This is a genomic window from Thomasclavelia sp. (assembly GCF_047249845.1).
GTDB lineage: Bacteria > Bacillota_I > Bacilli_A > Erysipelotrichales > Coprobacillaceae > Thomasclavelia.
The window spans coordinates 1-48,388 of the sequence record NZ_JBKTWO010000019.1; the positions used below are offsets into that span (position 1 = coordinate 1).

The window sequence follows — 48,388 nt, forward strand, 5'->3', positions numbered from 1 at the left end:
ATCATCATAAACAGTTTGAGCATTTTCTAATGCTGCTTTGAATTCATCAGCTACTGCTGGAACAATCTTATCTAGCTGTTCTTGAGTTACAGCTTTGGCCATATCAATTGCAATTGATAGAGCCTGCTTATTTAATTGTATTCTAACTAGATTATCTTTAGCTTCTAATAGATTATTATAAGCTTGAGTAATCTGTTCAATTTTTGCTTTTTCAGCGTTATAAATATTTTTAGCTATAATTAATGCGTGATCTAATTCTTCAACAGTTGAATTTATGTAATCTTCTGAATTGATTTTTGAGCACTCATTAATTAAATTTTTTAGAATATATCTTATAGTATTATTTAATTTATTTTGTGCATTTAAATAATCGTTAATTGTTGATGTTTGATTTATATAAATATTATTTGCTTCATTATAATTTGTTTTAATTAATAATTGTAAAGTAGGATCAAGATGATTAAATTTATTACTATTAATTATGTTTTTTATTTCAATAAGGGCATTAAATAATTCTTCTTTTTCAATACTATCATTTGTATAATTTTTGTAAGTTTTTAATACTTGATTTGGTTCAAGAGCATAGTTATATACTTTAAATTCATCAATATTTGATTTCTGTAAATATTTACCAGTATTACCAGAACCTATTACATATGGGTTATTTGTGTCCATATTCATTTCTTTTATTTTATCAAAATCTTTATTACTTGAAGATAACTTACCATCCACATATAGACTGAGTTCTTGATCTCTGTTAGCTACAACAGTAATATAATGCCATGAACCATTCATAGCAGTTTTATCACGGTTGTGTGATGAACTGTCATATCTAGCCTCTCCATCACCTACATTTACATATAACCCATCATAATTACATATAAATAACCCTTTATCATTTCCAGAATCACCTGATTTATTTGCAAAAAAGACTGTATCTTGTTTATCTTCGTTTGATTTAAACCAATAGGAAATAGTAAAATCATTTAATCCTAGTTTAAAATGTTCAGGAATTTCAATATAGCCATGACCAGTAATTAAAGAATTACCCATGAACCCTGTTTCAAAGCTAGGATCGTTAACTAATTTTCCATTATAGCTATTATTTTTGTCTATAGCATCATTATTATCAAAATTATAATAGAGAACTGGTTTTTTAATTGGGGCTATCTTTTCTTCTAAGTTTGTTATATATTGACGTAGATCTAATACATTTGAATAAAGATTATCTTTAGTGATTATTTCATTTTCAATTGTTTTAACTATATTTTCTAAATTTTCTATACTATCTATTTCATAATTGTCTTTGTTATTTAAATAAGAATGTGCTTCTAATAATGTGTTATCTAACAATTGTGTTGGTATAACATCATGATCATCATTTAATATTAGATCTGCATATAAAATATCATGATCAGATGGATTTCCTTCTAAAACTCCAATATTATCAAAAGTAATATTTGTAGTTGTAAAAATGTGATCAGTAATGCCTATCTTCATTGTTGAATCCATATCTGCTGTATTATACCAGGTATTATTCCAACCATTAGCGCCATTGAAGTTTAATAATAGCTGATCTAATTCTTCTTTAGATTGATCGGTATTAAAATCACCTGTTATAATTTTATATGGTGTTTTATCATTGTTTACTGTTTCAATTAATTCATTTATTTGAGCTTTTTTATACTCAGCATATAGTTCACTGTCTTCAAGCCAGACAATATGGGTGTTATATACTGCAACTTCTTTATCACCAATTTGAATAGTTGATTTAACATAGGAACGATTTGTAGAGTCATTTATTTGATAATTTTTACCATCAATATTATGTAATGGATATTTAGATATTATAGCACTTCCTCCCCATACTACATCATCACCATAACCAGCTTTAAAAGCATTATAAGGAAAACTTCCTATTTTAGTAAGATGGTCAATTTGTCCATTGCCATTTGGCTGCCAATTTGCTTCCTGTAAACCTGCTAAATCGACATTGATACTTTCTAGCTGTTCGTTTATTGTTTCTAAGTTAGGGTATCCCCAACCATAAATATTATATGTTGCAATTGTAAGAACATCTTTTTCACTAAAATTAAATTTCATTTCTTTGCTTATACTTTTATTTGCTTTGCTTAATTTTATTGAATATATATTGTTATCTATATACTTGATTTCTAGTTCGATTCCAGTAGTATCTTTAAGTTGTTTTTTTATAAATGAAGTAACTTCTTTTGATCTCATTTCTTGGTTTGCTTTTAAAGGGATTTTGATATTGCCAGAAATTAGACCGTCTAAAATTTGAGTAAGTTCAAGTTGAATATCCCCAGCAAGTCCTAAATAAATATTTTGAATTTCTTTTGATGATAGTGCTTGATTAAAAACTTTAAATTCATCATATAGAGCAGAGTGCAGGTATTCTCCAGTAGAACCAGCTCCTAAGACATAGTTTTGGTTAGTATCAAGTGAGATATTATTTAAAATACTGAATTCAGTATTTTCACTAGATAATTTTCCATCAACATAAATTGCTAATGTTTGATTTCTTTTGGCACTAATTACAACATGTCGCCAATTACCGTCTAAAACTGTTTCATCTCGTGAATATGATGAGGTATCAAATCTTTTGCCCTTATAACCTGCATTACCGAAAACACCATTGTAATTCATAATTGAAAATCCATCATCTATTCCTGAACTTCCGTCTTTGTTTGCAAAAAGTACAGTATCATTTTTAGATTCTAATGATTTTATTAAAAATGATATAGAGAAATCACTTTTACCTAATTTGAAATTTTCAGGTAATTTAATATAGCTGTTATCTGAGATTTTTAATGCTTTACCAAATCCTGCTTTACTAGCAGTAAATTTAGGATTGTTGACTAATTGTCCGTTATATGTACCTGTCTTATCGATAGCATTTTCATTATCAAAGTTATAGTATAAAATTGGTTCTGGATCTTGAGTTTTTGTTAATCCATATATTGTATTAGTACCCAAGATACTACTAATTAATAAAATGATAAGACTAATTATTTTTATTTTATAATTTATTTTCATTTTTTCACCTCCATTATTTATAAATTTAATTAGTTAAAACAGATATAATATAGTTATCACTTATCTTTAATGTATTTAATCATAGTTTAAGACCTCCTTTTTTATGTTGGTATACTAATTGTAACATACAGATTTTATACTTTGTATTTTCATTTATCTTTATATGTGTAAAAAATGTAACGTTTTTAATATAGTGTTACCTTTTAAATTTTACAGTAACTGATATTTTATAATGGAGAAATACAAATTTTTTATATCAAATCAAACAATAAAATATAATAATTAAATTTTTTATAAATAATTGAACATCTATTATAAAAATGTTCATAATTAATATATGGAGGTAATTAAAGTGAACAAAGAAAAAGTTAGAGTAGTACAGTATGGATGTGGAAAAATGGCTAAATATATTATTCGTTATCTATACGAAAAAGGTGCAGACATTGTTGGAGCAATTGATGTAAATCCAGATGTTGTGGGTAAAGATATTGGAGAATTTGCAGAATTAGGATTTAATTTGGGAGTAACGATTAGTGATGATGCTGATAAAGTATTGGATGAATGCGATCCGGATATTGCAATTGTAACTTTATTTAGCTTTATGAATGATTGTTATCCATATTTTGAAAAATGTGTACGACGTGGCATTAATGTTGTCACAACCTGTGAAGAAGCGATTTATCCTTGGACTACAGCTTCTAAAATTACTAATAAATTAGATGAATTAGCTAAGGAAAATGGATGTACGATCGTTGGATCGGGGATGCAGGATATTTATTGGGTCAACATGATTGGAGCAGTTGCTAGTGGTGTTCATCATATTGATAAAATTGAAGGCGCTGTTTCTTACAATGTCGAAGATTATGGTTTAGCACTTGCTAAAGCACATGGAGCTGGATTTACTCCAGAGCAGTTTGAAAAAGAATTAGCTCATCCTGAAACATTAGAGCCTGCTTATGTATGGAATTCTAATGAGGCATTATGTAATAAAATGGGGTGGACGATTAAGTCGCAAACACAAAAATGTGTACCATATTATTATGATAAAGATCTCTATTCGCAAACTCTTGGAGAAACAATTCCTAAAGGTAACTGTATTGGAATGTCAGCTATTGTTACTACAGAAACATTTCAAGGACCTATAATTGAAACTCAGTGTATTGGTAAAGTATATGGACCAGATGATGGAGATATGTGTGACTGGAAGATTATCGGTGAACCTAATGTGACTTTTTATGTAGAAAAACCAGCTACAGTTGAACATACTTGTGCTACGATCGTTAATCGTATTCCTTCTATTTTGCTTGCACCATCAGGTTATATGACGGTTGAAAAACTTGCTGAGTTAGAATATTTATCTTATCCGATGCATTTGTATTGCGATGAATAGTTATTGAATCCTTCGGGATTCTTTTTTTATATTGATAATCGATATAGTTAAATGTATAATATAAATAGATGATATATCGAATATCAATATAGAGGTGATAGATTTGGCCAGAAAAGAATTTGAAACTTTAACACCCCAAATGTTTTATATATTAGTTGTTTTATATCAGCCAAGGCATGGTTATGAAATTATGAATGAGATTGCGACAATTACTAATGATGAAATTAAAGTAGGGGCAGGGACACTGTATACTTTATTATCACGTTTTTTAAGTGATGGTTATATTGAACTTGTTGATGAAATTGATCGAAAAAAAATATATCAGATTACAACATTCGGTAAAGAAAAACTGCAAGAGGAAAAAAGAAGAATGGAGCTGCAAATAAAAATATTAAATAATCAAAGTTAGGGGATGTTATTATGAAGGTAAGATACAGAATTATTAATGATTTATTAATGCATGAAGATAACTGTATTGCTTATTTGGAAAAAATGGCAGTAAAAGGCTGGAAATTAGAAAAGGTTGGCTTGACATGGTTTAAATTTAAAAAACAAATTCCTAAACAATTAAAATATCAATTTGATTATCTTCCTTTAGAAGATGAATATTTAAAGATATTAGCAGCAGATGGTTATAAGTTTGTTGATAATTTTCGGGATATTTCTATTTTTTATAACGAAAATATTGAGGCTCCAGATCTACATACAGATAAAGTTACAAAATTGATGGCTTTAAAAAATAATTATAAGTTAACTAATATTGTTGCAATCTTTATAATATCACTAATATTCTTTATCATGGATAAAGATCCTGGGGGATTTTATAAAATACTTGTAAGGGATACTGTTGGGAGTTATGTTTTAAATAGTAGTTTAGTATTTAATCGTTATTTTTTTGATCTGTTACTGTTTATGTTTTGTTTGGATGGTGTAATTCAATTATTATGCCGATATAATCTTAATTTAAAGATAGCAGATAAAAAATCACATGATAGATTAATAAGATATTTATATTGGTTTGAAAATATAGTTAGTTTAGTAATCTTATTTATAGTAATTATTTATTCTATAAACATTGCTTTTTATAATCCGATGATGCTGATTAGTTTAGGTGTATGTGCATTAATTTATATTCCTTTTGCCTATTTTATTAATAAAATAGTTTATCGTGAAAATGATTTTGATAGACGGATGGTTAAACGTATTTTTGCAGTTGCTTTGTTTTTGGCAGCAATGTTTATCGTTGATAGGCTTGATTTTAATAGCAAAGATGATCTTATTTACAGTAAATTCCAAGTAGCTCCGCAGATTACTAATGAACAGTCAAAGACGTTATTGATCAGCAGATTTTCGATTTATGGAAGTGATGATGAAGATACAATATTTTATGAAAGTATATATACATGTTTTAATGAATATTTTGCAAGAGAAACATTTAAAGAGTTGATTTGTCAGGGGGAACGAGAATCACGAATGCCAACGATTATAGATGGTGGATCTGTTGAAGATTCATGGTTAGAAGATAAAAAATATTTGTCTTATAATCAGGCAATCAAGAAATTTATTAGATTAGAAAATAAATATGTTGATGAATGCTATAATTTCAATGATGAATATTATGCTATCAAGGATAATAAAATATTAATTTCCAAACTTATTGATGGCGTTGATATTAATAATGTATTACAAGATTATTTTAATTAATGATTAATTGGAAAGATGTGAATACTTTGATAGTAAAAATTGATAATAGTTATAGCGGTGATTTGAAAATAGAGTAGTAAATACAATAATCGGTACACATGTTTTTATTATCTTTTATGTATGAGAAAAATAATCTAAGAATTTTTTAAGATTAATTAAAAACTAAATATTTAAGAAATAAATTATATAAAAAGCCATTTCATATTATCATGAAATGGCTAGTATTTTTTATAATAAAAAAATAGCAAAAGCTATCTTAACTAACTAATGGCAGAGGTAGTAGGAGTCGAACCCACATCAACGGTTTTGGAGACCGGTATTCTACCATTGAACTATACCTCTATTTCCAACTGCCTTAATATAATAACATAAGTTTTATAACTTGTAAATAAAAAAGTTAAATGTTTTAAAAAATAAATATTTGTCAAATTATATATCTTAGATAAATCTTAAGAAAATCATAAGAATTATCTTATTGAATGCACAAAACACATGGTTTATAATAAGCAAAGTATTGATTTATAATGAGAGGATGTAGTTATGAATAATAAATTATCTATAGTAATAAATAAATTAGGTCATAGTTTAGGAATATTTCTATTAATGTGTGTAATTGCTACAGTTACAATCTATTTTTTTATTGGAGGAGTATATTTTAGTTCATATAATCTTGATAGTCAGTATAATATGATCATTGTTCCAATAATGATGATAATAATATTTATTTTAATGTATGTGATATTTAAAAAAATCAAACAGCTTGATTTAGAAAATAAAAGATTATATCAAAATATTCTTATCACAATTACTGTTGTAATTATTGCACTTCAATTATATAGTATCTATGCAATCAGTGTTAAACCTAGTTGGGATTTTGGAGTACTTCATCGTGAAGCAATTGCATTAGCAACTAAAGAGAGTCAAATAACTAATATAGCTTATTTTAGTACTTATACAAATAATAATTTAATGTTATTGATATTGACAGGAGTATATAAATTTTTAGGTTGGTTTAATATAACTAATTTTACAACTGCAAGCTGCATTATTAATATTTTTGTAATTGATCTTTCATTGGTTGTTAATTATTATAGTGTAAAAAGATTATTTAATCGTAATATGGTTATTATGTTTATGATTCTAACTATGTTTTGTCTTCCGATATATACTTATGTGCCCATTTTTTATACAGATACTTACCCAATGATTTGGGGTTCGTTAATTGTTTTATTATATATAAAAATGTTTCAAACTAATAATATTAAAGAAAAGTATATCGAAGCTGTTTTAATTGGAATTTGTACATTGATTGGTTTTGAGTTAAAAGCAACAATCTTGATATTAGCTATAGCTATAATTATACATTATTTGTTTACTAATAAAGGATTAAAAAAGTTAATTATAATTGCAATTGTTATAACTTCCTTTATTGTATCGATGATGGCGTACAATAAAATAATAGATAAAACGGGTCTTTTTAATAAGCTTGATTATGAATCTGAAGCATTACCTTATGTTCATTGGGTGATGATGGGATTAAATAAGACAGGGGGATTTAATCGTAAAGATTTTAATTTCTCTAAATCAATTATTGGTAAAGAAGCTAAAACAGAGGCTGCCAAAGATGTAATTATAGAAAGATTAAATAATTATGGTTTTAGTGGTTTGATAAAACATTTGGGGAATAAAATTAATTATACTTATGGAGATGGTACATATTATTCAGTATCAATATTATCACGTAAACCAAGGAATTCTAATTCTTTAGGCTATAATCTTTTGTCAAAAGAAGGTAAATATATAAATGGAACTATTTATGTTGCTAATAGTTATAATATATTTATTTTATCAATGTTGTTATTGTCGATGGTCAATGGTTTTAGGAAAAGTAAGTTAGATTTTCTTAGTTTTTTAAGAATCCTGTTATTTGGATTAATGGTGTTTTTGTTGATTTGGGAGTCTAAGCCTAAATATCTTGTGAATTTTTTACCGATATTTAATATTTTGGTTTTAGATGGAATGATATTTTATGAAAAAATTATTGATAGAATAAGAAAGAAGGGTTATTTATGGATACATTAGCAGTTATTGTGCCATGTTATAATGAACAAGAGGTTCTTTTAACGACAATAAAGCAAATCGATCAGTTACTATTATCGTTGATTGGAAAAGGAAAAATAAGTGATAATAGCTATGTAATATATGTAAATGATGGTAGTAGTGATGATACATGGAATATTATTGAAAATAATTATAAAGTATATCAACATTTACAAGGGTTAAATTTAGCAGGTAATGTTGGCCATCAAAATGCTTTATTAGCGGGAATGCATCATGTTAGTGATAAATGTGATATGGCAATATCAATTGATGCAGATCTTCAAGATGATATCAATGTTATTGAACGAATGATTGATAAATATTATCAGGGATGTAATATTGTTTATGGGGTTAGGGATGATCGTAGTAGTGATACTGTTTTTAAACGTATTACTGCCCAGACATTTTATAAGTTGATGCATTTTTTAGGTGTTAAATCAATTTATAATCATGCTGATTTTCGTTTGATGGATAAACGCGCTTTACAGTTTTTAAAAGAATATCCTGAAAGAAATTTATTTTTAAGAGGGATGGTTACATTATTAGGACTAAATAGTGATCGTGTTTATTATTCTCGTAAAGAAAGAGAAGCCGGTGAATCAAAATATCCTTTAAAAAAGATGCTTTCGTTTGCATTTGATGGAATTACTTCTTTTAGTATAAAACCAATAACAATGATTTTAATATTAGGGATCATAATTATGTTTTTTTCCATAGTAGCAATTATTTATACTTTAGTGTCATATATAAATGGTCATAGCGTAGCAGGATGGGCTTCAATAATGATTTCAATCTGGTTTTTAAGTGGGGTTCAATTATTTGGAATTGGTTTGATAGGTGAATATATTGGAAAGGTATATTTAGAGACTAAAAGGCGACCTCGATATCATGTTGCAAGCTGGTTAGGTGAAAAAGATGTTTAAAGAATATTATCAAAAATATCGGCAGATTATTTTATATCTATTTTTTGGAGCTGGGACTACGTTAGTAAATATAGTAGTTTATTATATATGTGGACATATATTTGATTTATCTGTTTTTTTTAGTACTGTTATTGCTTGGATATTATCAGTACTTTTTGCTTATGTGACAAATAAGATCTGGGTCTTTTCTTCACATCATAATGGTATAAGAGATATTTTGATTGAATTTACACGTTTTGTTAGCTGTCGTATAACAACAGGAGTGATTGATGTGATCATTATGATGGTATTTTGTACTTGGCTGGGATTAAATGATTTAATGATTAAAATAGGTTCTAATGTAATAGTTGTTATAATGAATTATATTTTCAGTAAATTAATTATTTTTAAGGAATGATATTAACCTATACTAATTCTAATTTTATTCATATGGTAGATTAGAAGGGGGAATTAAATGAATAGATTAGAATTAGCTATTTCATCAATTAAATGCCAAAGATTTGATAAAATATATCCGATCATGAAAGGTTTTCATAGAGGAACAATTTTTGAAGAATTGGATTTGCCATGGGGTGAAATACGATGATGAATAACAATGATTTGTTAATGCAAATTATGATGTTAGATTTTGCTGTTCAAGATGCTTCACTATTTTTAGATACTCATCCTTGTGATGAAGAAGCAATGAAATATTTTAATGAAGCAACTACACGTTTGAAAAACGCTAAAAAAGAATATCAAAGACAAGGAAAAGTTTTAGTTAATCGAGAAATCGATGCTTATCAAAACGGTTATTTAGATGCTCCTTGGCCATGGGAAGGTGACAGAAAATGTGGTTGTATGAAAAACGCTTGCAATATCCAGTAAATATTACTAAGCCAAATGCTAAAGCTGCTGCAGTTATAATTGATCAATTGGGTGGTCCTGATGGCGAGTTAGCTGCTGCACTTAGATATTTATCACAACGTTATACAATGCCTTATCCTGAAATACAGGCTTTATTAACTGATATAGGAACTGAAGAACTTGCACATGTTGAGATTATTAGTGCTATTTTATATCAATTAACTACAGATTTAACAATTGATGAAATAAAAGCACAAGGATATGATAAATACTTTGTTGATCATACATTAGGTATCTATCCTCAAGGTGCTAGCAATGTACCTTTTACAGCTGCCTATTTCCAATCTAAAGGAGATCCAATTACTGACTTAACTGAGGATATGGCAGCAGAACAAAAAGCTCGAACAACGTATGACAACATTTTAGCACTTGTTGATGACGAAGAAATTAAAAAACCAATTCGTTTTTTAAGAGAACGCGAAATTGTTCATTACCAAAGATTTGCAGAAGCATTAGAGATTGTTAAAAAGAATTTAAATTGTGAAAATTATTATGCTTTTAATCCTGCATTTAAAAATGGTAAATGTAAAAAATGAGATAGCTAGGCCTACAAATTTGTAGGCCTATTAAAATAAATAACAATTATGTAATAAGAAAGATTAATTATATTGATTTAATCGCAACTTTGTGACATAATAATATGACTTTAGTAAAAAGGAGTTAAATTAATGATATCAACACAGAATGTATCTTTACAATATGGTGATCGTGCTTTATTTGAAAATGTAAGTGTTAAATTCACTGATGGTAATTGTTATGGAATTATTGGTGCTAATGGGGCTGGAAAAAGTACTTTTTTAAAAATCTTAGCTGGTGAGATTGAACCAAATAAAGGAGAAGTTATTTTAGAACCACATAAGCGTTTATCGGTATTAAAGCAAGATCATTTTGCCTATGATGAAAATGGAGTAGTAGAAACTGTTATCATGGGTAACAAACGTCTTTATGAAATTATGCAGGAAAAGGAAAAATTATATGCGAAACCTGATTTTAATGATGAAGATGGAATAAAATTAGCTGAACTTGAAGGTGAATTTGCAGAAATGGATGGCTGGAATGCTGAAGTTGATGCAGAAATCATGTTAAATGGATTAGGAATTGGCGAAGATCTACATAATTTAAAGATGAAAGAATTAGATGGTAATCAAAAAGTAAAAGTATTACTTGCTCAAGCTTTATTTGGTAATCCTGATGTTTTATTATTAGACGAACCAACTAACCATCTTGATCTAGATAGTATTCGCTGGTTAGAAAATTTCTTAATGAATTTTAAAAATACTGTTATTGTAGTAAGTCATGATAGATATTTCTTAAATAAGGTTTGCACTCATATTGCTGATATTGATTATTCAAGAATTCAGTTATATGTTGGAAACTATGATTTCTGGTATGAATATAGTCAATTACAATTACAACAGGCCAAAGATCAAAATAAAAAAGCTGAAGCAAAAAAGAAAGAATTAGAAGAATTTATTGCCCGCTTTTCAGCTAATGCTTCAAAAGCAAAACAAGCAACATCAAGAAAGAAATTATTAGATAATTTAGAAATGGTTGATATAAAACCATCACTTCGTCGTTATCCGTTTATTGCTTTTAAACCAGGGCGAGAAGTTGGTAATATTGTTTTAAAAGTAGAAGGGTTATCAAAAACAGTTGATGGTGTTAAATTATTAAATAATGTTAGTTTTTCAATTAACCCTAAAGAAAAGGTAGCTTTTGTTGGTGACGTTAAAGCAACAGAAACGTTCTTTAAGATTATTATGGGAGAATTAGAACCTGATGAAGGAACTTTCCAATGGGGGGTTACAACATCACAATCATATTTCCCTAAAGATAATTCAGAATTTTTTAATAATTGTGATTTAACATTAGTAGACTGGTTACGTCAATTTTCAGTAAAAGATGAATATGAACAGGATCTACGAGGATGGCTGGGGAGAATGTTATTCTCTGGTGAAGAAGCATTAAAAAAAGCTTCAGTATTATCTGGAGGAGAAAAAGTTCGTTGTATGTTAGCTAAAATGATGATGGCTGAAGCCAATGTTTTGGTTTTAGATGAACCAACTAACCATCTTGATCTTGAATCTATCCAAGCTTTAAACCAAGGTTTAATTAATTTTAAAGAAAATATTTTATTTACTAGTCATGATCATCAATTTGTTCAAACAATTGCAAATAGAATTATTGAATTTAATGAAAATGGTATTGTAGATCGTTTATCAACATATGATGAATATTTAGAATATAAAGAAAATAACAAGTAGGTACTAGGTATCTACTTTTCTTTTGTGTATAATGTAGATAATGAATTATTTAGGAGGATAGTTATGAATAATACGATTAAGGAATTATTTGAGCGTAAATCAGTTCGAGTATATCAGGATAAACCAATTGAAGCAGATAAAAAACAGTTGATTTTAGATGCTGCCATTCAAGCTCCAACAGCAGGAAATATGACTTTGTATTCGATTATTGATGTACAAGATCAAGTAATTAAAGAGAAATTAGCAAAAACTTGTGATAATCAGCCTTTTATTGCGAAAGCACCATTGGTTCTTATTTTTGTGGCAGATTACCAAAAATGGTATGATGCTTTTAAATATTATCATAGTGAAGATGAAATACGTTCACCATCGTACGGAGATTTTTTATTAGCTTTTAGTGATACATTGATTGCTGCTCAAAATGCCGTTGTAGCAGCTGAAAGTATGGGAATTGGAAGTTGTTATATCGGTGATATTATTGAACAGTATGAGATTCATCGTGAATTGTTAAATTTACCACAGTATACTGCACCAGTAGGAATGTTGGTGATGGGGTATCCAACTGAGCAGCAGCTTAATCGGAAAAAACCAGCACGTTTTGATTCTAAATATGTTGTTAGTGTTGATCAATATAATAAGTTTGATAATGAAAAATTAGTAGAGATGTTTGATGAACGTGCTAAACTTGCTAATCGTAGTAGTGGACGAGTTTTTGTAGATGATATTTATAATCGTAAGTGGACAAATCCTTTTATTGAGGAAATGACCCGTTCATCTAAATTGTGGATCGAGCAGTGGGGAAAAGAGAATGAAGAATCTTAGGATTCTTTTTCTTTGGATAAGTATTGACAATTTAAATGATCTGATTATAATATATAGCATGCTATCTATTTGAGGAGGAGATAATATGCCTAATAAGAAAATTGGATTTTTAATTAAACAGGTTCATAATCTTCAAGAACAGCGTTTGAATAAAAAGTTTGAGCGTTTTGGTTTAACTGGAGCCCAAACATTCACGCTAGTTAATTTATTTAAAGCTCGAGAAAAAAATGAAAAATTGAATCAAAAAGATCTAGAAAGAATTTTAGATATTTCAAATCCTACAGTAACTGGAATTTTAAATCGATTAGAGGCAAAGAATTTAATTAAACGTGTTCCATGTAAACACGATGCAAGAATTAAATATATCGAAGTTACAAAAAAAGCAATCGAGTTAGATAAGGAAATTCGTAAAACTTTTGAAGAATCAGAATATGAATTAGTAAGCTCATTGTCTTTAGAAGAAATAGATAGACTAAGCCAATATTTGGTTAAAATATTAAGAAGTAATTCTTAATATTTATTTTAAATCGATTCATAGCGAGCTATATATTTAGGAGGTAGGTAAATGTTAAAAACACTTTTAACACAAGTAAAAGAATATAAAGGTGCTGCTATTTTAACCCCAATATTAGTTATTTTAGAGGTTATTTTAGAAGTTGCAATTCCTTTTTTAATGTCAATGATCATTGATAAAGGAATTAATGTTAATGATCTAGATGCAGTAATGAAAATAGGTGCAATAATGTTGATTGCTTCTTTTGTGTCATTAATAGCTGGGGCATTAGCAGGTAAATATGCGGCTAAAGCATCGACTGGATTTGCGAAAAACTTAAGAAAAGCAATGTATTACAATATTCAGGAATTTTCTTTTGCTAATATTGATAAATATTCAACAGCTGGTTTAGTAACTCGTTTAATGACTGATGTTACTAATGTACAAAATGCTTTTCAAATGGTAATTAGGATGTGTATTAGAGCTCCATTAATGTTGATTAGTGCAATGGTAATGGCTTTTACAATTAATGCTCAACTTGCATTGGTATTTGTAGTTGCAATTATATTTTTAGGAATTTTTCTAACTTTTATTATGACAAGAGCTCATCCCTTATTTAAACGTATTTTTAGAACCTACGATGATTTAAATGCATCAGTTCAAGAAAATATTAATGGAATTCGGGTTGTTAAAGCATATGTACGTGAAGAATTTGAGGATCAAAAATTTAAAAAAACTTCAGGTTTAATCTATAAATTATTTCTTAAAGCGGAGAATTATTTAGTTTTTAATCAGCCTTTAATGCAATTTACAGTTTATGGTTGTATTATTATGATTTCCTGGTTTGGAGCTCATATGATTGTTGGAGGAACTCTAACCACTGGTGAATTAACTAGTATGTTTACTTATGTAATGATGATTTTAATGAGTTTGATGATGTTATCAATGGTCTTTGTTATGATTGTTATGTCAATTGCATCAGCTCAAAGAATTAGTGAAGTTATTAATGAAAAATCAACATTGCATAATCCTAGTAAGCCTGATTATAAAATTGAAGATGGTTCAATTGACTTTAATCATGTCTACTTTTCATATTTTGATGATCAAGATGAAGTTAATTTGAGAGATATTAATGTTCATATCAAATCGGGACAAACAATTGGAGTAATTGGTGGTACGGGAAGTGCTAAATCAACCTTTGTTCAATTAATTCCTAGATTATATGATGCTACCAAAGGAGAAGTACTTGTTGGTGGTAAAGATGTACGCAATTATGATATAGATACGTTAAGAAATGAAGTAGCTATGGTATTACAAAAAAATGTATTATTTTCAGGAACGATTAAAGAAAATTTACGTTGGGGTAAAAAAGATGCTACGGATCAGGAAATTGAACATGTATGTAAATTAGCGCAAGCTGATGAATTTATTCAACGTTTTCCAGATAAATATGATACCTATATAGAGCAGGGTGGAAGTAATGTATCTGGTGGACAGAAACAAAGGTTGTGTATTGCTCGAGCGTTATTGAAAAAGCCAAAGATATTAATATTAGATGATTCTACTAGTGCAGTTGATACAAAAACAGATGCTTTGATTCGTAAAGCTTTTAAAGAAGAAATTCCTGGAACGACAAAAATTATTATTGCGCAAAGAATAAGTTCGGTTGAAGATGCTGATTTAATTATTGTGCTAGATGATGGTAAAATCAGTGCTATGGGAACTAATCAGGAATTATTAGAAACGTGTGAGATTTATCAAGATATCTATCAAACCCAAAAGAAGGGAGGAAGTCTAAGTGAATAAAAATCAAATGAAAACATTAAAAAGATTACTTGGTTTTGTTATTTCTAGACATCGAAATGCTTGTATTTTGGTATTGGTTTTAATTATTATTAGTACGATTGCCAATGTTGCAGGTTCTATCTTTATAAAGAGTTTAATAGATGATTATATTACCCCATATCTAAGTATGTCAAATCCAAATTTTAATCCTCTACTAAATGCGATTTTAAAGATGATTGCTATTTATGGAATTGGAGTAATTGCTACTTACTCATTCAATAAAATACTAATTAAAGTATCTCAAGGTTCTTTAAAAGAAATAAGAGATACAATGTTTGAACATATGGAACAATTGCCAATTCAATATTTTGATACTCATAACCATGGGGATATAATGTCTATCTATACAAATGATGCAGATACATTAAGACAGATGATTTCTCAAAGTGTTCCTCAGGTTATTGTATCGGCAATGACGATTATCAGTGTTTTTATTTCAATGCTGGTTATTAGTCTTCCTCTTACAGTTATTAGTGTAGTTATGGTTTTTGTAATGTTTGGGGTATCTAAACATGTTACTAATAAAAGTGGTAAATATTTCTTTGATCAACAAACTAATCTTGGTAAAGTTAATGGCTTTATTGAAGAAATGATGGAAGGACAAAAGGTTGTTAAAGTATTTACCCATGAACAAGAAGCAAAAATGGATTTTGACAAAGTAAATGAACAGTTATTTCAAAGTGCTTATGCCGCCAATAAATATGCTAATATTTTAATGCCGTTAATAGGAAATTTAAGTTATGTTAGTTATGTACTAGTTGCTATTATTGGTGGGGTACTTGCGATTAATGGTTATGCTGATTTAACAGTAGGAACATTGGCATCATTTTTACAATTAAATCGATCATTTAATCAACCAATTGGTCAAATTTCTCAACAAGTGAATATGGTTTTAATGGCATTAGCGGGGGCTAGTCGAATCTTTGCTTTGATGGATGAAGAAGTGGAAATTGATGAGGGTCATGTTACGCTTGTTAATGCTAAAGAAAATGCTGATGGTTCTTTAATGCCAGTAAAACATCGTACTGGTATCTGGGCTTGGGAACATAAACGACCAGATGGTTCAGTTGAATATGTTCGTTTAGCTGGTGATGTCCGTTTTCATGATGTGACATTTGGCTATAACGATAATAAGACAATTTTATATGATATGAATCTATTTGCTAAACCTGGTGAAAAGTTAGCTTTTGTAGGAGCTACAGGGGCTGGTAAAACAACAATTACTAATTTAATCAATCGTTTCTATGATATCCAAAAAGGTTCGATCACATATGATGGCATTGATATTAAACTAATTAAAAAAGCTGATTTAAGAAAGTCTTTAGGAATTGTTTTACAAGATACACATTTGTTTACAGGAACGATTATGGATAATATACGTTATGGTAAACTTGATGCTACTGATGAAGAATGTATTGCAGCAGCTAAGCTGGCAAATGCCCATGAATTTATTATGCATTTAGAACATGGTTATCAAACAATGCTTAGTGGTGATGGCTCAAGTTTATCACAGGGACAATGTCAGTTATTAGCCATTGCTCGAGCTGCAGTTGCTAATCCTCCAGTATTGATTTTAGATGAGGCAACATCAAGTATTGATACTAGAACAGAAAGTATTGTTCAAAGTGGTATGGATAAATTGATGGAAGGTAGAACGGTATTTGTTATTGCTCATCGTTTATCAACGATTAAAAATTCTGATGCAATCATGGTTCTTGATCAAGGTAGAATTATTGAACGTGGTGATCATGATAAATTAATTAAAGAAAGAGGAACTTACTATCAGTTGTATACTGGTGGTTTAGAATTAGATTAAATTAAAATCGAAACCTTATTTTAATAGGTTTCGATTTTTTGCTTTTGATAAAATAATAAATAAAGCAATTAAGATAGCAAAGATAATTATATGTATAACTGAAAATTCATTAATAATAAGGTTACCTGAATAGAAGCTATTTAAGGACATTTTATTGATAAATGAGATATTTATGATTCCAATCGCTAAAGGAAAAGCTGTAATGGCACAAAGGATAAAAAGAGCTGGATATGTGTTTTTTACTATTTGTGAAATCATAAAGATAAGAGTTATTGTTACATAAATCATAAATAAGCGAATCAAATAGAGTAAGATAATTTGATAAATTAAAGGTATATGTAAACCAATATTCGTTAATTCTATAATAGCCTGGTTAGATGCAGTTATGTTAGATAAACCATATTGCTGTATAATATAACAGAGTTGAGGAATGTATGTGATAAGTGTACATATAGTTGCAATCAAAATGCATAATTTCCATTTTTGCTTAAACAACTCTTTACTTCCATTTTTTTGTCCATTAATAAGCTTGATCATCCCAGAAGAATATTCACTGGCGATAAAAGGTGTAAATAAGATGATAATCGTTAAAACTAAAATCATCATCAAGATAAAATCGGTTTTATAGCTATCAAAACCTTTTCCAAATAATTCTAAATATCCAGTTTCATAAATAATTGGATAATCTGGATGGTCAAGGACATAGTTTACTCGTTCAAGAACTCTTTGAAAAGCTCTTTCGCTTAATAATTGGGTAGAAACATAGTTATCAATCGCATCTTTTTCATTTTGACTGATTTTACCAGACTGTAAATCAATGGATGCTTGATTACTTTTTTGGTGAAGTTCTTCAAATCTTTTTGTTTCCTTTTCAATAATTTGCTGTTTTTTTGCATCATATGGTCCATTTAAGACAGACATATAATTTTTATAATAATACTCATCTCCAGAAATATCATGGCTAACATTCATTGTAAACCAGGTTGTAGCGATACTAAATATAATTAGGATAATTAGTCCTTTTTGAATAATTAGTAATTTATAACATTCATGACTAAATATACTGACATTTATTCTAAAACTATTTTTTCTTTTTGGGTGCCAGGATGTTAGAGTATCTGTTGTTTTATCTTTAGAAAGTACGTAGATGTTTAAGAAGATAAAAAATGGCAGGATAATAGAAGTTATAATCCAAAAGACGGTTATAGTATTGATTGGGTAACCAATGATATTGAGATTTAAATAAGATTGATAGATAGGGTTTACTAGTAAATAAGGAATAATGTTAATGTATTTTAAAAGACTAAAAATCGAATTGTCTGGTATCATTAAATATAATGCAAAAGATATGCCAAATAGAAGGATTGTTAAAAAGTATAGTTCAATAGTCTTCTTGGATTTTAAGGCAATGAATAAAAAGATCATTGCTATAAGCGAATAAATAGTTATTTTTGAAAGAAGAAATAACAGTAAATATTGACCAGTTGAAATAGCTAAGGTTGAAGTTGTAAAGTTAGTAATAGATTGAATACTAACAGATAGAGGGAAAGAGCCATTTTTTATACAACTAACAAAGATATTACTCCCCCAAAATAATAAAACTGTCATAAGCGACATTAAAAGAATTACAGAAGTTTTAGCAGTAATCAAACCAGTTCTTCCTTCTTTAGTAGATTTTAATAAAAAGAAGAGCTGGTGTTCTTTTTCGTATATAAGAAGAGAACTGATGATAAAGAATATAAAAACTAGAGCAATTAGATCAGTAGGAGCAAAATCAATCGCACTGATAAATGCAATATTATTTGTAAATGAAAGTTTTACATTATCTAATGCTTGATAATCTTTAATTGTTTTATTTGCATTTCTTTTTTGAAAATCACTTTGATTTTTAAAGATTGCAACTTGTGAGTCTTGACTGCTTTGCTTTATTGAAGCAAGGTAATCAGGGTAAGAAGTTATTTTTTTCCATTGTTTGTTTAAGTCGTTGAAAAGTTCTAATTCTCCAGAAAAACTATGAGTATATTTGTATTCATCAATATTATTGAATATAAGTGCTTGATAATATTCTTCAATAAACGGGCCTTTTTTATCATCATTTAATGTACTAATTTCATGATAAGCTTTTTGATAATCAGCAGCATTATAATATTCACCAGGATTTGTAGCAGCTAATAAACCGATGTTTATTAAAAGAGCAATAATGAGGGTAAATATACATGATTTGTTTCGTAAAATTTTATGAAACTCTTGAAAGAAGATCTGCATATTATCCTCCTTTCTTTCCATCACTGAAATGATATAAATAAACATCTTCAAGATTTGGAATTGATTCTTGATAATGATATTCAATAGGTGGCTGATTAGCTAAAATACGAACTAATAAGCCATCGGCTTGTTGAGTAATATTACTTACTAAATATATATCTTGTATTTTTTTTAATTCTTTTTCTTTGATAAATATTTCAAAAACTTTTCCTTGGATAGACTTGCAAAAGTCTAAAGGGGACTGGTGATCTAAAATATTACCATTTTTTATAAGAATAACTTCTTTTGCAATATGTTCAATATCAGATACAACATGAGTGGCAAAAAGAATAATTTTATCACCTGCTATTTCAGATATAATATTTCTGATTCGAATCCGTTCTTTAGGGTCAAGTCCAGCAGTTGGTTCATCTAAAATAATAATATCAGGCTGGTTCATGATTGCTTGTGCGACGAGGATCCTTTGTTTCATACCGCCAGAATACTGTCCTAATAAACGATGGGCATCTTCTTGTAGATTGACAATCTTTAATACACGATCAATTTCTGTTTTAGTTGTTTTTTTATCCATTCCTTTTAAAGCAGCCATGTAATTTAAAAAACGATAAGCATTGAATTGTTCATATAAACCCTGTTGTTGAGGCATATAACCTAAAATAGCACGATAATCTTTATTTAATTCACTGATGTTTTTACCGTTGTATAAAATACAACCACTGCTAGGTTTTAAATTACCAGTTAAAAGATTAATAAGTGTTGATTTTCCTGCTCCATTTGAACCTAAAAGAGCATAAATACCTGGAGTTAAAGTTAAGTTAATGTTATTTAGGGCTAATAAATTTCCATATGATTTAGATAGTTGTTGTATTTCTATTTTCATAACTTATTTCCTCGCAATCTTTATGTATACATATGTTTTTACTATAGCATAAAAAAAGAGAAAATTTTTATTTTCTCAATTAAACGGTCAGATTTGTGATTGAATGGCAGTCTTTTAATCATAAAGAATTTTTAAAAGTAATTTTTTTTGGCGCCGGCTAACATCAAAACGAGTATTAATACCTTTTAGATAAAGTCCATTTTTAGAAAACGTAGAAACTTTATTTTTATTAATAATTATATTACGATTAATATACATAAAATCATCTCCTAAAAGGTTTAAGATCTTTTTTAGAGTTGTATTTTTTACAATTATATATCTATCATCATATGTTATGGCAACATTCATAGATCCCAAATACATACAATAAATAATCTTATCAATTTTTATCGAAACTATTTGTCCGTCTATTTTTAATTCAATAGTACTATATATTTTAATTCTTGAAATGTTTTCAATTAACTCTTCTTCTAAATTATCTGTATCAATAAATCCATAGATATTAGGACCAAAAGCTTTTTTGCACGTATCATCATAATTAGAGATAAAAATAATTTTTTTATCTTCATTAGCTTTTGCATATTCAATCCCATTACAATCAGGCAAATTCATATTTAATAGTAAAAAATCAAACTCTTTATCTATTTGATAGACTGAATTATATGTATAAGTTCTTATTTCATCAAAATTTAAAAGTAATATATTTTTTATTTTATCACAACAATACTGATCATTGTCTATTATCGCAATTGTAATCATAGCAATTTCTCTCCCCTAAACTACTTTTTATTATTATATTTTTTATTTTTCTTTTTATATTTTAGCATAGGAGTTATATGATAGTAAACTAAAGTAATAAAAATATATTATGGATATTTATACTAATAAAATAATTTTAGATATAAATATTGACCGTTTAATCAAATATTTAACCGTTTAGTATGAAGGCTAGTAAATTTCTTTTTTTTTATGCTATAGTGAAAATAGATAAGATAGTAACAAAAATAATCAATTTTAATAATTAATAATATAGCATAGCTATAAAATTTTCAAAACATATTTATTTTATTAATCAATCTGATAGGTTGGGAGGGGAAAAGAGTTATATCAAGATTAATAATAGGATATTAAATAGCAAAAAAATTATATTAGAAAAAGAGGAGGAAAATTTTATGAAACACAAAAAGATTTTATGCTGTTTTGTCTCAACATTATTATTTGGATTATTTATAGTACCAGTAATGGCTGGTGAGAGTTCTAATCAAACATCAGATGGAAAATATATTGTATCTGTTACTTGTAATGCTGGTGGTTCATCTCATACAATCAACGCTCGTAATGGTGCAACATATCCAACAGGAAACGCTTATGTTACTTATGCTGTAAGTGGTGCAATAAAAAAGGATGTCCGTGTAAATGGAACATCATATAGTTCATACTGGACTGCTACTCGTCCTAAAAGAGCTAATGAAATTTTTATAAATGCTAAAACATCAGGTTATGGTATAGAGGTTTATACTGCAAGTTAGTTAAATTATGGTAAAATATAGTGCTAGTAGTTGCTAGCACTATATTAAAATTTATAGAATGATTTTTTATGGATTTAAAGGTTAAAAGGAAAAAATATTTAATATTATTAACAATTGATTGGAGGGAGAAAAATTGAGAAAATTACTATTATTAGCGATAAGTTTAGTATTAGTTTTACAAGTAACTGGGTGTACTAAAAAAAATGAGGTTGATACTAATACAGTCGTTTGGAGAATTGCGGCGGTTGGAAATATTGAAGATATGACAAATGAAATGGTAGAAGTGTGGGAAAAGCCTCTTAATGAGTTATTAAAAGAAAAAAAAGCCCCATATCAAGTAAAAATCATACCATTTAGTAATAAAGAGGAAAATAAGCAGATACAAGATTTAAAAGAATTACAAAAAGATGGAGAGCAAACGGATGTTATTACTATATTGCCAGAGAGTCAAGATAATGAATTAACATCGTGGAATAATACTTACAAACTAGCAGTTGAAAATAAGTTACTTTTAGACCTAGATAAATGGAAGGAAAAAAACCAAAAAATATTAGAAGAAGTATTGGTGCCCTACGATTTTGAATTATCAAAAATAGATAATAAATTGTATGGTATTTCAAGCAATGTACCAATGATTTCAGGAGTGATGTATCAAAAAGAACTTTTAGATAAAAATGGAATAGATAGCAAAGACATAAAGAACAATGTATTTGAAAATAGTAATATATTAACTCAAATAAAAGATCAAATTAACACTCCCCCTCTTAATAATATATATTTAGATCCTGGATTATGGATTGTATCACCTACTAATAATTTAGTGTGGACAAAAGAGAATGGGTTTATTTCTTTAAGTAAATCAAGAGAGTATAAAGATTTATTATATCAATGTATTACTTTAAGACAACAAGGATTACTTGAACTTGAGCCGGTTGAGGAAAGTGTAGTATCATTTGCTGCTACATTTGAAAGGGATATAAGTACACGAGCTAAGTTTAAAAGTTTATCTGCATCACAGAAGGAATTTATAGTAGTTCCTAATGAATCAAAACCAAACATGAATTTATATTGGGGTGATAATAAATCTGGAATTGCTTCCTGGTCAGAGAATAATAAAAATGCGGAAGATTTTCTTTTAAAGCTTTTTACAGATAAAGATATAGCTAACTTAATCCAGTATGGAATTGAAGGTAATGATTATCAGCTTGATGAAAATAATCATGTTAAGGTAATTACTGATAAATTAGGATTAAAGATTTTTGGTTATCAATATACAAATCCGAAAATCACATATTCTTCAATTTATGAAGAAGATGACAAAATTGAATATTCAAATTGGTTTTATTCAAAGTACGGAGAAGATTTTCCTAAAGGATTTAGATTTGATGCAATGCCGGTAATAAAAGAAATTAATGCAGTTAATAAAATATGGGATACATATTTTGATGAACAAACAGCTACTGGATTAAGCAATAAGTTGTATACATTAGATATTAAAGACTTAGATAACTTTTTAAAAGAATTAAATGAGACATTGGATAAGGCAGGAATGCAAATAATAGTTGATGAAGCTAATAATCAATATAAACAATGGTTAAAGGAAGTTAAATAATATGTATAACAGTTTAAAAAATATTATGTTCTCATTTATTTTATTGAGCTTGTTTTTGAGTGGTTGTAGCCAAGAAGATAAAAGTTTAAAAGATAATGATGTACGTATATATGAGCAAACAGGAAGAATTGCTTTTTCGACTAATGAAGGATTTTATCATGTAAATGATTCTGGTTATTTATACTTTTTTGATTATGAAACTAAAAAAGATGTTCTTACTTGCAGCAAGGCTAATTGTCAAATGGAAGCTCAGTTAAATGAAAATTCAGAAGCCTTTGTTGGCCTTGGCGCAGGTTTTACTTGTGGTGATAAGTTATATGTTATTAGTGGAAATGATGATATAGAAAAAAAATACTCATTAATTGAATCTAATTTAGACCGGAGTAATCAAAAAGAAATCGTTAAAATAAATAGTGCTATGATTTTGTCGTTTGCAGTAATTAAGGAAACAGCTTATTTTGCAATTGATGAAGTTGTTTTTACAGAATCGGAAAGTGGGGCTATAGTTGAAGAGCCTAAACATAACTGTTATCTGCTTGGAGTTAATTTAAAAAGTGGTAAACAGGTGAAATTGACAGAGCCTAAAAATGATTTTAATAATTCTTTAAAAATTGTTGCAGCTGATGAAAATAGGATTTATATGACTTATAATTATTTTGAAAATTATTTTGACGGAACGAATTTTAAAGATGCTAATGAAAAGAATGAAAATTTTGAATATAATATAAATACTAATAAGCTTACACCTGTTTTAGAAGATAATTATATTATAAAAGCTCAACTTATTGACGATATTTTATTAACTGTTGAGTCTGAAAATGGCCATGAAGCTAATAATGAAAAAATTTTTAAAATTTTAAAATATAATTTATCTGAAGAAAAGTCAAAAGTAATTACTACAACAAAAAAATATCCGATTTTCAATGATGAAGAATGGATCTATCAAGATGATGAAACAAATCAATATTATTCTTTAGACTTTGAGACTATGAATCCAAAAAAATCAACAATGTCAGAAATAAAAGATGTTTATATATATGAAGATGCTAAAGATTATTATTATATTTCTTATTTAGAAAAAAATGAAATGAAGTATGGTTTTATTTTAAAATCGGATTATAAAAAGGGAAATAAGAAGATTATTTCGGTGAATTAAAGATAAAATGTTTTAGTTACATTTTTGATATTTATTATATTTTGATACAATTAAAATTTCAATTATTTTTTGGTAATCTGATAACTTGTAGTAAACAAGTTATCTTTTTATATTCAAATAGTATTTTATATTAATGTCTATAATCTTTTATTGTTGATAATATAAAAATTTAAATTAAAATAACTTTATAGACTTAAATCATTTTAGATATTGTACGGAACAAGTTAAATGATATAATTAATTTAACAAATATCTACTCATTAAAAAATAATAAAGAAATAAACTTATAAGATTCAACTAGATATTTAAAATATAATTTGGTAATAAAATTACTTACTATAAAAAAGATATATATAACACCAGATAAACTTATTTAATAAATTTAAATAATATATTTTTATTAATATTATGCTTAAATCTTTATTGTGATATTCATTACATTTAGTAATTTTTCTACTCAGTTATTTAGGAATGATCAATTATTAAATGCTATGTTTTCTATTTACTTATTATTTAGTGTATAATCATAGACATATGTTTTGAAATAAAATAAAGTGATAGTAAAAAATACATGCAATTTGTTGGATAATATTAAATGCACTAGTAAGTCTTGGATTAGGTATTTATTTTTCTATGAAAGATAATGTAATATTATCAAGTGTAGTTATTATCTGGATGATATTTATTACAATAACAAATATTATCATAGTTAAAAGAGAATCATGAAACCAATAAATAAAATAGTATTTTAAAAAGGAGTGAGTACCAGTATGAAAAAGAAATTAATATTTATCATACTTGCAATACTTGTTTTATTACCAATAAAGCGAGTATGTAAAGATGGAGGCACAATAACTTATACATCAATAAGTTATAAAATAATTATCTGGAAAACTTTGGAGAGTAGTGAATCGGATGACATGAATAATGTAGTGTCAAATAAAGAGAAAATAGATTTTTATATCTTCCCTTTTAATTTTGGTACACTGGATTCGTATAGATAATGATTATATTTTGTTTCAATTTTATAGTATGTTATGAATTGAAAGCTACATCTATTTATTATCTAGATTGTTTTATAAAATAGAATTAATAAAAGGGGATATTTAAATGCAAATTAGTTTTCGATATGCAAATGATAATGATACAACATTAATTTTAAGTTTTATAAATGAATTAGCTAAATATGAACAAATGGCTGATGAGGTCATTGCTTCTGAAGAGTTATTAAATGAGTGGTTATTTAAAAAGGAAATAGCAGAGGTTATTTTTATAATGGAAAATAAAAAAGAGATTGGTTTTGCTCTTTTTTTCCATAACTTTTCAACCTTTTTAGGTCGAGGAGGTATATATTTAGAAGATTTATATGTTAAACCTGAATACCGAGGTAAGGGTTATGGTAAAGCAATATTTAAACAAATTGCCAAAATTGCTGTTGAGCGTAATTGTGGACGTTTAGAATGGTGTTGTTTAGATTGGAATAAGCCTAGTATAGATTTTTATTTATCACTTGGTGCTAAAGTGATGGATGAGTGGACAACTTATCGTATTTCTGGTGATATTTTAAATGAACTAGGTAAATAACATAAAGACAAGTTTTTATATATGATAATAAAAAGCTATCGCCAAATAATGTATGACGATAGCTTTTATGCGTGTTTAACCCGATCTCTTTCTTCTGCTGCTTTAGCATCATTAAAACGATCAAGAGTACCAACTAGATAACCAGTTATTCTTCTAATTCTTTCAAAGTTTTGTGGTTGGAATACATAATCTAGATCCACATCTTCACCATCAATCGTAATTGAAAGTGATTTTAATGTTTCATCAGGAAATTTGTCTTCTAAATATTTAATATAAGCTTGAATTTCTTCATCTTCCATATAACCATTTTTAACTTCAACTAGTATACCATTAAAATCTTCCATTATTATCACCTCTAAGTTATTATAACAGTTACAAATCTATTTAACATCTAAAATGCACTATTACAGCCAATAACAAATAATCATAAAAATGATCATTGACAGGATGATTGAAAGGACCTGATTGATTTTTTTAAACATATATCTCATGTTATCACCACTATATTATATGTAAGTAATAAAAATCTTTGTCATAAAATCTATGATAATATGATTGTTTTAGTAGATATAATAAATGATTTATTTTTTATTAAGGTATTAATTAATAAAATTTTATCTTTGAATTGAAAAAAAGTCATCAATTTGATAAAATCTTGTAAATCCATGAAAGGAGGGTAATTATGCAATTACATTTTACTAAAATGGAAGGCCTTGGTAATGATTACATATATTTTGATGGAATAAACCAGAAGATTCCTATGGATAAAGAATTTATCACAGAAATCAGTGATCGACATTTTGGCATTGGTAGTGATGGAATGATTGTTATATTACCATCAGATAAATATGATTTTAAGATGCGAATGTTTAATTTAGATGGCAGTGAGGCGATGATGTGTGGTAATGGAATTCGTTGTTTTGCGAAATTTATTTATGATCATAAATTAAGTGATAAAAAAGTGTTAAATATTGAAACTAAATCAGGATTAAGAGTTGTTGAATTATTATTTAAAGATGATAAGTGTGTTGGAGCTAAAGTAAATATGGGCAAACCAATATTAACATGTAAAGAGATTCCTTGTATTTATGATAAAGAAAGAATGATCAATGAAGCTATGATAGTCGATGATCATGAATATCATTTGACAACGATTTCAATGGGGAATCCCCATACAGTAATTTTTGTTGATGATTTAGAAACTTTAGATTTAACAGTACTTGGTCCTAAATTTGAACATCATAAATTATTTCCTGAAAGTGTTAATACTGAATTTGTTCAAGTAATTAATGAACGATATATAAAGATGCGAGTTTGGGAAAGGGGTTCAGGTGAAACCATGGCTTGTGGTACTGGTGCTTGTGCCTCAATGTATGCTAGTTATTTAAATGGCTATACTAAAGATAAAGTTATTGTAGAATTATTAGGCGGTTGTTTAGAAATTGAGTATTTTAATGGTATAATTATGATGTCTGGACCAGCTGCCAATGTTTTTGAAGGAACGATTGAAATATAGAATAGGAGCGAATTATGTTAAATAGTGCAGAAGAAATTATTAAATTTATTGGTGATGCTAAAAAACAAACAATAGTAAAGGTATATTTAAAAGGTAAAAATTTACCTGAGACAACTGAGTTTAAGATGTTTGGCGGTGATGAAAGTAAAGTTTGTATTGGTGATTTAGATGTAATAAAATCATATATGGAAGCTAATAAAGATATTATTACTGATTCATATTTAGAACAAGATCGCCGGAATAGTGCAATTCCATTATTAGATGTGACAAATATTAATGCTCGCATTGAACCAGGAGCTTTAATTAGAGACCATGTAACAATTGGTGATAATGCTGTTATTATGATGGGGGCAGTAATTAATATTGGAGTTGAAATTGGTGAAGGAACGATGATTGATATGGGGGCTGTTTTAGGGGGCCGAGTCGAAGTTGGAAAACGTTGTCATGTTGGAGCTGGAGCTGTTTTAGCAGGGGTGATTGAACCGCCTAGTGCAACACCAGTAATTTTAGAAGATGATGTTTTAATTGGTGCAAATGCGGTAGTTATTGAAGGAGTACGAATTGGTAAAGGGGCTGTTGTTGGAGCTGGATCAATCGTTACCCAAGATGTTCCAGCAGGAGCAGTAGTAGTTGGTAATCCAGCAAGAATCATTAAACAGCAAAAAGATGAAAAAACTGATAGTAAAACACAGTTAATGGATGATTTAAGAAAATTATAGGAGAAAGACATGGACGCTTTAGAACAAATAAAAAAATGGCGTCAGGAATTACATCAGATCCCTGAGCTGGGTTTACATGAGTATAAAACTTCAAAGTATCTTGAAACAGAACTTTTAAAAATGGGGTATCGGCCAATTACTATATTAAAGACTGGTGTTCTTGTATATATTGATAATGGTTATGATAAAACGCTTGCTTTTCGCAGCGATATTGATGCTTTAAAGATAAAAGAAGAAACTAAATGTAGTTTTATTTCACAACATGATGGCTATATGCATGCTTGTGGCCATGATGGTCATATGGCAGCATTGTTAGGGTTTGCTAAAAGATTAAGAGATGAACCTTTATTGTTAGAGACCAATATTTTACTGATTTTTCAACCAGCAGAGGAATCACCAGGTGGTGCTAAATTATTAATTGAAGCAGGAATATTGAGTAAATATCGTGTAAAAGCAATTTTTGGAATGCATTTAATGCCAATGATAGATGAAGGTAAGATTGCCTGTCGACCTGGTCCTTTAATGGCTCAAAATGGGGAATTAGATGTGACTATTATTGGCAAGAGTGCTCATGCAGGTTTATCTCATTTAGGTGTTGATTCAATCGTTATTGCTAGTTCAATAATTAGTCAGTATCAAAATATTATTTCGCGAGTTGTCTCTCCTGTTGAAAGTTGTGTGATTAATATTGGACAAATCAATGGTGGAACAGCTAGAAATATTGTTGCAGATAAAACGGTATTTAGAGGAACAGTAAGGACATATAGTGAAACAGTATTTAAGAAGATTACTGATACGATGCAGGCTATCAATCATGGAATGGAAAAAGGCTATGGGTGTAAAATTGAATTTAGTTGTCCACCGATGTATCCACCAGTATTAAATGATCATAATCTATACAAACAGTTTATTAATATAGTTGATAAGAATTATCTTGAACTTAGAGAACCATTAATGTTAGCAGAGGATTTTGCTTTTTATCAAAAAGAAATTCCAGGAATTTTCTTTTATTTAGGAACTAAAACACCGCAGTATACAAGTGGTTTACATACAGAAACATTTAATTTTAATGAGGAAGTGTTAGTTAAAGCAGTTGATGTATATTATCAGCTTGCAGCTAAAATAAAATTGGGGGAATGAAAATGAGTTATTATGATAGAGCTAATAATGCGTTTATGAAAGCATATGGCAGATTTGATGTTACTTTTGATTATGGTAAAGGAGTTTATCTTTATGATACCAATGGTAAAAAGTATTTAGATTTTTATTCAGGGATAGGTGTTAATTCATTTGGTTATGATTATAAACCTTACACTGATGCAATGGCTAATCAGATACATCGCTTGATGCATATATCAAATTATTTTAATAGTGTTGAAGCAGTCGAAGCAGCTGAAGCAGTTATCAAAGCAACAAAATTAGATCAAGTGTTTTTTACTAACAGCGGTACTGAGGCAACAGAAGGGGCTTTAAAATTAGCTCGTAAATATTACTATGAAAAACATGGTAAGGCAGACAGTGAGATCATTAGTCTAAATCATTCGTTTCATGGGCGTTCTACTGGCTCAGTTACATTAACAGGGACTCCTGCTTATCAAAAGGCATTTGGACCATTGATTGAAGGGGTTAAATATGGAGATATCAATGATTTGGAATCAGTTAAAAAATTAATTACACCTCGCAGCGCAGCAATTATTTTAGAACCTGTTCAAGGCGAAGGTGGTGTCCATGTTTGTAGTCAGGAGTTTATGAGTGGAATAAGACATTTATGTGATGAACATGATATTGTGATGATTTTAGATGAGGTTCAATGTGGAATGGGGCGAACAGGAACAATCATGACTTATTTTCAATATGGAATCATGCCAGATATTGTTTGTTTAGCTAAAGGTATTGGGGCTGGTTTTCCGATGGGAGCTTTTGTTGCTAACAAAAAAGTTGGAGATGCTTTAAAACCGGGTGATCATGGTTCTACTTATGGTGGAAATCCAATGGCTGGGTGTGCTTGTAAAACAGTTTTTAAAATTATTGAAGAACAGAAATTATTAGAACATGTTCAAGATATTAGTGAATATTTAATTAATAAATTGGATGAAATAGTAGAAAAATATGATTGTATAAAAGAACGTCGTGGATTAGGTTTAATGATCGGGTTAGAGTTTATTCATCCTGTTAAGCCTTATGTTCAAAAAGCATTGGATAAAGGTTTAGTTCTAGTTACTGCAGGAACTAATGTGATTAGGATGTTGCCACCATTTATCATTGAAGAAAAAGATGTTGATGAAATGATCAAAATATTGATTGAAGCAATTGAGGAAGTTAATAATTAGCTTAAAGGAGGGATTTAGTTTGATTAAATCCCTTTAATTTTATTTAAATAGTAATAAATTAGTTTACTTCAATGAAATAACTAATTATACTAGAAATGGTGATATAATGAATAAAAAAATACTATTAAAGTTATTTATAACAAATTTATATTTAAGTGCTTTTACTTTTGGTGGTGGTTACGTAATAGTAACCTTAATGAAAAAGAAGTATGTTGACGAATTAAACTGGATTGAAGAAAAAGAAATGCTTGATTTAATTGCCATTGCACAATCTGCACCTGGTGCAATTGCTGTAAATGGAGCTATTGTTATTGGGTTTAAGTTAGCTGGAATCTTAGGGGCATTAGTATCAATTTTAGCTACTATCATTCCGCCTTTTGTTATTTTATCATTAGTCTCATTATTTTATGAAATTTTTAAAAGTAATCAGATTTTTGCTTTAATGTTATCAGGAATGCAAGCTGGTGTTGGAGCAATAATAGCTTCAGTAACCTATGATATGGCAGTTGGTGTTGTTAAAGAAAATGAAATTTTACCAATAATTATTATGGTTTTAGCATTTATTGTTACATATGTTTATGATATAAGTGTAATATATGTGATTTTAAGCTGCGGAATTATTGGGATTATTCAAAATAGATTACAATCTTGGAGGAAAAGATAATGATACTATTAAAATTATTTATAAGTTTTCTTCAAATTGGAGCATTTAGTTTTGGGGGTGGCTATGCAGCTATGCCTTTAATTCAACATCAGGTCGTAGAATTACATCATTGGCTATCAATGATTGAATTTAGTGATTTAATTACTATTTCTCAAATGACACCTGGTCCGATTGCGATTAATTCTGCTACATTTGTCGGTTTAAAAATAAACGGCTTTATAGGAGCATTGGTAGCTACATTGGGGTGTATCATTCCTTCATGTATAATTGTTTCTATAATTGCTTATGTTTATTTAAAATATCAACAGATGTCTATTATTCAAAATATTTTAAAATATATCCGACCTGCGGTTGTAGCGATGATTGGGGTATCTGGTTTATTGATTATCGTAAATAGTTTTTTTAGTGGTAATGTAGATTTAAAGCATTTTCAGTTACCGTCAGTGATTATTTTTGTAGGAGCTCTTTTTTTGTTAAGAGTTAAAAAGTTGAATCCTATTTATATAATGCTTTTAGCTGGAATAATACAAGTTGGGATATATTACTTGTTTGTTTCTTTATGACCTTTTTTTGTGTATAATTAAAACTAAGGGGGTACATGGAATGTATAAAAAAATACTAGTAATGATTATTATGTCATTTCTTCTAGTAGGATGTTTTGGTGATGATCAGGAATATCCAAGCAGTTATCCAGCATCAAAGAGTTATACTATTGATGAGATTTTATATCCAGGTGCACCTAACATTTTAGTTTTAGATAGCGAAATAGCTAAAATAGATTATTCTAATGCAAATGAAGGTTATATTATGGCATTTTTAAAGACTGATATAAGTAAAAAAGTTAAAATTCAGATTGCTAAAGATGAAAGAAAATATAATTATGACTTAACAACTAATAGTGGAGTAGCTTATCCTTTACAAATGGGTAATGGTAAATACATAATTAAAATATTAGAAAATATTGAAGGAAATCAATATGCGATAAAAAACAGTATTGAAATAGATGTTGTTTTAGATGATGAGTTAAAACCATACTTATATCCTAATATTTTAGTTAACTATAAGCCTAATGATAAAATAACGTCATTAGCAATTGAAATTGTTAAAGATGCAGATAATGATTTAAAAAGAATAAAGGAAATATATGAATATGTCGCAAACTATCTAAGTTATGATGACAAAAAAGCAAAATTGGCTAAACAGGAATATCTTATTCCTGATTTAGAAGAAATAATAAAAACTAAACAAGGCATTTGTTTTGACTATGCTTCAATGATGGTGGCGATGTTAAGAATCAATCATATTCCAGCACGATTAATTTGTGGGGGAACAGATAAAGATGAGTATCATGCCTGGCTAGAAGTGTATCTTGATGGAAAAGGGTGGATCAATCCTGATATATTTATTGATAAAGATATTTGGACAATCATGGATCCAACTTTTGCTAGTAATAAATATGATTATGATGGTAATTATGTAGCAACATCATACTATTAAAATGGGGATATCGTGATGGAGAATAAATATGAAAATGACAGTAAATGAAAAGTATATTTTTACAAGCCAAATGGCAATGATCTTAACTTCTGGTTTTAGTATCTATCAAGGAATTGATATGATTGGTGAAGATATTGATAATAAAAAAATTAAAGATGTTTTGATGTTAATTGCTAAGAATTTAGATGATCAGGTAAGTTTTAGCCAGGCGCTTGCTTTGACTGATGCTTTTGATGATTATATGGTTAATTTAGTTGATATCGGAGAAACTAGTGGAAACCTTGATGATGTAATGAAGTCTCTTAGTGATTATTATTTAAGAATCGATGATATTACAAATAAATTAAAACAGGCTTTAACTTATCCTGTTATTTTAATTACGATGATGGCAGTAGTTGTGGGAATAATTGTTTTTAAAGTTTTACCAATCTTTAAAGATGTATTAAGAGGATTAGGAAGTGATCTATCAACCTATGCAAGTATGTTTATGGAGTTTGGACAAGTATTTTCTTTAATCTGTCTGATTATATTATTGCTGCTTGTAATAATTGTGTTAGCTGGTTATGTTTATCAAAAAATAACTAATATAAATATTTTATCAAACTTTGTTCAAAAATCATTTTTTACAAAAAAATTATCTCAATCTTTAAATAGAGCTCAAATGACATATGCTCTATCATTATTTGTTGCTAGTGGTTATGATTTACATGAAGCAATGAAATTTATCCCTAAGCTTATTGATGATAAGGAATTGTGCAGTAAATTAGAAAAATGTAACCATGACTTAGATAATGGAGATAGTTTTGCTGAAGTGATTAAAAAGTATCAAATATATCAGGGAATTAATTTAAATATGATACAAGTTGGATTTAAGACAGGTCAAATTGATGTTACATTAAAAAAATTATCAGATAAATTTCAAGATGAAGTTAGTAATGCCATTGATCACTTTTTAAATATTATTGAACCTGCTATTGTAACTTTTTTATCATTGATAGTAGGGATAGTATTGATTTCTGTAATGTTACCATTAATAAGTATTATGTCTTCTTTATAGGGTGAAAATTATGAAAAATATTGTTAAAATACTAGTAGTAATAGTATTTATAATTACTAGTCTTTATACTTTTAACTCAGTTTCTTTTTATTCATCAAACGAGGATCTGCAAAGAATAACGGATGCAGTAACTCATTTAAGTTTAAAGTGTTATAGTATTGAAGGTAAATATCCTAAAACGATTGAATATTTGAAAGAAAACTATGGATTACTCATTAATGAAGATGACTATCAGGTAATATATTATTATCAAGGAGATAATTTACAACCAAGAGTAGAGGTCTTTAAAAAGGAGAAACACTATGAATAAACATCATAATATCCATATTTTGTTTTCTTTATCGTTATTTTTGGTATTTGTAATTGGCTCATTTTTTATTATTACATATGAAATAAAAGGCTATCAGAATATTAATGATGTATGTACTAAAGAGGATAATTTAATCTTACCATTATCTTATTTAAATACTAAATTAAAGGCCAATGATAGCGATGGTGCTTGTAAGATTGTTGAAATAAATAATATATCTTGTTTAGAAATAAAAACTAAAAAAACAAAAACATATATATATTTACATGAAGGATATCTAAAAGAATTGTATTTAAGCAATGATTATCAACCTAAATTAGATGATGGAACTAAATTATTTAAAATCGATAAATTTTTAATTGAACAAGAGAATGATTTATTAAAATTTACAATAATTGAGGGTGAAGAAAGTAAAAGTTTATCGATTTATTTACATGGAGGAAATAAAAATGAAGACTAAAATACATTCATTTTCCTTTTTAATGGAATTAATTATTGTTATTTTCTTTTTTACGGCTTCTGCAACTGTTTGTGTATCTTTTATTATTCAAGCAAAAAATAGGCAGGTTCAAGGTACTGAAATACAAAACTCATTAATAGAGGCTCAGAATATGATTGAAACGATGCAAGCTTATCCTAATGATGATTTTGAATCATTATTAGGAGTAAAAAAGATAGCTAATGATACTTATCAAATAGATAATCTAACTATTAAATTGATTAATGAAAATGTTATGAAAGGCAGTATTCAAATAAAAAATAAAGATAAGATTATAGTTGAATTACCCTTTGTCTTAGGAGGGAACGGAAATGAATAAAAAGCAGTCTTTATTTCATCTAGGTATAGGGGCACCATCTATTTTTATGATTTTTGTTATTTTAGTGATGTGTATTTTAGCTATTTTAGCATATTTACAAGCAGATACATATTATCAATCTACAATTCGTCAAGCTAATATCACGGAAGCTTATTATCAAAGTGAGAGTGCTCTATTAGAGCAGTATTACCAGCTCGATAAAAATAATCTAGAAAATAGTTTAAAAGAGCATAAGATAAATTATAAAAAAGAAAATGATATTTATGTAATAGAAAAATCAATAAATAATGATCAAACTTTGCAACTATCGTTTATTAATGAATTTGATGATTTGAAAATTATTAGTTTTAAAGTTGTAAATCAGGAGGAGTAAAAATGGAAATACGGAATTTATTAGAAGATGTTGTTAAAAAGAGTGTATCAGATGTTTTTATTGTTGCTGGTTCTCCCTGTGCGATTAAAATTAATGGGAAAATTTCTAAATATGATGATAAAAAGTTAACTCCTCAAGATACAGAAAAGATGATTCGGGAAATATATGATATTGCTAATAAAAATGATTTTGATACTTATATTCAAAATGGTGATGATGATTTTTCGTTTTCAATATCTAATGTTGGACGTTTTAGAGTTAATGCTTATCGGCAAAGAAATTCCTGTGCAGCAGTGTTAAGAGTTGTTAGCTTTCAGTTACCTGATCCTAAAATCATGAATATTCCAGATATAATTATTGATTTGGCGAAACAAAAAAAAGGAATGGTACTAGTTACAGGACCGGCTGGCAGCGGGAAATCAACTACTCTAGCTTGCATAATCGATCAAATCAATCAAACACGCAGTAGTCATATAATTACAATTGAAGATCCTATTGAATATTTACATACACATAATAAAAGCATTGTATCACAACGTGAAGTATATCATGATACACATAATTATGTATCAGCACTTAGAGCGGCACTACGCGAAGCGCCTGAAGTTATTTTAGTTGGAGAGATGCGTGATCTAGAAACTATTGATATTGCTATTACGGCTGCTGAGACAGGACATTTGGTTTTTTCTAGTTTACATACGATTGGAGCTGCAAATACGATTGATCGAGTAATTGATGTTTTTCCTCCTGCTCAACAACAGCAAATTAGAATTCAGTTGGCTATGGTTTTAAATGCGGTTGTTTCTCAGCAGTTATTGCCTGGTGTTGATGGTAAGATGATTCCTGTATTTGAAATCATGATTTGTAACCAAGCAATTAGGACATTGATTCGTGATGGTAAAACTCATCAAATTGATAATGCAATTACAACAAATCGACAAATTGGAATGATTACTATGGATGATGCAATTGTTACTTTATATAAACAAAATAAAATAACAAAAGAAACTGCAATTATGTATGCTTTAAATTCTAATATTATTGAAAGAAAAATATAATTATATTAAACGTTAAACTTTTATAGTTTTAACGTTTTTTAGAAAAAGTCACAAAATGGTTACATATTGTTTTAATTGATAAAAAAGAATAAAATAATTTTGTTTGTACAAACAAAGTAATTTATAATATAGTATAATTCTGTAAAGAAATAACATAAAAGGAAGTGGTTTATTTGGAAAAGAAAGTTATATTAAAGGTTAAATTATTAGGTGGATTAAAAATAACTAATGGGAAAGTTGAATTTCCATATGAAAAGAAAAGAAGTGCCCAAGTAGATTTATTAATTGTTTTTTTAATAATTAATCGTAATAAAAGTGTTACTAATTTACAATTAATGGATTATCTTTGGCCAAATGGGAATTCTGATAAACCTGAGGGTGCATTAAGGAATTTAGTATATCGTGCTAGAAAAGAAATGAAACAATTTTTTGAAGATTCTGATTGTATAAAGTCAAAAGGACGTCGTTATTTTTGGAATCTGGATGTTGGTTGTAAAGTTGATTATGAAGAGCTGTTAAAGCTCTGTAATAAAGTTGAAAAAGAAAATGATCCAAATCAAAAATATGAAATTTGTTTAGATCTAATAGCTAAATATCATGGTGAGATATTACCGGAATTAAATTATAATGATTGGGTTATGGAAATTAATAATACGTTATCAAGAAATTGTTTAGAAGCAATTTTAAATACTTTACTAATTTTAGCAAATCATAACCAATATGAAAAAATACTGCAGATTTGTAATCATCAAAATTGTCTTAGATTAATGGATATGCGTATATATGAAATACAATTATATGCATATTATAAAACTAATAAAATTGATTTGGGATTATCATTTTATCGTAAAGTAGTAGACTATTATTATAGTAAATATGGTATTGAAGTATCAAATAGATTAAAGGAGATTTATGTGATGCTTTTAGATACCTCATCATCTGCTCAAATAGGAGTTGAAGAATTAGAAAAAAGTTTAGCCTGTGATGATAATGAAGAAAATACGTTTTATTGTGATTTTGATGTGTTTAAAAATATTTATCAAATAAATGTTCGTTCAGCCAGACGTTCGATGAAAGCACGAGTATTAGCGTTGTTAACTGTCGTTGATACAAGTGATAGTTTAGATGAAAAGAATATGAATTATGAAGCTGATATTTTAAGAGATGTTATTTCTAATAGTTTAAGAAAAAATGATGTTTTTTCAAAATTTAATATGACCCAATATTCGTTAATATTAGCTTCACCTGATTTAGAGGGAGCACAAGTAGCTGTGGATAGAATTACTTCACGTTATAATGAAAAGAAGAAACATGATCAAATCATTTTAATAAGTGATTTAAAGAAAATTAGATGAGATGAAATTTAAATAAATATTGTTATATATGAAAGCAGAAATTTGTCAATTATTTATGGTAATTATATAATATTTGATAGAAGATTTAATGAAAATAAATTTCTAAATAACATTAAATCTTCTTTTTAATTTTAATATTAAATTATCAATGGTTTTAATCTAAATAAAGATAGTATCATTGATTTTTATAACTTTTTTAATAGACATATTTCTAATAATTGTTATAAAGAGGCTATATATAATGGCAAAGAGGAGGTTAAATGAAACTTGAGATACAGTTTTTTAATGCGTATAAAATAAAATTGGATGAAAATCATTGGCTAGATTATAATATAATTAATTCTTTTAAATTAGCTAAATTATTAGCATATTTTATTTATCATCATCGTCGAAAAATAAGTTCTAGTGATCTTCAGGAGTTGATGTTTAGTGAAGGAGAATCAAATAATCCTGCTAATGCTTTGAAAACTTTAATGTATCGTCTTAGAATATTATTAAAAAATAATTTAATAGATTATGATTTTATTCTTTCATCTCATGGGTTGTATTATTGGAATTCAGAAGTTAAATTAATTTTTGATGTTGATGATTTTAATAGTTATTACCGTTTAGGTCGTAATAAATCATTTAAAGAAAGTGTCAGGGTGGATTATTATCTAAAAGCATTTAACAAATATAAGGGGGCATTTTTACCAATGTTAGATGAGGTCAAAGACCTCATTATAATTAGAACACATTTAAATTCACAGTTTTTAAACATTGCCCGTTATTTAATTGAATATTATTATAAATTAGAACGTTATGATATAGTAGAAGAACTTTGCTCGATTACATTGTCTTTTAATCATAATGATGAAACAATTAATTTATTTTTAATAATTTCACTAGTAAAACAAGCTAAAATGAATCTTGCAAAAGAACACTATAACCAAGTTATTACTTCTTTTAATAATATCAGTAATAATACGATTCATAAAATGAAATATTATTTAAGTCTTGATAATAAAGGGAATGAAGGGAAAAATATACGAGCTATTCAAGAAGATCTAGTAGAAAAAAGGGTAGAAAAAGCTTTTGTTTGTGATTATGATTTTTTTAAAAAAATTTATCAGTTTGAAGCTCGAAAAACGTTTCGTAAGGAGAATAAGGGTACAGTAGCTTTATTAACAATTAAGCCAAAGAAATATGTAGAACAAAATTTGGATATTTATAATCGAGTTTTAGAAGATAGTTCAAAAATTTTAAAAGATATCATATTAGGTTCACTTAGAATGGGAGATATAGTTTGTAAATATAGTGATAGACAATTTTTAATACTATTAGATTGTAGTATAAGTGAAGCCGGTGGAGTTATTGCGCGAATAAAAAAATTGTTTCAAATCCAAAATAAATATGAACGAGTTATTTTAGAAGATGATTTGATAGAGATTATCTTGGCAAATGTTCATTGTAATAAAGATAATACACTGAAAATTCAGTAAATATTAATAAAATAGATATTTTGAAGAACGTACAATCAATTACGTTCTTTTTTTTATTATTTAGAATTAATCCGAATAGGATGTAAAAAAAATAGCAAAAATATACTGTGTGCAATAATCATTTATATAGGTGGTTATAATACTTTTATGTAGTGGTTACAATATAAAATATGGAAAGGGGAGTAGAAATAGTGGAAATAGACTATAAAGCAATCGGTCAAAGGATTAGAACTGCAAGGATTAAAAAAGGTATGACCCAAGAAGTTGTTTCATATATAGTTGATGTAACACCAGCACATATGAGTAATATTGAAACTGGAAAAACTAAAGTTAGTTTGTCAACTTTAATTGCGATTGCAAATGCACTTTCTGTTTCTGTAGACGCTCTTCTATGTGACAATGTTTTGAATGTAAAAGTAGTATTTGAAATAGAGGCAAAAGAATTGTTTAAAGACTGTGATGAGTATGAGATAAGGTTATTAGTTGATATTTTGAAGTCTGCAAAAGAAGCAATTCGTAAAGATAGAAAGGCAAGAACTAGGTTTGATATATAAAGAACTATGATAATAAGTCACAGTAATGAGACTGATTATCATAGTTTTTATTCTTAAAAAGAAATCTTCTTATTAAGAGAGTAAATAATAATAGGAGGATTTTAATATGCGTAAATATCCAATATATAAACAAGATAATCATTATAGCTGTGGTGCATATTGCATTAAAATGATTTTGAAATATCATCATCTTGATATCAAGACTAAAGAGATTAAAGAAAGGTGTCGTTTGACAAGCGAAGGTATAAGTGTTTATGGTTTGGTACGTTGTTTACAATCATATCACTTTGATGCTCAAGCATATCAATGTAGTTTTAGCGTTTTATTAAATGAAGCAAAATTACCCTGTATAATTCATGTTGTTAGAGATAATATGACGCATTTTGTAGTATTATATCAAATAGCTAGCAATTATTTAATAATTGGTGATCCAGCAAAAGGGCTAATTAAACTTGGCTATGAAGAAGTGGAAAGTATTTTTACTGGTGTTAGTGTTTGTATTAATCATGTGGGGAGATATATGGTTAAAAAAGAACAAAAGGAGATAAAGTTTAGAGAATTTACAATTCAACATTTAAAGTCTAATTATCGATATATTATAAAAATTTTGTTTAAAGCTTTGCTTATATCTATATGTAGTATTATTAGTTCTTTTTATTTTCAAGTCTTAATTAATACGATTGATGAAGTGAATTATTATTTTATAATGGGTTTTAGTGCAGTTTTTATTTTTGTTGCAGGAGTTAGAATCCTATTAAATTACCAACGTAAAAATTTAGAGATTGAAATTCAGAAAAAGCTGAATTATGAATATGTAAATAAAACAGTTCTCCATATGTTATATTTACCATTTAAATATTTTAATTGTAATCAAGAAGGGGTGTTATTAACTAAGGTACAAAATTTGTACTCATTGAGTAATTTTTTTATTCATTTTTATCTTGTGATATTCATGGATTTAATTTTAATGTTAGGAATAATTTTGTCTTTACTAATATTTTCATTTCAAATAGGATTAAGTGTAATTATTGTTTTAGGTATAATTGCTTTAGTAGTATTAAAGGGGATGAAAAAATTAAATGAGTTGAATAAAAGAATTATTAGTAGTCAAGAACAGATGAATCAGGGATATTTAGAGTATTTAAAGAATTTTTATAATAGTCATCAATTTTTTTTAAAACAGTTTGCAAAGGAAAAAATAAATTATTTATTTGATGAGTATAATTTAAATGTTTATTGGCGGGATAAAAACTTAAATAGTTTAAATGTTATTAGTGAGATGCTGATTCAAGGTTTATCTTTTTTAGTGGTCTTGGTTGCTTGTTATTATTATAAGCAGGAAAAAATTAGTGTGGGTGATATTGTGTTTTTTTATATGTTAACAACTTATTTAATTGAACCACTATTTAATTTAATTGCTTTAATTTTTGAAAAAGATGAAGTTAAAATCTTATATGAACGTTATAAAGAGATTGTTCCAGATAAAAGTGAACGAAAATCAAAAATAAAAGGACGTATAAAAGAGATTAAGTTCGATCATATAACATACAGTTATGGGTATAAAGAACCAATCATCGAACATTTAGATTTAGTAATTAATGATTCTTTGTGGTTAAAGGGTGATACAGGAGCAGGAAAATCAACTTTGTTGAGACTATTGATGAAACATGATGATTTAATTAAAGGGAATATTTTAATAAATGGAGTTTCTTTAACTAAAATAGATTCTAGTTCATTGTATCGAAAGATTATTTACATAGATAAAGAACCTATATTTTATCAGGAATCTTTAAAATTTAATTTACTATTAAAAAGTAATAATCAAAGATTATTGGAGAAATTATTAAAAGAGTTTGAATTAGATGATTTTATAAATAAATTAGAAATGATGATTGAGGTAGATGGTAAACCCTTATCTTCAGGACAACGACAAATAATGATGATTATTAGGGCTTTATTATTAAAACCTGAAGTATTAATTTTAGATGAAGCACTAAGTAATGTTGATGATCATAAGATGTATAAGATTTTAAATTATATTAATAATTATAGAAAAGAAATTATTGTTGTTATTGTGGCTCATCAAACAAAATTAGTGAATCAATTTTATGACTGTGCTATAATTAAAAATGGAAAAATTTATAGATGAGGTAATATTATGGAGATAGATTTTGCATTAATCAATGAAGTTGAAAATTTTAAAGAAGATTATCAGCAAGATTATTTAGCAATTATTAAAGAAACTACAAAGCAATTAAATATTGATGAAAGTCTTGAATTATCATGTATTTTAGTTGATGATCAAAAAATTCATGATATTAATAAAGAATATCGTAAGATTGATCGTTCAACTGATGTAATTAGTTTTGCATTAGAAGATAGCGAACAATACTATGCAGAAGGGATGCCAAGAAGTCTTGGTGATATTTTCATTTCTATTGATCATGCTAAAATGCAAGCTGAGGAATATGGGCATAGTCTGAAAAGAGAAATGTGTTTTTTGTTTACCCATGGGTTATTACATTTGTTAGGATATGATCACATAGAAAAAGATGATGAACAAAAAATGCTGACAATACAAAAATCAATTTTAGAAGCATTAGGGATAGGGAGGTAACAATGGTTTATCAAGAGATAATAAAAAAAGCTTTTGATGCAGCTGAAAACTCATATTCACCATATTCTAATTTTAAAGTTGGGGCATGTGCTGAAATGAATGATGGTACATATTTTTTAGGCACTAACATTGAAAATTCTGCATATGGTTCAACGATGTGTGCGGAAAGAAATGCATTATTTGGAGCTTATTGTAATGGTTATAAAAAGTCGGATATCAAACAATTAGCTATTGTAGCTGATGGTAGTGCTATTGTTTCACCATGTGGGGCATGTCGACAGGTATTAATGGAATTAATTCCTGAAAATTGTCCAATCATTTTAGCAAATCATCAGGAATATAAAATAACATCAATGAAAGAATTATTGCCAATGGCATTTACAGAGGAAAATTTATGATATTTAAATCAGGATTTGTAAGTATAGTTGGACGTCCTAACGTAGGTAAATCAACATTATTGAATTGTATCTTGGAAACAAAATTAGCAATTATGTCAGATGTTGCACAAACGACAAGAAATACGATTCAGGGAATTCATACAGATGATGAAGCACAAATTATTTTTATGGATACACCAGGTATCCATAAACCTCAAGATCGTTTAGGAACTTTTATGAATACAACTGCTTTAAATAGTATTTATGGAGTTGATTTAGTTTTGTTTTTAGCACCTGCAAATGAAACGATTGGTCGGGGTGATAAATATATTATTGAACGGTTAAAGGAAGCAGATGGCCCAGTATTTTTAGTTTTAAATAAAATTGATATGGTTAGTAAAGAGGAATTAATTATCAAATTACAAGAGTGGCAATCACTGTTTGAATTTAAAGAAATTATTCCAATTAGTGCTAGAAATGATGAGAATGTTGATTTGCTATTAAAAACTATTAAAAAGTATTTACCAGAAGGGAATATGTATTATCCTAAAGATCATTTAACAGATCATCCAGAACGTTTTGTAATGGCTGAGTTTATTAGAGAGAAAATCTTATATTTTACAAGAGATGAGATACCACATAGTGTGGCAATAGTTGTTGAAAGAATGCTTGAAGATAAGCAGGGGATAGAAATAATTGCAACAATTATTTGTGATCGTAAGAGTCAAAAAGGAATTATTGTTGGTAAACAGGGCTCAATGATTAAAAAGATCAGATTAAATGCGCAAAGAGAAATGAAACGTTTTTTACAAGTACCAGTTCATTTAGAGTTGTATGTAAAGGTTGAAAACAATTGGCGTAATAAACAAAAATATTTAAAAGAATTTGGTTATAACGAAGATGACTATTAGTGGTGAAGTAAGTATTGAAGGAATTGTTTTAAAAAATAAGGCTTATAAAGAAAATGATATGTTAGTTTGGATATATACTAAAGATTATGGCAAGATGGCTTTAATTGCTCGAGGAGTTAAAAAAATGAAAAGTAAAAATGCTCCTGCTTGTCAAACGATTACTTTAGGAGAGTATACATTTATACCAAGATTAGGATTATCGACTTTAATTAAGGCTTCTTCAAGTGATTATTTCCGTCATATTAAAGAGGATATTGAGTTAGAAGCATATGCTAGTTATTTTATTGAATTTGTTTATAAATTTGCTAAAGATAATGATCCTGATGAAATGAGTTATAATAATTTACTTTTAGCCTTAAAATATTTAGAAACTGGTTATGATCCCAAGACAGTTTATTTATTGTTTAATACCTATATTATGGAAGTTACAGGATCAGCATTAGAGATTGAACAATGTACGGTATGTGGAAGGCATGATCACATCGCTGGAATTTCTATTCATGGTGGCGGTTTTGTTTGTCAAGAATGTATAGGAATATATGATCTTAAACTTGCAGTAGATGTTTTGAAAGGGTTTCGTTATATTAATCTTTGTAAATTAGAGAATATTGATAAACTTCATCTTGATGACGATGTAATTATTAAATTAGTAGAGATTATTGATGCTTATATTGATGAGTTTACAGGATTAACTTTTCAAAGTCGAAAATTTATTCGTCAATTTAATGGTTTATAGCTAGTAGATTTGTTTTTTATGTAAATAATTTAAAAGTGGTAAACAAAAGTTGACAGTATACTTTAAATATATTAACTAAATGTGAAATTATAGACAAAAGTTAACATAACTTTTGTCTATTTTGTTTATTTTTTGTATTTTTATGTATATAATAGGTTAATATAGAAAGAGGGATAACTGTGAATGATTTTTTACCTGTAAATCGTCAAGAAATGGAAGAAAGAGGTTGGCAACAACCGGATTTTGTATATATATGTGGTGATGGATATGTGGACCATCCATCTTTTGGTGCTGCGATCATATGCCGCACTTTAGAGAGTCATGGTTTTAAAGTATGTTTTTTAGCACAGCCTGATTGGCATAATGTTGAAGAGTTTCGCCAGTTTGGTAAGCCAAGACTAGGATTTTTAATCTCTTCAGGAAATATTGATTCAATGGTCAATCATTATACAGTTGCTAAAAAACGACGTCATAAAGATTTATATACCCCAGGAAGTGAAGGGTTTAAACGTCCTGATCGAGCAGTAATTGTATATAGTCAAATGGCACGTCAAGCGTATCGGGATGCTAATATTATAATTGGCGGGATTGAAGCCAGTTTGAGACGATTAGGTCATTATGATTATTGGGATAATAAAGTTCGTAAATCAATTATTATTGATGCCAATGCGGATCTATTATTATATGGAATGGGTGAAAACAGTATTATTGAGGTAGCAGAAGCGTTAGATAGTGGTTTGGATATTAAATATTTGACTTATTTAGATGGAACAGTTTTTAAAACTAAGAATCTTAATGATGCTCATGAACCAATCATGTTACCAAGCTACGAGGAAATTTGTAAAGATAAAGTGGCTTATGCAAAATCATTTCAAGTGCAGTATTTAAATACTGATCATTATAATGCTAAAACATTAGTGGAGCCTTATCAAGGATGGTTTGTAGTCCAAAATCGACCTAATCGACCTTTAACTCAACGTGAATTTGATCGTGCTTATTCATTGGATTATATGAGAACTTATCATCCTAGTCATAAACATATTCCTGCTATTGATGAAGTAAAGTTTTCATTGATTAGTAATCGAGGTTGTTTTGGCTCTTGTAATTTTTGTGCTTTAGCATTTCATCAAGGGAGAGTGGTTCAAGCCCGATCTCATGAATCTATAATTGCTGAAGCAACAAAAATGGTTTGGGACCCGGAATTTAAGGGGTATATCCATGACGTTGGGGGACCGACTGCAAATTTTAGACAACCAGCATGTAAAAAGCAAAATAATCATGGAGCTTGCCCAACAAAACAATGTCTATGGCCTAAACCTTGTAATAATTTAGAAATTAGTCATCAGGATTATAAAGAGTTATTAAATGAGTTGAAGATGTTACCTAATGTTAAAAAAGTCTTTGTTCGTTCAGGAATTCGATATGATTATTTAATGTATGATAAAGATGATAGTTTTTTTAGAGAATTAGTTCAAAATCATATTAGTGGCCAATTAAAAGTTGCACCTGAGCATATAAGTGATCAGGTTCTAGATAAAATGGGTAAACCACGAAGAGGTTTGTATGAAAAATTTGTTGATAAATATTACCAGTTAAATGAAGAATATAATAAAAAACAGTTTTTAGTCCCATATTTAATGTCATCTCATCCTGGATGTACTTTAGAAGATGCTATTGAATTAGCAGAATATTTACGAGATATTCATCATCAGCCAGAACAAGTTCAAGATTTTTATCCAACTCCAGGAACACTTTCAACGACAATGTATTATACAGGATTGGATCCTCGGGATATGTCAGAAGTATATGTTCCTAAATCATCTAAAGAAAAAGCAATGCAAAGAGCATTGATCCAGTATCGTAATCCTAAAAATTATGATTTAGTTTATGAGGCTTTAGTTAAAGCAAATCGTAAAGATTTAATTGGTTTTAATAAAAAATGTTTGATTAAACCAAGAAAGACTGGTAATCAATTTAAATATAATAATCAAAAGCGGAGGAAATAATGATGAAATTTAGTGAAACTTTCACATCTGCTACTAAAACGCATGTGAATTTTGATATTTATCTTCCTACTGTAATGATCCGTTATAAAGCAATTATTCAGATTCATCACGCAATGGGTGAGCATCTAGGTCGTTATCAGCGTTTTGCAGAGTATTTAGCCCATGATGGTTTTGTTGTTGTCGTTAGTGATTTCCCTGGTCATGGAATGTCTTTATATAATTATGAACAAGGTTATTTTGGAGATGGGGATGCTACTAAAAATTTAGTTGAAGATATGCAGCGTCTTCGAAATATCATGGCTGCTAGGTATCCCGATTTGCCATATTTTATGATCGGTAATGAGCTTGGCTCAATTATTTTACGAAAATATGTAGCTAATTATGGGGATTATGTTCAAGGGTGTGTGTTTATGGGGACGTGTGGAAAACCAAAGCATATAAATCTTGAAAAATTATTTTTAAAAGGTGAGGTTATCTTAAAAGGTAATATGCATCGTTCCAAGATAATGAAAAAGGCAATTATAAAATGTGAAACATACATAACATCTGATTTAAATGAATTGGAGCAGTATCATCAAGATCCTTTTACTGGTTTTATTTATACTAATCAGGCATATAATGATATTTTAAAACTTATTAAAGAAGTCACATCATCTGAAACAATCAAAAAAATTCCTAATTATCTATCAGTATTTATTGTTTCAGGTCTAAAAGATTCTTTTGGTAGATTTGGAAAAGGACCAAAATGGTTATATGATAACCTTTTAAATAGAGGGGTTAAAGATCTTTCAATAAAGTTATATGAAGATAGTCATCAGGATATTTTACATGATTGCCAGCGCTTAGAAGTATATAAAGATATTTTAGAATGGTTAAATGAGCGAACATTTATTTAGCACCCTTATAATTGGTTGACAAATAACTACTATAAGGGTATTTTAAATGTGCATAAAAATAAATATAGAATATATAAATAAACTAGGCTTGACTATGTTCAAGTCTTTCGTTGTTTATACATCTAAAACTGACATATGAAGGAGTAAATTATGGCAAATAAAGATATGGATAAATTAGTAAATCATGCTAAAACGTCAGGATTTGTTTATCAAGGATCGGAAATCTATGATGGTTTAGCAAATACTTGGGATTATGGACCTTTAGGGGTTGAAATGAAAAATAATATTAAGCAGTTATGGTGGAAACGTTTTATTCAAGAGTCACCATATAATGTTGGTTTAGATTCTGCAATATTCATGAATCCGAAAGTTTGGGAAGCTAGTGGCCATGTAGGGGGATTTTCGGATCCATTAATTGATTGTAAAGAATGTAAAACTAGGCATCGTGCTGATAAGCTGATTGAAGATTATGATCCAAATGTTCATAGTGAAGGATGGACTAGTGAGGAGACAGTAAAATATATTGAAGAACATCAAATTGTTTGTCCAAAATGTGGTAAAAGCAATTTTACTGATGTTAGACAATTTAAATTAATGTTTGAAACGAAAATGGGAGTTGTAGAAGATGCTAAATCTACAGTATATTTAAGACCTGAAACAGCACAGGGTATTTTTGTAAACTTTAAAAATATTCAAAGAACAACACGTAAAAAAATTCCTTTTGGTATTGGACAAATTGGTAAGGCTTTTAGAAATGAAATTACACC

Annotated in this window: 48 protein-coding genes and 1 tRNA gene; 43 read left to right on the top strand and 6 right to left on the bottom strand. The window is 28.2% G+C overall.

Annotation, left to right across the window (positions count from 1 at the left end):
* Positions 1–3,057 (bottom strand): LamG-like jellyroll fold domain-containing protein (locus ACLR9T_RS06665; protein ID WP_413108759.1); only part of this gene is annotated, 3,057 nt, incomplete at its 3' end.
* Between the two features lie 352 nt (positions 3,058–3,409).
* Here ACLR9T_RS06665 and ACLR9T_RS06670 point away from each other — a divergent pair.
* From ACLR9T_RS06670 to ACLR9T_RS06680, 3 genes are all read left to right on the top strand, one after another.
* Positions 3,410–4,447 carry a dihydrodipicolinate reductase gene (locus ACLR9T_RS06670; protein WP_413108760.1) on the top strand — a complete coding sequence of 346 codons (1,038 nt, stop codon included), beginning with the start codon at positions 3,410–3,412 and terminating at the stop codon, positions 4,445–4,447.
* A gap of 94 nt (positions 4,448–4,541) precedes the next feature.
* Positions 4,542–4,856 carry a PadR family transcriptional regulator gene (locus ACLR9T_RS06675; RefSeq protein ID WP_413108761.1) on the top strand — a complete coding sequence of 105 codons (315 nt, stop codon included), beginning with the start codon at positions 4,542–4,544 and terminating at the stop codon, positions 4,854–4,856.
* A gap of 11 nt (positions 4,857–4,867) precedes the next feature.
* Positions 4,868–6,151: a DUF2812 domain-containing protein gene (locus ACLR9T_RS06680; protein WP_413108762.1), complete on the top strand. Its 1,284-nt coding sequence runs from the start codon at positions 4,868–4,870 to the stop codon at positions 6,149–6,151.
* 268 nt (positions 6,152–6,419) lie between these two features.
* Here ACLR9T_RS06680 and ACLR9T_RS06685 read toward each other — a convergent pair.
* Positions 6,420–6,493, bottom strand: a tRNA-Trp gene (locus tag ACLR9T_RS06685).
* Positions 6,494–6,691: 198 nt separating this feature from the next.
* On the opposite strand from ACLR9T_RS06685, the gene ACLR9T_RS06690 reads away from it, so the two are divergent.
* The 11 genes from ACLR9T_RS06690 to ACLR9T_RS06740 all read left to right on the top strand — a co-directional run bounded on the left by ACLR9T_RS06690 (position 6,692) and on the right by ACLR9T_RS06740 (position 17,320).
* Positions 6,692–8,233, top strand: a complete 1,542-nt coding sequence (locus ACLR9T_RS06690; protein ID WP_413108763.1) for a hypothetical protein — start codon at positions 6,692–6,694, stop codon at positions 8,231–8,233.
* On the top strand, positions 8,221–9,174 hold the full coding sequence (locus ACLR9T_RS06695; protein WP_413108764.1) for a glycosyltransferase family 2 protein: 954 nt from the start codon (positions 8,221–8,223) through the stop codon (positions 9,172–9,174). The genes ACLR9T_RS06690 and ACLR9T_RS06695 overlap by 13 nt, the downstream gene beginning before the upstream one ends.
* Positions 9,167–9,571 carry a GtrA family protein gene (locus tag ACLR9T_RS06700; protein ID WP_413108765.1) on the top strand — a complete coding sequence of 135 codons (405 nt, stop codon included), beginning with the start codon at positions 9,167–9,169 and terminating at the stop codon, positions 9,569–9,571. The genes ACLR9T_RS06695 and ACLR9T_RS06700 overlap by 8 nt, the downstream gene beginning before the upstream one ends.
* Positions 9,572–9,628: 57 nt before the next feature.
* The gene (locus ACLR9T_RS06705; protein WP_413108766.1) at positions 9,629–9,760 is read left to right on the top strand and encodes a spore coat associated protein CotJA; all 132 of its coding nucleotides are present in this window, start codon (positions 9,629–9,631) and stop codon (positions 9,758–9,760) included.
* The gene (locus ACLR9T_RS06710) at positions 9,757–10,041 is read left to right on the top strand and encodes a spore coat protein CotJB (protein ID WP_413108767.1); all 285 of its coding nucleotides are present in this window, start codon (positions 9,757–9,759) and stop codon (positions 10,039–10,041) included. The genes ACLR9T_RS06705 and ACLR9T_RS06710 overlap by 4 nt, the downstream gene beginning before the upstream one ends.
* Positions 10,005–10,616: a manganese catalase family protein gene (locus ACLR9T_RS06715; protein WP_413108768.1), complete on the top strand. Its 612-nt coding sequence runs from the start codon at positions 10,005–10,007 to the stop codon at positions 10,614–10,616. The genes ACLR9T_RS06710 and ACLR9T_RS06715 overlap by 37 nt, the downstream gene beginning before the upstream one ends.
* A gap of 132 nt (positions 10,617–10,748) precedes the next feature.
* Positions 10,749–12,344: an ABC-F family ATP-binding cassette domain-containing protein gene (locus ACLR9T_RS06720; protein ID WP_413108769.1), complete on the top strand. Its 1,596-nt coding sequence runs from the start codon at positions 10,749–10,751 to the stop codon at positions 12,342–12,344.
* A gap of 63 nt (positions 12,345–12,407) precedes the next feature.
* Positions 12,408–13,166 carry a nitroreductase family protein gene (locus tag ACLR9T_RS06725; RefSeq protein WP_413108770.1) on the top strand — a complete coding sequence of 253 codons (759 nt, stop codon included), beginning with the start codon at positions 12,408–12,410 and terminating at the stop codon, positions 13,164–13,166.
* An 85-nt stretch (positions 13,167–13,251) separates the two neighbouring features.
* Complete coding sequence (locus tag ACLR9T_RS06730) at positions 13,252–13,680, top strand: MarR family winged helix-turn-helix transcriptional regulator (protein ID WP_413108771.1); 429 nt, start codon at positions 13,252–13,254, stop codon at positions 13,678–13,680.
* A gap of 51 nt (positions 13,681–13,731) precedes the next feature.
* Complete coding sequence (locus ACLR9T_RS06735) at positions 13,732–15,465, top strand: ABC transporter ATP-binding protein (RefSeq protein ID WP_413108772.1); 1,734 nt, start codon at positions 13,732–13,734, stop codon at positions 15,463–15,465.
* 7 nt (positions 15,466–15,472) lie between these two features.
* Positions 15,473–17,320 carry an ABC transporter ATP-binding protein gene (locus ACLR9T_RS06740; protein WP_413108806.1) on the top strand — a complete coding sequence of 616 codons (1,848 nt, stop codon included), beginning with the start codon at positions 15,473–15,475 and terminating at the stop codon, positions 17,318–17,320.
* Between the two features lie 15 nt (positions 17,321–17,335).
* Here ACLR9T_RS06740 and ACLR9T_RS06745 read toward each other — a convergent pair whose 3' ends face one another.
* The 3 genes from ACLR9T_RS06745 to ACLR9T_RS06755 form a co-directional block, all read right to left on the bottom strand.
* Positions 17,336–19,585, bottom strand: coding sequence for a hypothetical protein (locus tag ACLR9T_RS06745; protein ID WP_413108773.1), 2,250 nt, complete (start codon positions 19,583–19,585; stop codon positions 17,336–17,338).
* A 1-nt stretch (position 19,586) separates the two neighbouring features.
* Entirely contained in the window at positions 19,587–20,465 is an 879-nt protein-coding gene (locus tag ACLR9T_RS06750; protein ID WP_413108774.1) for an ATP-binding cassette domain-containing protein, read from the bottom strand.
* Positions 20,466–20,579: 114 nt separating this feature from the next.
* On the bottom strand, positions 20,580–21,224 hold the full coding sequence (locus ACLR9T_RS06755) for a LytTR family transcriptional regulator DNA-binding domain-containing protein (protein ID WP_413108775.1): 645 nt from the start codon (positions 21,222–21,224) through the stop codon (positions 20,580–20,582).
* Positions 21,225–21,637: 413 nt separating this feature from the next.
* Here ACLR9T_RS06755 and ACLR9T_RS06760 point away from each other — a divergent pair, with 413 nt between their 5' ends.
* The 5 genes from ACLR9T_RS06760 (at position 21,638) to ACLR9T_RS06780 (ending at position 26,346) form a co-directional block, all read left to right on the top strand.
* Positions 21,638–21,994, top strand: coding sequence for a hypothetical protein (locus ACLR9T_RS06760; protein ID WP_413108776.1), 357 nt, complete (start codon positions 21,638–21,640; stop codon positions 21,992–21,994).
* 133 nt (positions 21,995–22,127) lie between these two features.
* The gene (locus tag ACLR9T_RS06765) at positions 22,128–23,606 is read left to right on the top strand and encodes a DUF3502 domain-containing protein (protein WP_413108777.1); all 1,479 of its coding nucleotides are present in this window, start codon (positions 22,128–22,130) and stop codon (positions 23,604–23,606) included.
* Position 23,607: 1 nt separating this feature from the next.
* Entirely contained in the window at positions 23,608–24,762 is a 1,155-nt protein-coding gene (locus tag ACLR9T_RS06770; RefSeq protein ID WP_413108778.1) for a hypothetical protein, read from the top strand.
* Positions 24,763–25,532: 770 nt separating this feature from the next.
* The gene (locus ACLR9T_RS06775; RefSeq protein ID WP_413108779.1) at positions 25,533–25,766 is read left to right on the top strand and encodes a hypothetical protein; all 234 of its coding nucleotides are present in this window, start codon (positions 25,533–25,535) and stop codon (positions 25,764–25,766) included.
* Positions 25,767–25,872: 106 nt separating this feature from the next.
* Positions 25,873–26,346: a GNAT family N-acetyltransferase gene (locus tag ACLR9T_RS06780; RefSeq protein ID WP_413108780.1), complete on the top strand. Its 474-nt coding sequence runs from the start codon at positions 25,873–25,875 to the stop codon at positions 26,344–26,346.
* Between the two features lie 65 nt (positions 26,347–26,411).
* Here the strand turns inward: ACLR9T_RS06780 and nrdD are convergent, their stop codons facing one another.
* On the bottom strand, positions 26,412–26,690 hold the full coding sequence (gene nrdD, locus ACLR9T_RS06785; protein WP_413108781.1) for an anaerobic ribonucleoside-triphosphate reductase: 279 nt from the start codon (positions 26,688–26,690) through the stop codon (positions 26,412–26,414).
* 338 nt (positions 26,691–27,028) lie between these two features.
* Between nrdD and dapF the strand changes: the two genes are divergently transcribed.
* The 24 genes from dapF to ACLR9T_RS06905 all read left to right on the top strand — a co-directional run.
* Positions 27,029–27,862 (top strand): diaminopimelate epimerase, encoded by an 834-nt coding sequence (gene dapF, locus ACLR9T_RS06790; protein WP_413108782.1) that lies wholly within the window; start codon positions 27,029–27,031, stop codon positions 27,860–27,862.
* Between the two features lie 14 nt (positions 27,863–27,876).
* Entirely contained in the window at positions 27,877–28,581 is a 705-nt protein-coding gene (gene dapD, locus ACLR9T_RS06795; RefSeq protein WP_413108783.1) for a 2,3,4,5-tetrahydropyridine-2,6-dicarboxylate N-acetyltransferase, read from the top strand.
* Between the two features lie 9 nt (positions 28,582–28,590).
* Positions 28,591–29,721, top strand: coding sequence for a M20 family metallopeptidase (locus tag ACLR9T_RS06800; protein WP_413108784.1), 1,131 nt, complete (start codon positions 28,591–28,593; stop codon positions 29,719–29,721).
* 2 nt (positions 29,722–29,723) lie between these two features.
* A complete protein-coding gene (locus ACLR9T_RS06805; RefSeq protein ID WP_413108785.1) occupies positions 29,724–30,911 on the top strand; it encodes an aspartate aminotransferase family protein in 1,188 nt (395 codons plus the stop codon).
* Between the two features lie 106 nt (positions 30,912–31,017).
* Positions 31,018–31,575, top strand: coding sequence for a chromate transporter (locus ACLR9T_RS06810; RefSeq protein ID WP_413108786.1), 558 nt, complete (start codon positions 31,018–31,020; stop codon positions 31,573–31,575).
* Complete coding sequence (locus ACLR9T_RS06815) at positions 31,575–32,138, top strand: chromate transporter (protein ID WP_413108787.1); 564 nt, start codon at positions 31,575–31,577, stop codon at positions 32,136–32,138. Before ACLR9T_RS06810 ends, ACLR9T_RS06815 begins: the two co-directional genes overlap by 1 nt.
* Positions 32,139–32,178: 40 nt before the next feature.
* The gene (locus ACLR9T_RS06820; protein WP_413108788.1) at positions 32,179–33,072 is read left to right on the top strand and encodes a transglutaminase-like domain-containing protein; all 894 of its coding nucleotides are present in this window, start codon (positions 32,179–32,181) and stop codon (positions 33,070–33,072) included.
* Between the two features lie 28 nt (positions 33,073–33,100).
* Entirely contained in the window at positions 33,101–34,129 is a 1,029-nt protein-coding gene (locus ACLR9T_RS06825) for a type II secretion system F family protein (RefSeq protein ID WP_413108789.1), read from the top strand.
* Between the two features lie 10 nt (positions 34,130–34,139).
* Entirely contained in the window at positions 34,140–34,439 is a 300-nt protein-coding gene (locus ACLR9T_RS06830) for a hypothetical protein (RefSeq protein ID WP_413108790.1), read from the top strand.
* Positions 34,432–34,899, top strand: a complete 468-nt coding sequence (locus ACLR9T_RS06835; RefSeq protein WP_413108791.1) for a DUF4860 domain-containing protein — start codon at positions 34,432–34,434, stop codon at positions 34,897–34,899. Before ACLR9T_RS06830 ends, ACLR9T_RS06835 begins: the two co-directional genes overlap by 8 nt.
* Positions 34,889–35,257, top strand: a complete 369-nt coding sequence (locus ACLR9T_RS06840) for a hypothetical protein (protein ID WP_413108792.1) — start codon at positions 34,889–34,891, stop codon at positions 35,255–35,257. The genes ACLR9T_RS06835 and ACLR9T_RS06840 overlap by 11 nt, the downstream gene beginning before the upstream one ends.
* Positions 35,250–35,630, top strand: a complete 381-nt coding sequence (locus ACLR9T_RS06845) for a hypothetical protein (protein WP_413108793.1) — start codon at positions 35,250–35,252, stop codon at positions 35,628–35,630. Before ACLR9T_RS06840 ends, ACLR9T_RS06845 begins: the two co-directional genes overlap by 8 nt.
* A 2-nt stretch (positions 35,631–35,632) precedes the next feature.
* Positions 35,633–36,688, top strand: a complete 1,056-nt coding sequence (locus ACLR9T_RS06850) for a type IV pilus twitching motility protein PilT (RefSeq protein ID WP_413108794.1) — start codon at positions 35,633–35,635, stop codon at positions 36,686–36,688.
* Positions 36,689–36,852: 164 nt separating this feature from the next.
* Positions 36,853–38,043 (top strand): hypothetical protein, encoded by a 1,191-nt coding sequence (locus tag ACLR9T_RS06855; RefSeq protein ID WP_413108795.1) that lies wholly within the window; start codon positions 36,853–36,855, stop codon positions 38,041–38,043.
* A gap of 260 nt (positions 38,044–38,303) precedes the next feature.
* Complete coding sequence (locus ACLR9T_RS06860; protein ID WP_413108796.1) at positions 38,304–39,524, top strand: hypothetical protein; 1,221 nt, start codon at positions 38,304–38,306, stop codon at positions 39,522–39,524.
* A gap of 191 nt (positions 39,525–39,715) precedes the next feature.
* Positions 39,716–40,078: a helix-turn-helix domain-containing protein gene (locus ACLR9T_RS06865; RefSeq protein ID WP_413108797.1), complete on the top strand. Its 363-nt coding sequence runs from the start codon at positions 39,716–39,718 to the stop codon at positions 40,076–40,078.
* 106 nt (positions 40,079–40,184) lie between these two features.
* Positions 40,185–42,227, top strand: a complete 2,043-nt coding sequence (locus ACLR9T_RS06870; protein ID WP_413108798.1) for a cysteine peptidase family C39 domain-containing protein — start codon at positions 40,185–40,187, stop codon at positions 42,225–42,227.
* A gap of 9 nt (positions 42,228–42,236) precedes the next feature.
* Entirely contained in the window at positions 42,237–42,695 is a 459-nt protein-coding gene (gene ybeY / locus ACLR9T_RS06875; RefSeq protein WP_413108799.1) for an rRNA maturation RNase YbeY, read from the top strand.
* Positions 42,696–42,697: 2 nt separating this feature from the next.
* The gene (gene cdd, locus ACLR9T_RS06880; RefSeq protein ID WP_413108800.1) at positions 42,698–43,093 is read left to right on the top strand and encodes a cytidine deaminase; all 396 of its coding nucleotides are present in this window, start codon (positions 42,698–42,700) and stop codon (positions 43,091–43,093) included.
* Complete coding sequence (era, locus tag ACLR9T_RS06885; protein WP_413108801.1) at positions 43,090–43,983, top strand: GTPase Era; 894 nt, start codon at positions 43,090–43,092, stop codon at positions 43,981–43,983. Before cdd ends, era begins: the two co-directional genes overlap by 4 nt.
* A complete protein-coding gene (gene recO, locus ACLR9T_RS06890; protein ID WP_413108802.1) occupies positions 43,973–44,719 on the top strand; it encodes a DNA repair protein RecO in 747 nt (248 codons plus the stop codon). The genes era and recO overlap by 11 nt, the downstream gene beginning before the upstream one ends.
* Positions 44,720–44,898: 179 nt before the next feature.
* The gene (locus ACLR9T_RS06895; protein WP_413108803.1) at positions 44,899–46,725 is read left to right on the top strand and encodes a YgiQ family radical SAM protein; all 1,827 of its coding nucleotides are present in this window, start codon (positions 44,899–44,901) and stop codon (positions 46,723–46,725) included.
* A gap of 2 nt (positions 46,726–46,727) precedes the next feature.
* The gene (locus ACLR9T_RS06900; RefSeq protein ID WP_413108804.1) at positions 46,728–47,621 is read left to right on the top strand and encodes an alpha/beta fold hydrolase; all 894 of its coding nucleotides are present in this window, start codon (positions 46,728–46,730) and stop codon (positions 47,619–47,621) included.
* Between the two features lie 150 nt (positions 47,622–47,771).
* The coding region (locus ACLR9T_RS06905) for a glycine--tRNA ligase (protein WP_413108805.1) at positions 47,772–48,388 on the top strand (617 nt) is incomplete at its 3' end.

Coding starts and splice junctions, on each gene's coding strand:
- ACLR9T_RS06680 (WP_413108762.1), top strand. CDS start 4,868: ATGAAGGTAAGATACAGAATTATTAATGATTTATTAATGCATGAAGAT.
- ACLR9T_RS06690 (WP_413108763.1), top strand. CDS start 6,692: ATGAATAATAAATTATCTATAGTAATAAATAAATTAGGTCATAGTTTA.
- ACLR9T_RS06695 (WP_413108764.1), top strand. CDS start 8,221: ATGGATACATTAGCAGTTATTGTGCCATGTTATAATGAACAAGAGGTT.
- ACLR9T_RS06700 (WP_413108765.1), top strand. CDS start 9,167: ATGTTTAAAGAATATTATCAAAAATATCGGCAGATTATTTTATATCTA.
- ACLR9T_RS06705 (WP_413108766.1), top strand. CDS start 9,629: ATGAATAGATTAGAATTAGCTATTTCATCAATTAAATGCCAAAGATTT.
- ACLR9T_RS06710 (WP_413108767.1), top strand. CDS start 9,757: ATGATGAATAACAATGATTTGTTAATGCAAATTATGATGTTAGATTTT.
- ACLR9T_RS06715 (WP_413108768.1), top strand. CDS start 10,005: ATGTGGTTGTATGAAAAACGCTTGCAATATCCAGTAAATATTACTAAG.
- ACLR9T_RS06720 (WP_413108769.1), top strand. CDS start 10,749: ATGATATCAACACAGAATGTATCTTTACAATATGGTGATCGTGCTTTA.
- ACLR9T_RS06725 (WP_413108770.1), top strand. CDS start 12,408: ATGAATAATACGATTAAGGAATTATTTGAGCGTAAATCAGTTCGAGTA.
- ACLR9T_RS06730 (WP_413108771.1), top strand. CDS start 13,252: ATGCCTAATAAGAAAATTGGATTTTTAATTAAACAGGTTCATAATCTT.
- ACLR9T_RS06735 (WP_413108772.1), top strand. CDS start 13,732: ATGTTAAAAACACTTTTAACACAAGTAAAAGAATATAAAGGTGCTGCT.
- ACLR9T_RS06740 (WP_413108806.1), top strand. CDS start 15,473: ATGAAAACATTAAAAAGATTACTTGGTTTTGTTATTTCTAGACATCGA.
- ACLR9T_RS06745 (WP_413108773.1), bottom strand. CDS start 19,585: ATGCAGATCTTCTTTCAAGAGTTTCATAAAATTTTACGAAACAAATCA.
- ACLR9T_RS06750 (WP_413108774.1), bottom strand. CDS start 20,465: ATGAAAATAGAAATACAACAACTATCTAAATCATATGGAAATTTATTA.
- ACLR9T_RS06755 (WP_413108775.1), bottom strand. CDS start 21,224: ATGATTACAATTGCGATAATAGACAATGATCAGTATTGTTGTGATAAA.
- ACLR9T_RS06760 (WP_413108776.1), top strand. CDS start 21,638: ATGAAACACAAAAAGATTTTATGCTGTTTTGTCTCAACATTATTATTT.
- ACLR9T_RS06770 (WP_413108778.1), top strand. CDS start 23,608: ATGTATAACAGTTTAAAAAATATTATGTTCTCATTTATTTTATTGAGC.
- ACLR9T_RS06775 (WP_413108779.1), top strand. CDS start 25,533: ATGAAAAAGAAATTAATATTTATCATACTTGCAATACTTGTTTTATTA.
- ACLR9T_RS06780 (WP_413108780.1), top strand. CDS start 25,873: ATGCAAATTAGTTTTCGATATGCAAATGATAATGATACAACATTAATT.
- nrdD (WP_413108781.1), bottom strand. CDS start 26,690: ATGGAAGATTTTAATGGTATACTAGTTGAAGTTAAAAATGGTTATATG.
- dapF (WP_413108782.1), top strand. CDS start 27,029: ATGCAATTACATTTTACTAAAATGGAAGGCCTTGGTAATGATTACATA.
- dapD (WP_413108783.1), top strand. CDS start 27,877: ATGTTAAATAGTGCAGAAGAAATTATTAAATTTATTGGTGATGCTAAA.
- ACLR9T_RS06800 (WP_413108784.1), top strand. CDS start 28,591: ATGGACGCTTTAGAACAAATAAAAAAATGGCGTCAGGAATTACATCAG.
- ACLR9T_RS06805 (WP_413108785.1), top strand. CDS start 29,724: ATGAGTTATTATGATAGAGCTAATAATGCGTTTATGAAAGCATATGGC.
- ACLR9T_RS06810 (WP_413108786.1), top strand. CDS start 31,018: ATGAATAAAAAAATACTATTAAAGTTATTTATAACAAATTTATATTTA.
- ACLR9T_RS06815 (WP_413108787.1), top strand. CDS start 31,575: ATGATACTATTAAAATTATTTATAAGTTTTCTTCAAATTGGAGCATTT.
- ACLR9T_RS06820 (WP_413108788.1), top strand. CDS start 32,179: ATGTATAAAAAAATACTAGTAATGATTATTATGTCATTTCTTCTAGTA.
- ACLR9T_RS06825 (WP_413108789.1), top strand. CDS start 33,101: ATGAAAATGACAGTAAATGAAAAGTATATTTTTACAAGCCAAATGGCA.
- ACLR9T_RS06830 (WP_413108790.1), top strand. CDS start 34,140: ATGAAAAATATTGTTAAAATACTAGTAGTAATAGTATTTATAATTACT.
- ACLR9T_RS06835 (WP_413108791.1), top strand. CDS start 34,432: ATGAATAAACATCATAATATCCATATTTTGTTTTCTTTATCGTTATTT.
- ACLR9T_RS06840 (WP_413108792.1), top strand. CDS start 34,889: ATGAAGACTAAAATACATTCATTTTCCTTTTTAATGGAATTAATTATT.
- ACLR9T_RS06845 (WP_413108793.1), top strand. CDS start 35,250: ATGAATAAAAAGCAGTCTTTATTTCATCTAGGTATAGGGGCACCATCT.
- ACLR9T_RS06850 (WP_413108794.1), top strand. CDS start 35,633: ATGGAAATACGGAATTTATTAGAAGATGTTGTTAAAAAGAGTGTATCA.
- ACLR9T_RS06860 (WP_413108796.1), top strand. CDS start 38,304: ATGAAACTTGAGATACAGTTTTTTAATGCGTATAAAATAAAATTGGAT.
- ACLR9T_RS06870 (WP_413108798.1), top strand. CDS start 40,185: ATGCGTAAATATCCAATATATAAACAAGATAATCATTATAGCTGTGGT.
- ybeY (WP_413108799.1), top strand. CDS start 42,237: ATGGAGATAGATTTTGCATTAATCAATGAAGTTGAAAATTTTAAAGAA.
- cdd (WP_413108800.1), top strand. CDS start 42,698: ATGGTTTATCAAGAGATAATAAAAAAAGCTTTTGATGCAGCTGAAAAC.
- era (WP_413108801.1), top strand. CDS start 43,090: ATGATATTTAAATCAGGATTTGTAAGTATAGTTGGACGTCCTAACGTA.
- recO (WP_413108802.1), top strand. CDS start 43,973: ATGACTATTAGTGGTGAAGTAAGTATTGAAGGAATTGTTTTAAAAAAT.
- ACLR9T_RS06900 (WP_413108804.1), top strand. CDS start 46,728: ATGAAATTTAGTGAAACTTTCACATCTGCTACTAAAACGCATGTGAAT.